The following is a 53,343-nucleotide window of genomic DNA, read 5'->3' as shown; positions in this document are numbered from 1 at the left end:
CGCGGCGGCGCTCGCGTGGATGTTCGCCGAATGGGCAGCCAAGGGCAAGCCGTCGGTGCTCGGTATCGTGTCAGGCGCGGTCGCGGGTCTGGTGGCGATTACGCCGGCGTCGGGCTTCGTCGGCACGGTCGGGGCGCTCGTGATCGGTATCGTCGCGGGTGTGGTCTGCTTCTGGGCGGCCACGTGGCTCAAGCACAAGTTCGGGTACGACGATTCGCTTGACGCGTTCGGCGTGCACTGCATCGGCGGGATCATCGGTGCGCTGCTGACCGGCGTGTTCGCGGTCAAGGACATCAGCGGCTCGGACGGCAGCGTGATCCTGCAGGCGAAGGGCGTGCTGACGACGCTGATCTACAGCGGCGTGGTGAGCTTCGTGCTGCTGAAGATCATCGACCTGGTGATGGGCATCCGCGTGACCGAAGAGCAGGAGCGCGAAGGCCTCGACGTGAGCCTGCACGGCGAGAAAGTCGAATAACGGAGAACCTGTCCCGGTTCGGCCCGGGCTCCCGGGCCCGTCAGTAAGAAAAAATGGTTAAGCAAGCGCAGCAATTTCGCCCGCCTTCATGGCGGGCTTTTTTCTTGCTGATCGGGTTGCGAACGGCGATTTTCCGCGCCTATCATCGAGATAGGGAGAATGCATTCGAGTCTGCTTGCGAATGGAGAAACCGTCCCCAAATGGACAAAGCATTTGCTCTACAATCTTTTTTCTCCAGTCTGCGAGTGATCAATGGTTCCGCACCTAGTTACGGCGTTAAACGGCCCGCTGCTCGACCTCGAGCGGAAGATCCTCGACGCCACGCCCGCTATCGAACGCTGGTTCCGGCTCGAATGGCAGGAGCACACGCCACCGTTCTACTGTTCCGTCGATCTGCGTAACGCGGGCTTCAAGCTCGCGCCGGTCGACACCAATCTGTTTCCCGGCGCGTTCAACAATCTGTCGCAGGAAGTGCTGCCGCTCGCGGTGCAGGCCGCGATGGCCTCGATCGAAAAGATCTGCCCGGACGCGAAGAATCTGCTCGTCATTCCCGAGCGTCACACCCGCAACGCGTTCTACCTCGAAAACGTCGCCCGGCTTGCGTCGATCATGCGCCAGGCGGGTCTGAACGTACGCTTCGGCACGCTCGACGAAACCATCAACGGCCCGGTCACGATCGCGCTGTCGGACGGCCAGAAGCTGGTGCTCGAACCGCTCGAGCGCTCGCAGCGGCGCCTTGGTCTGAAGAACTTCGACCCGTGCTCGATCCTGCTGAACAACGATCTGTCCGGCGGTATTCCGCCCGTGCTCGAAAACCTGCACGAGCAGTACCTGCTGCCGCCGCTGCATGCGGGCTGGGCGGTGCGTCGCAAGTCGACGCATTTCTCGTGCTATGACGACGTCGCGAAGAAGTTCGCGAAGATGGTCGAGATCGATCCGTGGATGATCAATCCGTATTTCGCGCACGTCGAGGGCGTCGACTTCCAGCAGCGCACCGGCGAGGAAGCCCTTGCCGATGCGATCGACGGCGTGCTGAAGAAGATCGCGCGCAAGTATCGCGAGTACGGCATCTCCGAAAAACCGTATGTCGTGATCAAGTCCGATGCGGGCACCTACGGCATGGGCGTGATGACCGTGCACGACGCGTCGGAAGTCGCCGCGCTGACGAAGCGCGAACGCACGCGCATGGCCGCGACCAAAGACGGCCTCGAAGTGCACGACGTGATCGTGCAGGAAGGCGTCTACACGTTCGAGCGCATCGGCGAGGAAGTCGCCGAGCCGGTCGTCTACATGATCGACCGCTATGTGGTGGGCGGCTTCTATCGCGTGCACGGCAGCCGCGAGCGCGACCAGAACCTGAACGCGCCGGGCATGCACTTCGTGCCGCTCGGCTTCGAACACACGGCGCTGCCCGATGCGCACGCGAAGCCCGGCGCGGCGCCGCCGAACCGCTTCTATATGTATGGCGTCGTGGCGCGGCTCGGGTTGCTGGCCGCATCGGTCGAACTCGAAAAGACCGATCCTGAAGCGATCCAGGTCTAAGCCGCCTCGCACGGCAGGATGGCGGCATGCGTGCCGCCATCGCCGTCTTCAAAGACTATATTGACGAACAATGTCACGCCCCTCAGGGCGCACCGGGACTTTCATGGACATTCTTTTCATCGCCGATCCGCTCAGTCATTTCAAGATCTACAAAGACACGACCTACGCGATGATGGCCGAAGCGGCGCGGCGCGGTCACACGGTGTACACCTGCGAGCCGAAGCATCTGGCGTGGACGGGCGGCGATGTCGAGGCGAACGTGCAGCGCATTGCGATCGTCGGCGATACCACGGATCTGCATCGTGATGTCTGGTTTGCCGCCGATGCCGCCACGCCGCGCGCGCTCGCGAGCTTCGGCGCGGTCGTGATGCGCAAGGATCCGCCGTTCGACATGGAATACGTGACGTCGACCTGGCTGCTCGAACTGGCCGAGCGTGGCGGCGCACGCATCTTCAACAAACCGCAGGCGATCCGCGATCATTCGGAGAAGCTCGCAATCGGCGAGTTCGCGCAGTTCGTCGCGCCGACGCTGGTCACTCGCGACCCGGCGCGTCTGCGCGCGTTCCACGAACAGCACGGCGACGTGATCCTGAAGCCGCTCGACGGCATGGGCGGCATGGGCGTATTCCGCGTGAAGGCGGACGGCATGAACCTCGGCTCGATCGTCGAAATGCTGAGCCACGACGGCGCGCGCTCGGTGATGGCGCAGAAATTCATCCCCGAGATCAAGGAAGGTGACAAGCGCATCCTGCTGATCGGCGGCGAAGCGGTGCCGTACTCGCTCGCGCGCATTCCTCAGGGTAATGAGGTGCGCGGCAATCTGGCGGCCGGCGGACTGGGCGTCGCGCGGCCGCTCAGCGAGCAGGATCGCACGATCGCCGATACGCTCGCGCCGGTGCTGGCGGCGCGCGGCCTGCTGCTGGTCGGACTCGATGCGATCGGCGACTGGCTCACCGAAGTCAACGTCACGAGCCCGACGTGTTTCCGCGAGATCATGGACCAGACCGGTTTCGACGTCGCCGCGATGTTCGTCGACGCGCTGGAGCGCGCGGTCGGCTGACGCGTGGCGCGCCGACGCAGCGGCCTTGATTGCCCGGCTGCACCCCCAATCTGTGTAGTAAATCCGCATCAGGCGTGGCGTCGGAATTGGCGCGAAAATGAGGCTGCTACAATGCCCGCTCGCCCGACGATGCATTCCCGCCCTCGCGACCCACGGCCGGTCCGGGGCGATGGCGAACCGGGCTCGAGTCCCGGTCCACGGTTTGGGGCCGTTCTTTTGCAGTAAGGCTGACATGGCAGGCATTCTGATCATTGCGCACGCTCCATTCGCCACCGCGTTGCGCGATTGCATTTCCCACATCTATGGCGGTTTGCCGGCGCGTATCGGCGTGATCGACGTGTCGCCGGATTGCGACCCTGCGCAGGTCGTCGCGTTCGCGAATTCGGAAGTCGTGCGGCTGAAGGAAGAGAACGGCGCGCTCGTGCTGACCGACATGTTCGGCGCGACGCCGGCCAACATCGCGGGCCGGCTCGCCACCGTGCCGGACGTGCGTGTGCTGTGCGGCGTCAATCTGCCGATGCTGGTGCGCGCGGTCTGCTATCGCGCGACGCCGCTCGACACGCTCGTCGACAAGGCGCTCGCCGGCGCGACCAAGGGCGTGCACGCGATCGGACCGGCGATGCCGACACCGGTCACGCCGCCAGTGTGCGCTGCCGAGTGCCTGCCGGCGCTGCCGCCTGACGCGGCGGCCGCCGACTGTGTTCCCGCTTTGCCGGCCGATGCCGATCTGACGCAAAAGACGGACGCGACCGGCCTGTAAGCCGGGCTGGTTCGCAGGCAAGCTTCGACGGATTCAAGCGGTTTCACAACGATGCCGATCGCATTGAAGCCGCTTTGCAGTAACACTTTTCACCATTTCATTCACCCGCGCTTCGGACCATCACATGCTGCAACAGGAAACGACAATTGTGAACAAGCTGGGGCTGCACGCGCGCGCGTCGGCCAAGTTGACGCAACTCGCGGGCAACTACCAGGCGGAAATCTGGATGAGCCGCAATGGCCGTCGTATCAACGCGAAGAGCATCATGGGCGTGATGATGCTGGCCGCGGGCATCGGCAGTACCGTGCTGATCGAAACGGAAGGCACCGACGAACAGGACGCGATGGACGCGCTCTTGAAACTGATCGCCGATAAATTTGGCGAAGGTCAATAAAGCCGCGCGCTTTGCGTTCGACAAACCCGAAAATGCCGCGGCTCAGTCCGCGGTTTTTTTATCGCCGCCGACATCTGAATATCAGAAGAGGCGCGCCGTTAATCGAGATTAAAGGGATCTAGAAGCGGCGCGAAAGCCATCGGGAAGAATGCGTAAGACGACATGCGTTTTCAATGTTTAAACCATATGTTTTGCGCGACGTGTATAAAGCGAAGCTTCGCCGGGTACGAGGGCACCTCATTGCGATAATCCGTGCTGCGCTGCACACACCGCCGACACACTTCAAAAAGGCGCGGAATTTATAATGCCCAGTACAGTCTGAGAGCATTGCAGCGGTTTGCCGCGGCATTACACAACTAGAGGAGGTGCGCGTGTCATTCACGCTGCATGGAATTCCCGTGTCACGCGGTATCGCCATCGGGCGGGCCTATCTGATCGCCCCGGCAGCACTCGACGTAGACCACTATCTGATCGAACCGCCCCAGATCGAAGGGGAGGTCGGGCGTTTTCGCGCGGCTCAGCAACGCGTGCATGAAGAACTCAACGTATTGCGCGCCGATCTTGCCGCGGATGCCCCGAGCGAAATGGGCGCGTTCATCGACGTTCACACGATGATCCTGAACGACGTCATGCTCGTTCAGGAAACCATCGACCTGATCCGCACGCGCCGCTACAACGTGGAATGGGCGCTGACCGAACAGCTCGAAAGACTGTCGCGCCATTTCGACACTATCGAAGACGAATACCTGCGCGAGCGCAAGGCCGATATCGAGCAGGTCGTCGAGCGCGTGCTGAAGGCGCTCGCGGGCGCCCCGGGCATCGTCGGCAACGTGCATGGCGCGTGCGACGAGATGATCGTGGTCGCGCACGACATCGCGCCGGCCGACATGATGCAGTTCAAGACGCAGACGTTCCAGGGCTTCGTCACCGATCTGGGCGGACGCACGTCGCACACCGCGATCGTCGCGCGCAGCCTCGGCATTCCGGCCGCGGTCGGCGTGCAGCATGCGAGCGCGCTGATCCGCCAGGACGATCTGATCATCGTCGATGGCGACCACGGCATCGTGATCGTCGATCCCGCGCCGATCGTGCTCGAGGAATACTCGTACCGGCAAAGCGAGAAGGAGCTCGAGCAGCGCAAGCTGCAACGGCTCAAGTTCTCGCCGACGCAAACGCTGTGCGGCACGCGCATCGAACTGTGCGCGAACATCGAGTTGCCGGACGACGCGCGCGCGGCGGTCGAATCGGGCGCGACCGGCGTGGGTCTGTTCCGCACCGAGTTTCTGTTCATGAATCACAAGCACCGGATGCCCGAAGAGGAGGCGCAGTTCAGCGCGTATCGTCGCGCGGTCGAACTGATGAACGGCTTGCCGGTCACGATCCGCACGATCGACGTCGGCGCCGACAAGCCGCTCGATTCGATGGGCGGCGACGGCTACGAGACCGCCGCGAATCCGGCGCTCGGTTTGCGCGCGATTCGCTGGAGCCTGTCCGAGCCGCAGATGTTCCTCACGCAGTTGCGCGCGATCCTGCGCGCGTCGGCGTTCGGCAGGGTGAAGATCCTGATCCCGATGCTCGCGCACGCGCAGGAAATCGACCAGACGCTCGATCTGATCCGCGAAGCGAAGCGTCAACTCGACGACGCGGGTATCGCTTACGATCCGAACGTGCAGGTGGGCGCGATGATCGAGATCCCGGCCGCCGCGATCGCGTTGCCGCTGTTTCTGAAGCGGCTCGATTTCCTGTCGATCGGCACCAACGATCTGATTCAGTACACGCTCGCGATCGATCGCGCGGACAACGCGGTCGCGCATCTGTACGACCCGCTGCATCCGGCCGTGCTGCATCTGATCGCGTTCACGCTGCGCGAGGCGAAGCGCGCGGGCGTGCCCGTGTCGGTGTGCGGTGAGATGGCGGGCGATCCGGCGTTGACGCGTCTGCTGCTCGGCATGGGTCTGACCGAGTTTTCGATGCATCCGAGCCAACTCCTCGAGGTCAAGCAGGAGGTGTTGCGCTCGCATCTGAAGACGCTCGAAAAGCCCGTTGCCGACGTGCTGGCTTCGTTCGAGCCGGAGGAGGTGCAGGCGGCGCTCAAGCGGGTCGCGCTGGTTTGAATCTGACGCGCATCGTCGTGCCTCGTTGAACGAAAAAACGCCGCACATGTGCGGCGTTCTGCTATTTCGGCGTCACGCGAACGGGCCGTGCAGAACCGCCTCAAGACCCCTGCGCGTGGCCACACACCGGACAATCCGGCTGACGTCCGATGCGCATCGTGTTCCATTCCATCCGCAGCGAATCGAGCATCGTCAGGCGGCCCACGAGCGACGTGCCGATTGCGCCGATCACCTTCAGCGCTTCGGCAGCCTGCATCGAACCGATGATGCCGACCGTCGGCGCGAACACGCCCATCGTCGAGCATGCGACTTCTTCGAACGGCTGGTCTTCGGGAAACACGCACGCGTAGCACGGCGACGCTTCGTCGCGGAAATCGAAAGTGCTGATCTGGCCGTCGAAGCGCAGCGCCGCGCCCGACACGAGCGGCACGCGATGCTTGACACACGCGCGGTTGATCGCGTGACGCGTCGCGAAGTTGTCGGTGCAATCGAGCACGACACTCGCGTGCGGCACCTCGCGGTCGAGCCACGCATCGTCGACGCGCTCGGCCACCGCGTTGACGACGACCTCGGGATTGATCCGCGCGAGCATGTCGCGCCCGGACTCGACCTTCCTACGTCCAACCGACGCGCTCACGTGCAGGATCTGTCGTTGTAGATTAGTCAGGTCGACGGTATCGGCATCGACGAGCGTCAGACGGCCGACGCCCGCCGCCGCGAGATACAGCGCGGCTGGCGAACCGAGCCCGCCCGCGCCGACGATGATCGCGTGGGCGTCGATAAAACGCTGCTGCGCCTCGATGCCGATTTCATCGACGAGGATGTGGCGGGAGTAGCGAAGGAGTTGATCGTCATTCATGGCGGGGCGCGTGGGGTGTGTCGCTATGTCGCTGTGTCGCTGTGTCGCGCAAGGAGAGGCAGGCCGAGGGGCCGCGGCGCGCATTCGTGGCTGTTATTTTAATCGCGCGGGGAGGGTGGCGGTTGCGGCTTGCCGTGATGCGCCACCGGTTAGGCGGCGGCTTTTGCTGAAACTGTTGCGGCGTGTCTTCGCAGACTATCGTGCTGCGAAGACACGCGCGGGGTTCGCTGCCTGTCGGTCAGCTTACTTGCCAGCGGGAGCCGGTGCCGAAGCCGGCGCCGGTCCCGATGCGCCCGGCACCGGTTGCGTCGGCTTCACCGCGACCGGCGCGGAGGCCGACGTGCCCGGCTTGTTCTGCGCGAGACGGCGCTCCATCAACGACTTCGATTCCTGAACCGGCTTGCCTTCGAGCTTGTCGACCGCCTGTTGCAGCATGAAGTCGTCGGCCGAACCGAACTCGACCGGCTTGCGTTCGCGCTCCTTCTGGCGCTGTTCCGGCGTCTTCTTGTCGTTCTGCTCTTCGAGTTGACGCAGTTGTTCCATGCGCTCCTGCTCGCGCTGCTCCGCTTCCTTCTTCTCGTTCGGGTCCTGCGTGTTCGCGAGGTGATTCGAGTAGTCGACTTCGCGGGTCACGAGCGCGTCGTCCGGATCGCCGTCCGCGTACTGATCGACCGGAATGTCGGGGCGGATGCCTTTGTTCTGGATCGAACGGCCGCTCGGCGTGTAGTAATACGCGGTGGTCAGGCGCAGTGCGGTGTCGGCCGTCAGGGGGCGCACGGTTTGCACCGAACCCTTGCCGAACGTGGTCTTGCCGAGAATCAGCGCGCGGTGCTGATCCTGCAGCGCGCCCGCGACGATTTCCGACGCCGACGCCGAGTACGCGTTGGTCAGCACGATCATCGGCACGGTCTTGAAGATGGCCGGGACGTCCTTGAGCGGATCGCTGTCGAACGATTGCAGACGGTAGTTATCGTAGGTGTCGCGATAGATCTGCTTCGAATCCGGAATCTGACCGTTGGTCGACACCACCACCGAATTCGGCGGCAGGAACGCGCCCGCGACGCCAACCGCGCTTTGCAGCAGACCGCCGCCGTTGTTGCGCAGGTCGAGGATGAGGCCCTTCAGGTTCGGCTCCTGGCGCGCGAGATCCTGCAGCTTGGCCGCGAGGTCGGGCGTGGTGCGTTCCTGGAAGCTCGTGATGCGCACGTACGCGAAGCCCGGCGCGACGATCTTGCCCTTCACCGACTGCACCTTGATGATCGCGCGCGTGACGGTGAGCGGGAACGTGCGGTCGTCGGTCTTGCGGAAGATGGTCAGCGTGACCTTGGTGCCCGGGTCGCCGCGCATCTGCTTGACCGCCTGGTCGAGCGTCATGCCGCGCACGGGCTTGTCGTTGATGCGCGTGATCAGGTCGCCAGGACGGATGCCGGCGCGGAACGCGGGCGTGTCTTCGATCGGCGAAATTACCTTGATCAGGCCGTCTTCCGACGAAATTTCGATGCCGAGGCCCGCGAAGCGGCCCTTGGTCTGTTCCTGCAGCTCTTCGTAGTCGGTCTTGTCGAGGTACGACGAGTGCGGGTCGAGGCTGGACACCATGCCCTTGATCGCGGCGGTGAGCAGCTTCTTGTCGTCGACCGGTTCAACGTATTCGTGCTTGATCTGCCCGAACACTTCGGCGAAAAGCCTGAGCTGGTCTAGCGGCAGCGGGGCGACCGCGGCGCTAGCGGGTTGCTGGGCCGAGGCGGAGTATTGCAGGGTGGCAAAGACACCGGTAGCAAGGCCCGCGGCAATCAGGCCGATATTTTTCAGGTTCTTTCGCATAGAGTCTGTTGCGGTCGGAAGCGCGTGGCAGCGTCGATAAAGATTGGACGGACAAGTATAACTGCACACCCGCCTGCTCAGGGCGCGGTGCAGGCAATCGTGCTTCGACAGTACGGGAAGGTCCTGGTTCTTGCGACCCGAGCCGCGGATGGCGAGCCGTACGACATGGCACTCGGCGGGTCGGAACTGAGCGTTGCCGCGCAAGGCCAGCGGATGCGCTCGCCGCTACGGTGAACCCTGCAGCGGGCCTCTGAATCTGCCCGCCGGGCGCAATACAGAATTTCTTGTCGGCCCGGTTGTCTGCGTGCGGCCCCGCGCGTTTTCGTGGCGTGGGCCGCGCCCGGAAATGCCGGATCAGCCCGCCTTGCCCTGGCTCGCGACCGCGGCTTGCGCCTTGGCGATCGCGTCCTGGTCGCCGAGATAGTAGTGCTTGATCGGCTTCAGGTTGTCGTCGAGTTCATAGACGAGCGGCACGCCGTTCGGGATGTTGAGGCCGACGATGTCGTTGTCCGAGATGTTGTCGAGATACTTGACCAGCGCGCGGATCGAGTTGCCGTGCGCGGCGATCAGGATGCTGCGCCCCGACTTGATGGCCGGCGCAATCGACTCGTTCCACAGCGGCAACACGCGCGCGACCGTGTCTTTCAGGCACTCGGTCAGCGGCAGTTGCTCGCGCGGCACCCTGGCGTAGCGCGGATCGGTGTACGGCGCGCGCTCGTCGGTGGGCTCGAGCGCGGGCGGCGGCGTGTCATAGCTGCGGCGCCAGACCAGCACCTGCTCGTCGCCGAACTTCGCGGCGGTTTCGGCCTTGTTCAGACCCGACAGCGCGCCGTAGTGGCGTTCGTTCAGGCGCCACGAATGCACGACGGGCAGGTACATCAGATCCATCTGGTCCTGCACATGCCACAGCGTGCGGATCGCGCGCTTGAGCACCGACGTGTAGGCGATGTCGAACGTATAGCCCGATTCCTTGAGCAGCCCGCCCGCCTGCTGCGCCTCGAGGTTGCCCTGCTCGGTGAGGTCGACGTCGACCCAGCCGGTGAAGCGGTTTTCCTTGTTCCAAGTCGATTCGCCGTGGCGGATGAGAACGAGTTTGTACATGAGAGTTGCCGGTCGGTAGTGAGGAAGCGGTCTCGCTCTGTGCGGCGCCTCGGGCGGCGCATCGCCATCGCGTCGAACGGTTATTTTATAATGCTCGGGTTGACCTTTTCGATTTCTCTCTTTCCGGCGGATCTTCCGTGAAGTTTTTCACCGAATACACAAACCTTGTCCTGATCGCAATCGTCCTTATCTCTGGTGGGTTGCTGCTGTGGCCGACCATCAGTCGGCGTGGACGTGGCGGCCTGTCGGCCGCTGAAGCCACCCAACTGATCAACCGGCGCAACGCGGCGGTCATCGATCTGCGGCCGTCCGCCGATTACGCCAAGGGGCACCTGCCCTTGGCACGGCATTTCGAATTCGCAGAGTTGCAGGCGAAAGTCACGCAACTCGCGAAGAACAAGAGCAACCCGGTGCTGCTGGTGTGCCAGACCGGCCAGCAGTCGAACAAGGCCGCGCGTATCGTGCAGGAAGCGGGATACGCGGAAGTCCATGTTCTCGAGGGCGGCGTCGACGCCTGGCAGAAAGCCGGTATGCCGGTTGTGAAACAAGGAGCAGCCAAGTGAACAAAGTGATCATGTACAGCACCCAGGTGTGCCCGTATTGCCAGATGGCCGAACGTCTTTTAAAGTCGCGCGGCGTCGAGCACGTTGAGAAAGTACTGATCGACAAGGACCCGGGCCGTCGTGAGGAGATGATGACCCGGACCGGTCGTCGCACGGTGCCGCAGGTGTTCATCGGCGAGACGCATGTGGGCGGCTATGATGACCTTTCCGCGCTCGATCGCGCGGGCGGTCTGACGCCGCTGCTCGAAGCAGCCTGAGTTCGCGCGTTTCGCGCCGCGCGAACGGGCGGACCACTCGATAAGCCGGCGCACGCGCTCCTCGTGGAGCCGGCGAGCCGGCGCAATAATCTGGCGGCCCATGCGTGCATCGGCCGCCGCCACGCACACCTATCAGGAATCACCATCATGTCCGACGAGAATAACCAGCCGTTCTTCAACATCCAGCGCATCTATCTGAAGGACATGTCGCTCGAGCAGCCGAATTCGCCGGGTATCTTCCTCGAGCAGGAAATGCCGTCGGTCGAAGTCGAAGTCGACGTGAAGGCCGAGCGCCTCGCCGAATCCGTGTTTGAAATTCTCGTGACGGGCACGGTCACGGCCAAGGTGTCGGACAAGGTCGCGTTCCTGATCGAAGCGAAACAGGCCGGCATTTTTGACATTCGCAACATTCCTGCCGAGCAGATCGATCCGCTCGTCGGCATTGCCTGCCCGACCATCCTGTTCCCGTACCTGCGCTCGAACATCGCCGATGCGATCACCCGCGCCGGCTTCCCGCCGATCCACCTCGCCGAGATCAACTTCCAGGCGCTGTACGAGCAGCGTCTCGCTCAGATGAGCGCGGCCCGGCAGGACGGCGCGGCGCAAAAAGGCGTCACGCATTAAGGCGCCGCGCGCAGTGCCGGCTATGAAAGTCGCCGTTCTCGGCGCTGGCGCCTGGGGCACCGCCCTCGCCGGCCATCTGGCCTTAAGGCACCACACGGTGTTGTGGGCGCGCGAGTCCGCGCTCATCACCGAGCTTTCCACTTCGCATGAAAACGCCCGCTATCTGGCGGGCGTCGCGTTGCCGCCCGCGCTTCGCTTTGAAGCGGATCTCGGAGTGGCGCTCGATCACGCGCTCGACGACGATGCGCTGTGCGTGGTCGCGACGCCCGTGGCTGGCCTGCGCGGCCTGTTGCGCGCGATGCGCGATGCGGGCAAGGTGCCCGCGCATATCGTGTGGCTGTGCAAGGGGTTCGAAGCGGATTCGCAGTTGTTGCCGCATCAGGCGGTCGCGGCGGAATTGCCCGAGCATGCGAGCAACGGCGTGTTGTCCGGACCGAGCTTCGCGCGCGAAGTCGGGCAGGGGCTGCCGGTTGCGTTGACGATCGCGAGCCCGTCGGCGGCGTGCCGCGAACGCACGGTCGCGGCGTTCCATCACGGCGCGATGCGCATCTATACCGGCGACGACGTCGTCGGCGTCGAAGTGGGCGGCGCGGTGAAAAACGTGCTCGCCATCGCCACGGGCATCGCCGATGGCCTCGGCCTCGGCCTCAATGCACGCGCGGCGCTGATCACCCGCGGCCTCGCCGAAATGTCGCGCCTTGGCGTGACGCTCGGTGGGCGCGCGGAAACCTTTACCGGGTTGACCGGCCTCGGTGATCTGATTCTGACTGCCACCGGCGATCTGTCGCGCAACCGCACCGTGGGCCTGCAACTCGCCACGGGCCGCACGCTCGACGACATCCTCGGCGGTCTCGGTCACGTGGCCGAAGGCGTGCGCTGCGCGCGGGCGGTACTCTCGATCGCACGTGCTCATGCAATCGAAATGCCGATCACGCAGGCGGTCTGCGCGGTGCTGTTCGACGGCGTGGCGCCGCGCGATGCGGTTAGCGCGCTCCTGCGGCGCGATTCGAAGGCGGAATAAAGCCTTTTCTATCAGCCGTTTAGCGGAAATTCGCGTTGAACGGCTGCCTCGCCTGGTTGTCCACTTCGGGTTGTCCACTTCGTGAGCGAGACTCGGATCAGCGAGGTTCCCATGCCCGCCTTCAATCTCATTCTTGGCACGTGCACGCTCGAAGCGCGCGTGGTCGATATCACGACGCTCGCCGTCGATGCGATCGTCAACGCCGCGAATACTTCGCTGCTCGGTGGCGGCGGTGTGGATGGCGCGATTCATCGCGCGGCCGGCAGGGAGTTGCTGCGCGAATGCGAAACGCTCGGCGGCTGCGTGACCGGCGACGCCAAAATCACCGCCGGCTATCGTCTGCCCGCGAAGCATGTTATTCACGCGGTCGGTCCAGTGTGGCGTGGCGGCGCGCATGGCGAAGCCGACCTGCTCGCATCGTGCTATCAGCGCTCACTCGAAGTCGCGCGCGAAACTCAGTGCACGAGCATCGCGTTTCCAGCGATCAGCTGCGGTATCTACCGTTTCCCCGCCGACGATGCGGTCAGCATCGCGGTCGCGACCGTACTCGACACATTGCCGCGCACACCACACATGAAGCACGTGACGTTCGCGTGCTTCGACGACGCGATGTTCGCACGCTACGAGGCCGAGCTCGAACGCCGTCAGGCGCCGCCTTCGAAGCCGGCCTGACGCCACGCTTCGAACACCACGATCGCCACCGTATTCGACAGATTCAGACTGCGATTGCCGGGACGCATCGGCAGACGCACGCGCTGTTCGTTCGCAAAGCGCTCGAGCACCGTGCCGGGCAGGCCGCGCGTTTCGGCGCCGAACACGAACCAGTCGCCCGGTTGAAACGCATGGTCGTGAAAGCGCCCCGAGCCGCGCGTCGTGAATGCGAACATGCGCGACGCGTCGGGCGTTTCTTTCGCGATGAACGCGTCCCAATCGGCATGCACGTTCATTTCCGCGTACTCGTGATAGTCGAGGCCGGCGCGCCGCATCTTGGTGTCGTCGAGAGGGAAGCCGAGCGGCTCGATCAGGTGCAGCCGGGCGCCGGTGTTCGCGCACAGGCGAATCACGTTGCCGGTGTTGGGCGGAATTTCGGGTTCTACGAGAACGACGTTGAACATAAGATGACCACGTAAAAGCTAGTTTTTCGGAGTGCGCAGCGCGACGAAGTTCGTAACCCGCCGCGCGCCGGCGGCCTTCAGCGTATGCGCGAGCGCTTCGAGCGTCGCGCCGCTCGTCATGACATCGTCGACGATGCCGACGTGCAGGCCGCGCACTGGGCGCGCGACGCGAAACGCGCGGCCGACGTTCTGCCGGCGCGCATCGAGATCGAGGCGCGATTGCGGCGCGGTGTCGAGCGTTCGTTCGAGCAGCGTGGGGTCGCCGCGCACGCCGAGCGCCCGGGCGAGCGGCCGCGCGATCTGCCAGGCCTGGTTGTAGCCGCGCTCGACCAGACGGCGACCGGCGAGCGGCACTGGCGCGATCACGTCGGGCCGCTCGGCCGCGTCGTGCCAATCGGCTTCAGCCAGCCGCGCGAGGCGTTGCGCGAAGTCTCGCGCGAGCATCAGCCGGGCGCGGAACTTCAGGCCGACCGCGAGCGTATCGAGCGGCGCGCGATAGTCGGCGAGCGCGAAGCTCGCGTCGAACGGCGGCGGCTCGGCCACGCAATCCGCGCAGCGATACCGCGCCTGAGCGACCCAGCGTGACGCCGGCAACGGCACCGCGCAAACGGTGCAGCGCAGCCGGCTCTCGTTCCAGTAGGCCGCGTCGCAACCGTCGCACAACGTCTTATGCGACAAATTGCCGCACAACGCGCACAGGTTCGGCAGCGCGGCGTTCAAGGCCCGCGGCCATGCCGAATGCAGACCGCGCGCAAAACGCGCCACCTGATTTCGACACGACGAAGAAAATGACTGGAATCGCACGAGTGAGCGCCGGTGAAAGCCGTTCTCGCTGAATGGAGGGGAACGACCGAGTATACTTCGAGCTCACGCCAGCACGACACACATGTCCCCAACATCCGCTCAATCTGGCCGTCCGGCCTACGATTCACGGCGCCTCAGGCGTATTTTCGACCGTCGCGCTGCCACCTTCGACGAGGTTGCGTTCCTGCCGCGAGAGATTGCGCAGCGCATGCGCGAGCGTCTCGATTACATCAAGGTGGCGCCCTCGAGCGTGCTCGACGCCGGTTGCGGCGCGGGCGAAGACCTCCCCGCATTGCGCGAACGCTTTCCCGAGGCGCCGGTGTTCGGCGCTGATCTGTCGCACGGCATGCTCCGCCGCGCGCTGCGTCACGATGCCGGCGACACAAGTTGGCGGCGCTTTCTTCCCGCCTCGCTCGGCAAGGCGCTCGGCGCGCGTGGCCCGCGCTTCGCGCAAACCGATTTCTCCGCGCTGCCGTTCACGTCCGGCGCATTCGAATTCATCTGGTCCAACCTCGCGCTGCACTGGCACTCGCGGCCCGATCTGGTCTTTCCCGAATGGCAGCGCGTGCTGAAGGTCAACGGCCTGCTAATGTTCAGCACGCTCGGCCCCGATACGCTGAAGGAGTTGCGAGGTGCCTACGCCGAGATCGAGGCCGCGCACGGCGTCGCGTCTCGCAAGCATGTGATCGACTTCGTCGACATGCACGACCTCGGCGACATGCTCGTCGAGGCCGGCTTCGAGATTCCGGTGATGGACCAGGAGACGCTGACGATCACCTATAAGTCGCCCGAGTCGCTGCTCGCGGACGTGCGTCGCTGGGGCGCGTACCCGTTCGAGCGCGATGCGCATGACGGCGTGCTCACGCGTCGGTTGCACAAAGCCCTGCTCGCCGCGCTCGAAGCGCGCCGGCGCGCCGACGGCACGATCGCGCTGACCTTCGAGGTGATCTACGGCCACGCATGGAAAGCCGTGCCGCGCACCACGGCGGAAGGACATGGCATCGTGCGGCTCGAGGACATCGGACGAGGTCCGGGCAAGCGTGGATAGCAGATTGCGGTGCTGTCATCAACTGCTTGCCGACGGTGCGGTTGACGTGTTGCAAAAGCGGTAAAGAGGACATCCGTTATGCCTGGGATTTGCCCTTCAAAAGAGCCGCAAAATGCTGGGCAAAATGGCGCGAAGGCTTGTCGCGCCTGGCTTGTGGGCCGATTGGGGCTTGCTTGTCGATGCTATGGATCACGCCTATAATGCGTCAGTTTGTCACCCGAAGTTCCCACATTTGGGGTGGCAAGCCGCGAGGCGCGGGGCTGCAAAATGAAGTGATGCGGTAGGGGTTGGCGCGCTCGCGAGTGATGCTGGAAACAGTGACTCGAACGGCGGCCGCGAGATGCATCCGGAAGTAAAAGAAGGCAGGCCGGACTCGACGATTCGCAGGAGGCAGCGATGGGCGCATCAGATCATCTGCTGGCGGATTCAGAACCGGTCCTCAGGGACTGGACCATGAAGCGCAACTGTTCGATATCGCCGCGGCAGTTCGTCTGTCTGTACGTGTCGCTTGCTTTGTTTTCGTTGGCAATTGCATTCATGCTGGTTCTGGTCGGCGCCTGGCTGGTGTTGCCGTTCACCGGAATCGAATTGCTGGCCGTAGGTATCGCGTTTGCAATATATGCGCGTCATGCTGTCGATTACGAGCGCATCCGGTTGTTTCCGAACCGGCTCGTGATCGAGCAGGTCAGCGCCGAGCAGATTACGCAATTCGAATTCAATCCGCGCTGGGTGCGGATAGAGCCGGGCGCAACGCCGCGCGATCAGATCAAGCTGGTCTCGCGCGGGCAGACGATCATGATCGGGCAACACCTCGCGCAGAATCGGCGCGCGCAGTTCGCAGGCGAACTACGTATGTGGCTGGCACGTTGTTAGATGGTGCCGGACGCGCGGCGTTCAAGGGGGCGCGACACGCTGCCAGCGGGGTCGAGGGTTTGAATGGAAAATTTCGGTAAGGAAGCTATGAAAACAATCAAGCGAGCGCTCATGAGCGTGCTGGCGACGAGCGGACTGCTTTTCGCCGGTGCCGCCCTGGCAGTGGGCGATGCTCCGGGCGGCCCTGCCGTCAACGCGATCAATCTCCAGCCGCCTGCAACGAGAATCGCTGAGGAGCTATTCAGCCTCCACATGTTCATGCTGGGACTGTGCACCGTGATCTTCATCGGTGTGTTCGGCGTGATGTTCTATTCGATCTTCGCGCACCGCAAATCGAAAGGCCACAACGCAGCCAATTTCCACGAAAGCACCACCGTCGAAATCATCTGGACAATCGTGCCGTTCGTCATCGTCGTGCTGATGGCGCTGCCCGCCACCAAGGCCGTCGTCGCGATGAAGGACACCTCGAACGCCGACCTCACGATCAAGGTCACCGGCTACCAGTGGAAGTGGGGCTACGACTACGTGAAGGGTCCGGGCGAGGGCATCGGCTTCCTTTCCACGCTCGCCACGCCGCGCGCGCAAACCGAGGGCCGCGAGCCGATCTCCACGCTGTATCTGCAGGAAGTCGACAACCCGCTCGTGGTGCCGGTCGACAAGAAAATCCGCATCATCACCACCGCGAACGACGTGGTCCACTCCTGGTACGTGCCGGCCTTCGGCGTGAAGCAGGACGCGATCCCCGGCTTCGTGCGCGACACGTGGTTCAAGGCCAACCGCACCGGTACGTTCCGCGGCTTCTGTACCGAACTGTGCGGCAAGGAACACGCGTTCATGCCGGTCGTCGTCGAGGTGCTGTCGGCTGACGACTATGCGAAGTGGGTCGACGAGGAGAAGAAGAAAATGGCCGCCGGCCAGGACGATCCGAACAAGACCTACACGATGGCCGAGCTGATGGAACGCGGCGGCAAGGTCTACGCGGCGAACTGCGCGGTCTGCCACCAGCCGACCGGCAAGGGCGCGGGCGCATTCCCGGCGCTCGACGGCAGCAAGATCGCCAACGGTCCGATCGGGCAGCACGTGAGCCTCGTGTTGAAGGGCAAGAACGCGATGCCTTCGTGGGCGCCGACGCTGGACGACGTCGAAATCGCCGCGGTGATCACGTACGAACGTAACTCGTGGGGCAACCACACGGGCGACATCCTGCAGCCGAAGCAGGTCGCCGACGCGCGCAACGGCAAGCTGCCGGAAGGCGGCGATCATCTGGCCAACGCCGGTGCTGCCGCGAGCGGCGCCGTTGCGGCATCGGGCGCGCAAGCAGCGTCGGGCGCAGAAGCGGCGTCCGCACCGGCCGCATCGGGCAACGAGGCTGGCGCGGCTGCTTCGAACAACGCAGAGGCCGCGCTGCCGGCGAGCATCTACTTCGAGACCGGCAAGAGCACGCTGCCGGCCGACGCGAAAGCGGCGGTCGACGCGGCCGCGGCCTACGCGAAGGCGCATCCGGACGCGAAATTCACGCTGTCGGGCTTCACCGACGCAACCGGCTCCGCCGACGTCAACGCGAAGCTCGCGAAGAGTCGTGCCGAAGCCGTTCGCGACGCGCTGAAAGCCGCCGGCATTGCCGACGATCATATTATTTTGAAGAAGCCGGAAACGATCACCGGCGGCACCGACGCGAAGGAAGCCCGGCGCGTTCAGATCAGCCCGGCAGCCTGACGTGTTCATGGTCAGCACCGCAGAATTCGCTTTAGGAGATTGTCATGTCTAGCATCGGACACGATGTAGTCGCGGGCCACGAGCACGTGCACGGCGACCATGCCCACGGAACGCCGCACGGCTGGCGTCGTTGGCTGTTCGCAACCAACCACAAGGACATCGGTACGCTGTATCTGATCTTCTCGTTCACCATGTTCCTGTCCGGGGGCGTGATGGCGCTGATGATCCGTGCCGAGCTGTTCGAGCCGGGTCTGCAGATCATGCGTCCCGAGTTCTTCAACCAGTTGACCACCATGCACGGGCTGATCATGGTGTTCGGCGCGATCATGCCGGCGTTCGTCGGCTTCGCGAACTGGATGGTGCCGCTGCAGATCGGCGCATCGGACATGGCTTTCGCGCGGATGAACAACTTCAGCTTCTGGCTGCTGCCGGTCGCCGCTGTGCTGCTGGTCGGCTCGTTCTTCGCACCGGGCGGCGCGACCGCCGCGGGCTGGACGCTGTACACGCCGCTCTCCACGCAGATGGGTCCAGGCATGGACTTCGCGATTTTCGCGCTCCACCTGATGGGTGCGTCGTCGATCATGGGCGGTATCAACATCGTCGTGACGATCCTGAACTTGCGCGCACCCGGCCTCACGCTGATGAAGATGCCGATGTTCGTCTGGACCTGGCTGATCACCGCGTACCTGCTGATCGCCGTGATGCCAGTTCTGGCGGGCGCGATCACGATGGTGCTGTTCGACCGTCACTTCGGCACGTCGTTCTTCAATGCGGCAGGCGGCGGCGACCCGGTCATGTACCAGCACATCTTCTGGTTCTTCGGGCACCCCGAGGTGTACATCATGATCTTGCCGGCGTTCGGGATCGTCTCGCAGGTGATCCCGGCGTTCTCGCGCAAGCCGCTGTTCGGCTATAGCTCGATGGTGTACGCAACGGCATCGATCGCGATCCTGTCGTTCATGGTGTGGGCGCACCACATGTTCGCGACCGGCATGCCGGTCACGGGCCAGCTGTTCTTCATGTACGCGACGATGCTGATCGCGGTGCCGACCGGCGTGAAGGTGTTCAACTGGGTCGCGACGATGTGGCGCGGTTCGCTGTCGTTCGAAACGCCGATGCTGTTCGCGGTCGGCTTCCTGATCGTGTTCACGTTCGGTGGCCTGTCGGGTCTGATGCTCGCCATGGCGCCGCTCGACATCCAGTATCACGGCACTTATTTCGTGGTCGCGCACTTCCACTACGTGCTGGTGGCGGGGTCGCTGTTCGCGCTGTTCGCCGGCTGGTACTACTGGTCGCCGAAGTGGACCGGCTGGATGTACAACGAAACGCGCGGCAAGATCCACTTCTGGGCGTCGATGTTCTTCTTCAACCTCGCGTTCCTGCCGATGCACTTCGTCGGTCTCGCGGGCATGCCGCGTCGTTACGCCGATTACCCGGCGCAGTTCACCGACTGGAACCAGGTGATCTCGATCGGTGCGTTCGGTTTTGGTCTGTCACAGGTGTACTTCCTGTTCGCGGTGGCCCTGCCGGCCTACCGTGGCGGTGGCGAGCTCGTAGAAGCGGGCGACAAGCCGTGGGACGGCGCAACGGGCCTCGAGTGGACCGTACCGAGCCCGGCTCCGTTCCACACGTTCGAGCATCCGCCGACCGTCGAGTAAGCCTATCCCGGCGAGGTGCCGGGTTCCGGCGGCGCGACATGCCGCCACCGGACTTGGGCGCTTCGCGCGGCGGCCTCGCCAGTCAAGAACCGTACTCAGAAAGTCGAGCATGACGCGCAATCCACAGGAAAGACGTACGCCGGAGCAGATTCGCGCGAGCAACAGGCGGATAGGGTTGGTGATGTTCGCGATCGCCGCGGTGTTTTTCGCGAGCGCGATTCTGAAGCAGTGCTGGTTCAGCTAACGCCGCCTTCGCAGTCCGTATGCAGGTTTGTTGAGGATTCAGATGTCGACGCAACCGCCGGCCGAGGCCGACCGCTCTTTCAACCGTTCGATGCTGATCAAGCTGTTCGTCGTCGCGTTGATGATGTTCGGTTTCGGTTTCGCGCTGGTGCCGATGTATCGCGCGATCTGCCAGATCACCGGCGTGAACAACCTCGTGCAGCGCGACGTTTCAGCGCGCGAGGCGAAGAATACGCAGGTCGACATGAGCCGCACGATTTCGATCGAATTCGATGCGAACGCGCGGGGCCTGTTGGGTTTCAAGCCGGAGCAGCGCAGTCTCGACGTGCATCCGGGCGAAGTAACGACGGTCATGTACGACGTCAGCAACGAGCAGTCGCGCACGATCCGTGCGCAGGCCATTCCGAGCTACGCGCCGAAGCAGGCGACCGAGTACTTCAGGAAGATCGAGTGTTTCTGCTTCACGCAGCAGACGTTGAACGCGAACGAGACGAAGCGGATGCCGGTGGTGTTCGTCGTCGACCCGAAGTTGCCGAAGGACGTGAAGACGATCACGCTGTCGTACACGTTTTTCGAGTTGAACACGCCGGCGGCAGCTAGCGCGGATGATGCGGCGCCGAAGGCGAATGCAGTGAACGATGCAGTGACCAGCGCGGCAGCCACTCCCGCGAAGCCGGCCTGAAGCAGATTTGACGGCGCGAGCCGCGGACGAACGAAGGAAGACGAAGCGACATGAACGATAACGGCGGCAGTCCGCGCAAGAGCAGTTTCGGTCAATCGATGCGCGCGGTGTTCTGGTCGTTTTTCGGCGTGCGCAAGCGCCGCGATCTCGAGGCGGACGCGACGCAACTGAACCCGCTGCATGTGATCGTGGCGGCGCTGATCGGCGCGGCGGTTCTGATCGGGGTGCTGATTCTGGTCGTGCGCCTCGTGGTCGGTTGAGGCAGTAGCAGGGCACAGCACAGCAGAGAAGAGCCCACGAATTAGAGAGAAGCGGTGCGGTATCGACGCGCCGCCGAAGATACAGCCGGAGATTCCGGAACAACTGGACTGAAGTGGAGAATCAAGAATGAGCGGTCAAAACGAGAGCCCGTACTATTTCGTACCGCATCCGTCGCGGCATCCGATCAGCGCCGCTACGGGGTTGCTGGTCATGCTCGGATCGCTTGCGGCCTGGATCAACGACCATACCTGGGCGCCGCTTGGCGTGCTCATCGGCCTGCTGTGGCTGCTCTTTACGCTGTGGCATTGGTTCGGCGACGCGATCGCCGAGTCGGAAGGCGGCATGTACGGCAAGAACGTCGACCGGTCGTACCGCTGGAGCATGAGCTGGTTCATATTCTCCGAAGTGATGTTCTTCGGCGCATTCTTCGGCGCGCTGTTCTATGCCCGTGAAATCGCGCTGCATCAACTCGGCAGCCTCGACTACAAACTGATCTGGCCCGATTTCACGGCGGTGTGGCCGAACAACGGCCCGGCCGAACTCGTGGGTACCTACAAGTCGATGCAGCCGTGGCCGGTGCCGACCATCAACACGGCGCTGCTGCTGTCGTCGGGTGCGACGCTGACGGTGTCGCACCACGCGCTGCGCGACAACCATCGCAAGAAGGCGATTGCGTGGCTCGCGGCGACAATCGTGCTGGGCATGAGCTTCCTGTTCCTGCAGGGCTTCGAATACTTCCACGCGTACAACGAGCTGAACCTGACGCTGGCTTCGGGCATCTACGGTTCGACGTTCTTCCTGCTGACCGGCTTCCACGGCTTTCACGTGTTCCTCGGCGGCACGATGCTCTCCGTTGTGCTGGTGCGCCTGATTCGCGGCCACTTCACGCCGGAACATCACTTCGCGTTCGAAGGCGCGGCCTGGTACTGGCACTTCGTCGACGTTGTGTGGCTCGGGCTGTACGTCGTCGTGTACTGGCTGTAATGCGGCCAGATCCGTGCGCGCAACGCCGTTCAGGCGGCGCGCACGAGCAGTATGCAAGGCTGAATGCAGCGCCGCCCTTGACCTCTCAGGGCGGCGTTTTGTTTGGCGGCGAGGAAAATTTGCCGCTGACGGGGATGCGGCGGCGACCTATCCGCGAGCGTCAGCGCCCGTACGGAATCCCGGTCGACTGAATCCAGCCCATCCAGTGTGCGAACAGGATGAACAGGAACAGCGAGATCGACAGGCCCACCCGCGTGGCGAGTGACCAGACCATCCGCTTGGTCTTGCCTTTGTCGTGCATCATGAAATACAGCGCCGACACCATGCTGGCGATGATGAGAGCAAAGGCGATGGGAACGATAATGTGCATGGAACCAACTGAAACCGGAAAGCGCAGTGGCAAGACATTCATTATCGCACCGCGAGCGGGCGTCTGCCGCAGGTTCCCGGCGGCCCTGAGGGCGATGCCGGAGCGCCCGCAATGAAGTTTCGCCTGATTCCCGCGCTGCTGATCCTGCTGGTCGTCGTCGTGACGATGCGGCTCGGTTTCTGGCAGCGCGATCGCGCGCATCAGAAGGAAGCGCTCGAGGCGCGCATCACGCAGTTCGAGAACGCGCCCGCGTTGCCGGTCAGCGCGGCGCCGCTCGCGCTGAAGGACGTCGAGTTTCATCGCGTGAAAGCGCGCGGCAGTTTCGTCACGGACAAGGTCGTGTACCTCGATAATCGTCCGTATAACGATCAGCCGGGCTTTTACGTCGTGATGCCATTTAAACTCGCCGACGGCGGTTACGTGCTCGTCAATCGCGGCTGGCTGCCGCGCAACCTGAGCAATCGCGAGACCATCGCGCCGTACACGACGCCGCCGGGCGAGGTCGAGATCGAAGGGATTGCGCGTGCCGACGCGTCGCGCGCGTTCGAGCTCGGCGAGGGTGGATCGGCCGCGCATCGCCTGATCCGGCAGAATCTCGATGTCGGCTCGTACGCCGCGGAGACCGGGCTGCCGCTGCAATCGTTCGTGATCCAGCAGACCGGCGATGCCGGCGACGGCCTGGTGCGCGACTGGCCCGCACCGACCACCGGCGTCGAGCGCAACTACGGCTACATGCTGCAGTGGTGGGGCATGGCCGCCGCCGCGCTCGCCTTCGGTCTGTATGCGGCGCGCCGCGCGGGCAAAAAAGAGCACGCGCCGGGCGCGTGAGGAACGCAAGGCACGGCTCGCCGCCGTCCAAACATTGAAAGAGGTTCTGTAGTGTCGACTCAAACTCCCCGTTCGCCGGAAGCTGGCAAATCCAGCGGCAAACCCGCCGCGGCCAAAGCGATGCCCGGCCAACCGAACGGCCCGGGCTCGTGGCGGCGCGGCCGCTGGGTGCTGCTGCTGCTCGCGGTGATCTGCGCGGCGCCGATCGCGATCTCGTACTTCATGTACTTCGTCGTGAAGCCGACCGGCGGCAGCACGAACTACGGCGCGCTGATCGAGCCGCAACGGCCGATCCCGGACTCGCTCATGGTCACCGGCGCGGACGGCAAGCCGCTGAAGCTCGCCTCGCTGCATGGCCGCTGGCTCATGATCTCGGTGGACAACAGCGCGTGCGACCAAGCCTGCGTGACGAAGCTCTACTTCATGCGACAAATCCGCGCAGCTCAGGGGCCGGAACGCGAGCGCGTCATGGAAGTATGGCTGCGCATCGATGCAGACAAGGTCGCGGACGTGATACAAACCGCCTACCCCAACACCGACATGCTGATCGCCGATCCGGCGCAGGTCGCCGCGTGGCTGCCCGCCGACACCGGCACGCGGATCACCGACCACATCTATCTGGTCGATCCGAACGGCAATCTGATGATGCGTTTTCCGAAAGACGCGAACCCGAGCAAGATCAAAGGCGACCTGACCAAGCTGCTCAAATGGTCGACCATCGGCTGACGCCGCAACCTGGGTAAATGAGATGTTCGTATTGCAACTGGGCCTGATCGGCTTGTGTATCGCGTTGCTGCCGTTGTCCTATGTGTGGGTCAAGGCCGACGACAACAAATTCCGCAAGCTGGTCTGGCTCACCACCTTCCTGACGCTCGATCTCGTGATGTTCGGCGGCTTCACGCGCCTCACCGATTCGGGCCTCGGCTGCCCGGATTGGCCCGGCTGCTACGGCACGTCGTCGCCGTTCATCGCGCACGCGGCGATCTCCGCGGCCTATCAGGCGATGCCGAGCGGCCCCGTCAGCATGACGAAGGCGTGGATCGAAATGATCCATCGCTACTTCGCGATGGCGATCGGCGTGCTGATCATCGCGCAGACGATCATTGCCTGGACGGCGCGTATCAAGCGTCGTCCGCTGCATGTGTCGCCGTGGTGGCCGACTTCGCTGCTGCTGCTGATCGTCGTGCAGGGCGTGTTCGGCGCGTGGACCGTGACCATGAGGCTGCAGCCGATCATCGTGACCACGCATCTGCTGCTCGGCCTGGCGCTGCTCGGCACGCTCGGCTGGCTCGCGGCGCGCTTGACGCCGCTGCCGGCCTACGAACCCGAGGCCGCGCGCTGGCGCGTGGCCGCGCTCGCGGGTCTCGCGCTGCTGGTACTGCAAATCGCGCTCGGTGGCTGGGTCAGCACGAACTACGCGGTGCTCGCGTGCACCGACTTCCCGACCTGCAACGGCCAATGGATTCCGCCGATGGACTTCGCGCACGGCTTCCACCTGTGGCGCGCGCTCGGCATGACCGGCGACGGCGACGTGATCACGCAGGATGCGCTGGTCGCGATTCACTGGACGCATCGCACGTTCGCGTTCGCTGTGATCGCCTATCTGGTGTGGTTCGCGTTGAAGATGCGCCGCTTCGAGTCACTGCGGCGACCCGCCAACGGCGTGCTGCTGGTGGTGCTGATCCAGTTCGTCACCGGCTTGTCGAACATCGTGCTGCAATGGCCGTTACCGATTGCGGTCGCCCATAACGGCGGGGCCGCGATCCTGCTGCTGCTGCTCGTTATGTTAAACTTTCGGGTCGCTTATAGCCGTCCCGGCCGCGCCGCGCTCCCTGCGCGCGAAGCCGCGCCAGCGTGACTCACATGGACAGCACAACACTCTCCCAAACGCCCGGCAGCCGGGCCTCCCAATATCTCGCACTGACCAAGCCGCGTGTTACGCAGCTTGCGGTGTTCTGCGCGGTCATCGGCATGTTCCTGTCGACGCCGGGCATGGTGCCATTGACCGTACTGATCGGCGGCACCGTCGGCATCTGGCTGCTGGCCGGCGCCGCGTTCGCGATCAACTGCCTCGTCGAGCAGCAGATCGACGCCAAAATGCGCCGCACGTCGTGGCGTCCGTCCGCGCGCGGCGAAATCACCACCCCGCAGATCCTGCTGTTCTCGGCCGTGCTCGGCGGTCTCGGCATGTGGACGCTGTACACGTTCGCCAATGCGCTGACCATGTGGCTCACGCTCGCCACGTTCGTCGGTTATGCGGTCATCTATACGCTGCTGCTGAAGCCAGCCACGCCGCAGAACATCGTGATCGGCGGCGCGTCGGGCGCGATGCCGCCCGCGCTCGGCTGGGCCGCGGTAACGGGCCACGTGCCCGCCGACGCGTGGATCCTCGTGCTGATCATCTTCGTGTGGACCCCGCCGCATTTCTGGGCGCTCGCGCTGTATCGCCGCAAGGACTACGAAAACGCCGGCCTGCCGATGCTGCCGAACACGCACGGCGAAAAGTACACGCGCCTGCATATCCTTCTCTACACGATCATCCTGTTCGCGGTCACGCTGATGCCGTTCATCTCCGGCATGAGCGGCGTCGTGTATCTCGCGTCGGCGGTGCTGCTCGGCGCCGTGTTTCTCGCTTATGCGTGGAAGATCTACCGGGAGTATTCGGACGAGCTCGCGCGCAAAACCTTCCGTTATTCGATCGTCTATCTGTCGCTGCTGTTCGCCGCGCTGCTGATCGACCACTACGCCCGCGTCGTGATAGGCGCGTAACACCATGCTCAACAATCGCTTTGCGCGCATCGCGCGCGCCGCTGTGATGGCTTGCACGCTCGGCGCGATGCTGGGCGGCACACTGCTGATGACGGGTTGCGGCAAGCAGCCGCCGGCTTTTACGAATCTCGACATCACCGGCAATACGCAATTCGCCGGCGATTTCTCGTTGCCCGACACGTCCGGCAAGATCCGCACGCTTGCCGACTACAAAGGCAAGGTCGTCGTGCTGTTCTTCGGCTATACGCATTGCCCGGACGTCTGCCCGACGACGATGGCCGAGCTGTCACAGGCGTTGCAGCAACTCGGTCCGGAGGACGCGAAGCGCGTGCAGGTGCTGTTCGTCACCGTCGACCTTGAGCGCGATACGCCGCAGTTGCTCGCGCAATACGTGCCGGCGTTCAATCCGAGCTTCGTGGGCTTGCGTCCCGCCAGCGAAGAACAGCTCGCGAAGGTCGCGAAAGACTTCCGCGTGTACTACGCGAAGGTCCCGGGCAAGACGCCCGACAGCTACACGATGGACCACACGGCCGCGAGCTATGTGTTCGACACGGACGGCAAGCTGCGTCTGTTCGCGCGCGATGGCCAAGGCGCGACACCATGGGTGCATGACCTCAAGCTGCTGCTTGATTGACGCGCATCGCAGGCGGCTTTTTAAAGCGGCGCCGCTCACGCCTCCCCGCATCCCTCCCCTCTTCGCAACTCGCGCTTAGACCGGAATCGGCAAATTCAGCCCCGGCGCGAGACGCGTCGTCTTGAACTCCGTCACCTCGTAGCGCGCGAGTTGTTGCAGGGCGAACGGATCGCTCGCGAGAATGCGATCCAGCCTGTCGCGCTCGATACGAACCGCGAGGATGATGCCGCCGTCGCGCGGCACTTTCGGCCCGGCCGCGACGAAGATGCCCGCGTCGAACTGCTCCGCGAGAAACGCGCGATGCGCGTCGAGCGCGTCGTCGATACGATCGAGCGGGGCGGTGTAGATCAGGTTGATCACGTACATGGTCGTTCTCAGGGGCGGGTGAGTGGGCCGTGCGCGGCTACGGCTCTGGATTATCGGTCAGCCGCGGGTTTTGCGTTGCGCTGGCCATTGCGCTTGCGCTCCGCATAACCATATGCGGTAAGGGTATTTCCCAACTTGCCGCCCATATGAAAGAATTTTGGGCTTGGCCGACGGCGCGCCAGCACGAACCGGAGCGCCGCCCATTTCATCCGACTCCGACATCGATCGGAGCCATCGACTCAAACGTCGAACCGCAACAGCGAGAATCACATGCAGCGCAGAAATATCCTCAAAGCCCTCACCGCAGTCGTCGCCGGGGCGGCGATCCTGACCAGCTTCGGCGCGCACGCCGACGACAAGGTCATCAAGGTCGGCACGATCGGCGGCCCGGACGCGCAGATCTGGGAAGTCGTCACCAGGGTCGCGAAGCGCGAAGGCCTGAACGTGAAGGTCGTCGAGTTCAACGACTACATCCAGCCGAACGCCGCGCTCGACGCGGGCGACCTCGACGCCAACAGCTTCCAGCACCAGCCGTACCTCGATAGCCAGATCAAGCAGCGCGGCTACAAGCTCGTCAACGCGGGCCTCACGTACATCTCGCCGCTCGGCGCGTACTCGAAGAAGCTGAAGTCGTTGAAGGACCTGCCGCAGGGCGCGAAGGTCGCGGTGCCGAACGATCCGTCGAACGAAAATCGCGCACTGCTGTTGCTGCAGGCGCAAGGGCTGATCAAGCTGAAGGACGGCGCGGCCACGGGCGGCAACAACGCGACGCCGCTCGATGTCGTCGACAATCCGAAGAAGATCAGGTTCGTCGAGCTCGACGCCGCGCAACTGCCGCGTTCGCTCGCCGACGTCGACGCCGCCGTCATCAATACGAACTTCGCGCTGGCCGCCGGCCTGCAGCCGACCAAGGACGCGATCGCGCTCGAAGACATCCACAGCCCGAACGCGAACCTGATCGCCGTGCGCGCGAAGGACAAGGATCAGCCATGGGTGAAGAAGCTGGTCGCGGCGTATCAGTCGGAAGACGTGCGCCAGTTCATCAAGACGCAGTTCAAGGGTTCGATCGTGCCGTCGTTCTAGGCGACGCGTTCAGCGCGATCGCAAGCGCAGCCGCATGGCATCAGGAAAGGCACGCGCCGTACAGGCGCGTGCTTTTTTTATAGTTCCAGCTCCCATCTTTCGATCGTCAGATCCTGGCCGAAGCGGCGCTGCAGCGCGCTGCCGGCCAACTCGAACCCAGCGCGCTCGCAAAGCCGCCGTGGCTCCGCCAATGCGCTCGCGGTGGTCAGCGTGAGCTTCGGGTAGCCCGCGCGCCGCGCGAAGCGCACGCATTCGCTGAGCAATTGCGTGCCGATGCCGAGCTTCCGCACGTCCGGTTCGACCCACAGCAGGCGCACGCCCGCGACCGTCGTCGAGACCCCGACGAGGCAAACCGAGCCGACCACCAGACCCTCCTGTTCGGCGATCCAGCACTTCTCGCGCAGCGGATCGTTGCGCTGCGCGTACTCGGCGACGACGCGCGCGAGCAAGCCCTCGAACGTGTGATCCCAGCCGTACTGCGCGGCGAACCACTGCGCCTGACGATGCACGAGCCAGCCACATTCGCCGGCGCGCGGCTGACGCAGCACCACGAGCTCGTGCTTCGGCTTGTCGCCGAGCAGGCGCTCGATCAGCTTCATCGCGGCGATCAACTGCTCCTGCGATAGCGCGCTGAGTCTGTCGAGCAGGCCGAGTGCTTCGTGAATGGCGGCGGCGTCGAGCGGCGCGTAGATCGCGTGGCCGTGCTCGGTGAGCGCGATCAGCGACTGGCGTGCGTCGGTGTCGGACGGACGGCGGGTGATCAGCTCGCGTCGCTCGAAACTGGTCAGCAGGCGGCTCAGATAGCCGCTATCGAGCCCGAGCGCGCGCCCGAGCACCGACGCGGTCTGCGCGCGGGCGCGCGATAGCTCGTGCAGCACGCGCACTTCCGTCAGCGAGAACTCGCTTCGAGCCAGATGCTCGTGCAGGGCACCGATGCATTGGGTATAGAAGCGATTGAAATGGCGGACGGCCTGAGCGCGCCGCAGCGCCTCGGAATCTGTCAAGGGCGGCTCCCCGGGACTTTTTATGGTCGGTACAGCGCACTATATCGGCACGACCCTTATTTACAAAGCCACTCCACCGCGGCGAGACACCAACTGGTATTAAATAGGTATTGATTATTTGGGCTGTTGATACCACCAGGAGCCGATAACGACTCGCTGGTATCGTTAAATGCTTGCGATGCGGGAAAGTCCTGGTCTGCGAATCCCTCCGACGGAGCCCTTGAATCCCGCTGTGATCCCCACTCAGCAAGGCTTTCCGGCGATCCGGACCGGCGTGGAACCAGTCCGTTGACTGGTATTATGTTGGTTATATAATGGGCTCTCAATTTTCCGGGCTGTACTGCTCACGGCGTCCCTGGAGCCCCATGGAAACTCGCTGGTCCGCATTGATGCCTGACGTGCGCAACGTCACGCCGCTCTACCTGCAGCTCGCGCGCAACCTGGCGACGGCGATCCATTGCGGCGTCTGGTCGGCCGGCGAGGCGCTGCCTTCCGAGCGTACGCTGTCCGACGCGATCGGCGTGTCGCGCGTCACCGCGCGCAAGGCGATCGAACTGCTGGTCGAGCAGGGGCTGATCCGGCGCTCGCGCGGCGCGGGCAGCTTCATCACGCCGCGCGTCGAAGATCCGCTGTCGCGTCTCACCGGCTTCACGAAGAAGATGCAGCAGCGCGGTTTCCGGCCCGATTCGGTCTGGCTCGAACGCGACGTGCGCCCCGCCAATCGCGACGAGCTGCTGCGCCTCGGCTTGTCACCCGGCGCGGCCGTCACGAGCCTGCGGCGGCTGCGGCGCGCGGACGGCATCGTGATGGCGGTCGAACATTCGGCGCTGCCGGTCGCGATCGTGCCTGATCCGCTCGTGATCGGCGACTCGCTGTACAGCTATCTCGAGCAGCGCGGCGCGGCGGTCGTGCGCGCGTTGCAGCACTTCCGCGCGGTCAACGCGTCGAGCGAAATCGCCGCGCTGATGGACATCGAACCGCGCACCGCGTTGCTGGTCATCACCCGGATCGGCTACTGCGCGGATCAACGCGCGATCGAGCTGACCGACACCTATTGCCGCGACGACTACTACGACTTCGTCGCTGAATTGCGCACCTGAGCTGCGCGGCCCTCGCAGGCCGCAAGTCCGGCGGACGCCATTTGCCGCATACGTATCACGCACCAGAGAGACTCATGCTGACCGGAAACATACTCACCACCGAAGGGTGGATCCACGGCACGCTCGAATACGAAAACGGCCGCATCACGACGCTGTCCGGCGAGCGCGTCGATCCGACGACGAACGACGCACCGTACATCCTGCCCGGCTTCATCGATCTGCACGTGCATGGCGGTGGCGGCGCCGACGTGATGGAAGCTGGCGACGCGATCGAAACGATCACCCGCACGCATGCGCGCTACGGCACCACGAGCCTGCTCGCAACGACCATGACCGCGCCGCGCGACGAGCTGATGAACGTCGTCGCCGGGCTCGGCAACGTCACGCGGGTGCGCACGCCGGGTTGCGCGCGCGTGCTCGGCGTGCATCTGGAAGGACCGTACATCAACCCCGGCAAGCTCGGCGCGCAGCCCGACGCGGCGGTATCGGCGGTGTTGGACGAGGTGCTCAGGTATCTGTCGATCGCGCCGATCCGCGTCGTCACGCTGGCGCCCGAGATCGCCGGCCACATGGAGATCATCTCCGAGATGGCGGCGCGCGGCGTACGCGTGCAGCTCGGCCATTCGCTCGGCACCTACGACGACGCGGTCGCCGCGCTCAAGCACGGCGCGTGCGGCTTCACGCATCTGTTCAACGCGATGTCGCCGCTGCATCACCGCAACCCTGGCCTCGTCGGCGCTGCGCTTGCGCACGCCGAATACGCCGAAATCATTCCCGACCTGCTGCACGTGCATCCGGGGGCGATCCGCACCGCGCTGCGCGCGATTCCGCGCCTGTATGTGGTGACGGACAGCACGTCGGCTACCGGCATGCCCGACGGCGAATATCGCCTCGGCAGCCAGCACGTAACCAAGTGCCTCGGCGGCGTACGTCTGGCCGACGGCACGCTCGCGGGCAGCACGCTGACGATGGATCAGGCGCTGCGCAATCTCGTCTCGATCGGCCTGCCGATCGCCGATGTATCCCACCGTTTGTCACGCTACGCCGCCGACTATCTCGGCATCGAGGACCGCGGCCGCATCGCGCGCGGTGCGTGGGCCGACGTGGTCGTATTCGACCGCGAGCTGGCGCTGAGCGCGACCTACGTCGAAGGAGAAGCCATTGTCGAATATGCTTAAGGAAGCGCTCGCGTCCGCCGCAACAGTAGCCGAGCAGCTCAAGGACACCTCGCGCGTCGCGGCGCTCGCCGCGAAGCTCGCGCAACAGCCGCGCCATGTCGCGCTGACCGTCGCGCGCGGCAGCTCGGACCATGCCGCCAGCTACTTTGCATCCCTGACGATGAGCCGCCTCGGCGTGCCGGTCGCGTCGCTGCCGATGTCGGTCGCGACGCTGCAGCAGGCGCCGCTGCAGGTGCGCGACCAGCTTGCGCTCGCGTTTTCGCAATCGGGCAAGAGCCCCGACCTCGTCGGCACGATGAACGCGTTGCGCGCGGCCGGCGCATTGACGGTCGCCGCCGTGAACGCACCGAGCTCGCCGCTCGCCGACGCGTGCGAATGGCATCTGCCGCTCGTAGCCGGTCCCGAGCTGAGCGTCGCGGCGACCAAGAGCTACATCGCCATGCTGTCGATCTCCGCGCAGCTGGTTGCGCATTGGCAGAACGACGCCGAGTTGCTCGATGGACTGAATACGCTGCCCGACGCGCTGGAACGCGCGGGCCGGCTCGACTGGTCGATGGCCGTGAACGAGTTGCGCGGTATCGAACGGATGATCGTGATTGGCCGTGGTCTTGGCCTCGCGATCGCGCAGGAAGCCGCGCTGAAGCTGAAGGAAACTTCCGGCATCCAGGCCGAAGCGTTTTCGAGCGCGGAAGTGCGTCATGGTCCGATGGAGCTGATCGACCGCGACTATCCGCTGCTCGTGTTCGCGCCGCGTGGCCCGGAGCAGGCGGGTCTGCTGCAGCTCGCGCACGACATGAGCGCGCGCGGCGCGCGCGTGCTGCTCGCGGCGCCCGATGACGTCACGCAAGCCTCGCTGCCGCTCGTCGCCACCGCACACGCAGCGCTCGATCCGATCGCCGCCATCCTGTCCTTTTACGTGATGGCCGCGGATCTTGCCGCCGCGCGCGGGCGCAATCCCGACGCGCCTCGCCATCTCAACAAAGTCACCGAAACTCACTGATGAGAATGACGATGCGACGTGTCGAGAAGTCCAACCTGATGAGCCATTCCGAGAATCACATTGTTTTGCTTGCACCGCTGACCGGCCCGGTCGTGCCGCTCGCGAAGGTGCCGGACCCGGTGTTTTCGGGCGGCATGTTCGGCGACGGCATCGGCGTCGATCCGCTCGAGGGTCGGCTCGTCGCGCCATGCGACGGCGTCGTCACGCATCTCGCGCGCACCGGCCACGCGGTAACGCTCGAGAGCGCCGAGGGCGCGCAGATTCTGCTGCATATCGGTATCGACACGGTCGGACTGAACGGCAAGGGTTTTGCGCCGATGGTCGAGCAGGGCGCGCAGGTGCGCGCCGGTGACGTGCTGATCGAGTTCGATCTGGACCAGATCGCGCTGAATGCGCCGAGCCTCGTCTCGGTGATCGCGATTGCGAATTCGGATGCGTTCGAGGTCATCGAGCGGGCGCCGAACGGGCATGTCAAGGCCGGCGAAACGACGCTGCTGGTACTGCGCGCGCGCGAGGGCGTCAGCCACGACGCGGTGCGCGAGGCGAGCGCCGCGCACGTGATGGACGAAGCGCGCCGGCAGATCACGCTGACGCACGCGGGCGGCCTGCATGCGCGGCCCGCGGCGCGGGCGCGCGAAGCGGCGCGCGGCTTCGACGCACGGGTCGAGGTGCGCTACGACGGGCGCAAGGCGTCGATCGAAAGCGTGGTGGGTCTGCTTGGACTCGGTGCCGGCGAAGGCGCAAGCGTCGAGTTGCTCGGCGTCGGTCCGCACGCGCAGGCGGCGGTCGATGCAATCGCTGACGAACTGACGCGCGAAGCGCACGGCGAGGTCGAACCGAAGCGCGAACAGAAAGCGGCGCGGCCAGCGGCAGTCGTTGCGGCGCCCGCCGCGGGCGAGCCGCTCGCGCCGAACACGCTCGCGGGCGTGTGCGCCGCGCCGGGCATCGCGCTCGGCAAGCTGGTGCGCTGGGACGACGCGGATCTCGAGCCGCCGGAGCAGGCGAGCGGCACGTCGGCGGCGGAAAGCCGTCTGCTCGACAAGGCGATCGCGACCGTCGACGCCGATCTCGACACGATCGTGCGCGATGCGTCGCAACGCGGCTCGGTCGGCGAGGCGGGGATTTTCGCGGTGCATCGCGTGCTGCTCGAAGATCCGACACTGCTCGACGCCGCGCGCGATCTGATCAGCCTCGGCAAGAGCGCCGGTTTTGCGTGGCGCGAAGCGATCCGCGCGCAAGTAGGCATCCTGAGCAATGTGGAGGACGCACTGCTCGCCGAGCGGGCCGCCGATCTGCGCGACATCGAAAAGCGCGTGCAGCGCGCGCTCGGCTACACGAGCAGCGCGGCTCGCACCCTGCCGGACGAGGCGGTGCTAGCGGCCGACGAATTCACACCGTCGGATCTGTCGTCGCTCGATCGCACGCGCGTGACCGCGCTCGTGATGGCACGCGGCGGCGCGACCTCGCACGCGGCGATTCTCGCGCGTCAGGCGGGCATTCCGGCGCTGGTCGCGCTCGGCGACGCGTTGCATGCGATACCCGAGGGCACTCAGGTGGTGGTGAACGCGAGCACCGGCCGGCTCGAATTCGCGCCGACCGAACTCGACGTCGAACGCGCGCGACGCGAACGCAGCCGCCTCGCCGACGTGCGCGAAGCGAATCGCCAAACCTCGCAGCAGGCAGCGGCGACCGCCGACGGCCGCGCGATCGAAGTGGCCGCCAACATCGCCACACTCGACGACGCGAACGCCGCGGTCGACAACGGCGCGGACGCGGTCGGCCTGCTGCGCACCGAGCTGCTGTTCATCCACCGCCCGGCCGCGCCGAGCGCGGACGAGCATCGCCACAGCTATCAGGCGATCGTCGATGCGTTGCGCGGCCGCGCCGCGATCATCCGCACGCTCGACGTCGGCGCGGACAAGGAAGTCGATTATCTGACGCTGCCGCCCGAGCCGAACCCCGCACTCGGCCTGCGCGGCGTGCGCCTCGCGCAGGTGCGCCCCGATCTGCTCGACGACCAGTTGCGTGGCCTGCTCGCGGTGCGTCCGGTCGGCGCCGTGCGCATCCTGCTGCCGATGGTCACCGATGCGGGTGAACTGATCCGCATCCGCAAGCGTATCGACGAGCTTGCACGCGAAGCGGGTAGATCGGAGCCGGTCGAAGTTGGCGTGATGATCGAAGTGCCGTCGGCTGCATTGCTCGCCGATCAGCTCGCGCAGCACGCCGATTTCCTGTCGATCGGCACCAACGACCTGACCCAATACACGCTCGCGATGGACCGCTGCCAGCCCGATCTGGCGGCGCAGGCGGACGGCCTGCATCCGGCGGTGCTGCGCCTGATCGCGGCGACCGTCGAAGGTGCCGCGAAGCACGGCAAATGGGTCGGCGTGTGCGGCGCGCTCGCCGGCGACCCGCTTGCGATGCCGCTGCTGGTGGGCCTCGGTGTGACCGAGCTGTCGGTCGATCCGGTCTCCGTGCCAGGCATCAAGGCCCGCGTGCGCACGCTCGACTATCAGCTGTGTCGCCAGCGCGCCCGCGATGCGCTAGCGCTCGACTCGGCGCAGGCGGTCAGAGCCGCAAGCCGCGCCACGTGGCCCCTCGATTGAAACACTAGCGAATTTGAGAAGCCGCACGCCGTGCGCCCGGCAGCACGTCTGCCTTCACGCGCGGCGCGATTCTCCGTACAGCTGCACCACTCAACCAAGACCTACCCCTACGAGACAAAATTGGAGATACCGATGGATGGAAATCCGTTTCTGAAGATTCAGCGCCTGGGACGCGCGCTGATGCTGCCGATCGCGGTGCTACCGGTGGCCGGCCTGTTGCTGCGGCTCGGCCAGCCCGACGTGTTCAACATCAAGATGATCGCCGATGCGGGCGGCGCGATCTTCGACAACCTGCCGCTCCTGTTCGCGATCGGCGTGGCGGTCGGCTTCGCGAAAGACAACAACGGCGTCGCGGGTCTGGCTGGCGCGATCGGCTATCTGGTGCAGATCGCGGTGATGAAGGACATCAACGACAAGCTCAACATGGGCGTGCTGTCGGGGATCATCGCGGGCATCGTCGCGGGGCTGCTGTACAACCGCTACAAGGACATCAAGCTGCCCGACTACCTGGCGTTCTTCGGCGGCAAACGCTTCGTGCCGATCGTGACAGGGGTGGTCTGCGTGGTGCTAGGCATCGTATTCGGGCATGTGTGGGAGCCGGTGCAGAACGCGATCGACGTGGCCGGCCACTGGCTCACGACGGCCGGCGCGCTCGGCGCCTTCGTGTTCGGCGTGCTGAACCGGCTGCTGCTCGTCACGGGCTTGCATCACATCCTCAACTCGCTGACGTGGTTCGTGTTCGGCACCTTCACGCCGGCGGGCGGTGCGCCCGTCACGGGCGACCTGCACCGCTTCTTCGCTGGCGATCCGACCGCGGGCACCTTCATGACCGGCTTCTTCCCGGTGATGATGTTCGGCCTGCCGGCCGCGTGTCTCGCGATGTATCACGAGGCGCCGAAAGAGCGTCGCGCGATGGTGTTCGGCCTGCTGTTCTCGATGGCGCTCACGTCGTTCCTGACCGGTGTGACCGAGCCGATCGAGTTCAGCTTCATGTTCCTCGCGCCGGTGCTGTATGCGATCCACGCGCTTCTGACGGGTCTGTCGCTCGCGATCTGCTCGGCGCTCGGGATTCACCTCGGCTTCACGTTCTCGGCGGGCTTCATCGACTACGTGCTGAACTTCGGTCTGTCGACGAAGGGCTGGTGGGCGATTCCGCTCGGCATCGTGTACTCGGTCGTGTACTACGGTCTGTTCCGCTTCTTCATCCGTAAGTTCAACATGGCGACGCCGGGCCGTGAGCCCGCCGCTGCCGACGAGCAGATCGAGTCGTTCGCGGCGGGCGGTTTCGTCGCGCCAGCGGCTGGTGCGGCCGTGCCGCGTGCGCAGCGCTATATCGCGGCGCTCGGTGGCGCGGCGAATCTGTCGGTCGTGGATGCGTGCACGACGCGTCTGCGTCTGTCTGTCGTCAATACGGACAAGGTCTCCGAAAGCGAACTGAAGTCGATCGGTGCGCGCGGTGTGCTCAAGCGCGGCGCGAACAACGTGCAGGTGATCATCGGACCGGAGGCGGACATCATCGCCGATGAGATGCGTACGGCGATCGCGCAGGGTCAGGGCGACGCGGTGAAGGTGGCGGGTGCTGCTGTATCGGCGCCGGCTGCTGCCGCGGCGGCTACCGCTGCCGCGCCGGTCGCGCGAAACGCTGGGCACGCCGATGACGCGCAAGGCGGTCCGCTCGATCCCGATCCGCTGCGCTGGCTCGCCGTGCTCGGCGGCGCGGGCAACGTGGTGTCGCTCGATGCGGTCGCGGCGACGCGTCTGCGGGTAGTCGTGCGCGATCCGTCGGCGGTCGATCGTCAGCGCCTCGCGACGCTCGATACCGCGTGGGTGTCGACCGACACGTTCCATATCGTCGTCGGCGAGGCCGCGCAGCGCTATGCGCAGAAGCTGGCCGAGCGCCTGTCGTCGCAAGGCGGCGGCGCGGGCGCGGCGCCGGTGCCGGCGTGATCGGTTGATGGCTGTCGAGCGCTGTTGAGTTGCACGGCGATCGCAGCACGCCAATAAAAAAGCGGCACCTGGTCCCAAGGTGCCGCTTTCGCGTTTACGACCAGAGCGTGGCGCCTAGGGTCTGTTTACATATGGAACGCACGTGCGAATGCCCGCTATCGGCCGCAGGGCAAGGAGTAAGGAGCGCTGCGTGGCCGCGCCACGTGAGCGACGCACGACGCCGCCATGCGGCCGATAGCGGGCATTCCCCTGGAATGAAATTCAGAACTGGGGTTGCCGCGAGAAGGGCCGCTCGCTGCGTCATGCTCCTTGCGAATACGTCGAGTATTCGCGGCGTCGCAGTCCTTGCGAGCGGCCCTTCTCGCGGCAACGCACGTGCGTTCCATATGTAAACAGACCCTAGCGAGTCCCCCGCTTTGCCGAGCGCGCCACCTCGCGCGATTCGAGCCACATCACATTGACGACACCGAACGCCAGCGCGACGCCAACGCCGAGAATCCAGCTGAAATACCACATCGCCAACTCCTGTTTTCTGTTGAAGCGTCGTGCCGGTCAATACATCGAATGGTGGTTTTCCTTGATCGCCGCGGCGGTCACCTTGCCGCGCATCACGCGATACACCCAGCCCGTATAGAGCAGAATGATCGGCAGGAACACGATGACGGCGAACAGCATGATCTCGAGCGTCATGCGGCTCGACGTCGAATCCCACATGGTCAGGCTGCTGCGGCCGTCGAGTGACGATGGCATGATGAACGGGAACATCGAGAAGCCCGCGGTCAAGATCACGCCGACGATCATCAACGACGTCGACAGAAACGCCGTCGCCTCGAAGCGCGAACGCGCGAGCAGCACCGCGAGCACCCCGCCGAGGAGACCCGCGAGCGGCGCAACCGCCATCCACGGGTAGAGCGCGTAGTTGTTCAGCCACAAACCCGGCGCGCCGATCACGGTCTTCATCAACGGATTGGAGACGGCGTCGAGCGGCGGCGCGTCGACGATCTGATAGCCGCCGATCATCGTCGCGACGAGCGCACCCGCGACGAGAAACAACACCACCGTGCACAGCGCCGCGAGCCGCAGCGCCTTCGACGCGCGCTCGTGAACCACCCCATCGGTCTTCCACTTGACGAACGCGGCGCCGTGCGCGGCCAGCATCGACACGCTGACGAGTCCCGTCAGCAGCGCAAACGGATTGAGCAGGCCGAAGAAGCTGCCGTGATAGGTGACGCGCAGATCGGTATCGAACGAAAACGGCACGCCTTGCAGCAGATTGCCGAACGCGACACCGAACACCAGCGCCGGCACGAAGCCGCCGATAAAGAGGCCCCAGTCCCACGCGTTGCGCCAGCGCGGATCCTCGCGCTTGCCGCGATAGTCGAAGCCGACCGGACGGAAGAACAGCGCGAACAGCACGAGCAGCATCGCGAAGTAGAATCCCGAGAAGGATGCCGCGTAGGCGAGCGGCCACGCGGCGAACATCGCGGCGGCCGCGGTCACGAGCCAGACCTGGTTGCCTTCCCACGTCGCGCCGACCGTGTTCACGACGATGCGTCGCTCGGAGTCAGTGTTGGCGATGAACGGCAGCAGGATCGCCGCGCCCATGTCGAAGCCGTCGGTGAGCGCGAAGACGATCAGCAGTACACCTATCAATACCCACCAGATCAGTCTGAGAACTGCGTAGTCCATATGGGTTTCTCCTCCGGGGCGGTGCAGCGGTGCATCATGCGGCCGTGTTCGACAGTGGCTGCGTCACCGGCTGTCCGATCTCGTGGTGATAGCGGCCCGTATGCAGCGACGAAGGGCCGAGCCGCGCGTACTTGAACATCAGCATGATCTCGATGACGAACAGCCCCGTGTAGAACAGCACGAAGCCGCCGATGCTCAGATACAGATCGCGCGGCGTCAGCGTCGACGCGGCCAGGTTGGTCGGCAGAATGCCCGCGATGCTCCACGGCTGGCGGCCCATTTCCGCGACGATCCAGCCGAGCTCGGCGGCGAGCCAAGGCAGCGGAATCGCGATGACCGCCCAGCGCAGAAACCAGCGACGCCTTTCGAGCAGCAACGTGCGCTGCGCGCAGAACCAGAAGGCGAGCACGAAGGTGGCGAGGAACAGCAGGCCAAGGCCGACCATCATGCGGAACGAGAAGAACAGCGGCAGCACCGGCGGAACCGTGCTTCTTGCCGCCGCGGCGATCTGGTCTGGCGTCGCGTCGATGACGTTCGGCGTGAACCGCTTGAGCAGCAGGGCGTAGCCGAGATCGTCCTTGTACTTGTCGAACTCCGCATGCGCCTCGTCGCTGGAGTCGCCGCCTTTTAACCGCTGCAACGCCGAATAGGCGAGCATGCCGTCCTTGATGCGACCTTCGTTTTGGGCGATCAGGTCGCGCAGGCCGACCACGGGTTCGTCGAGCGAGCGGGTCGCGATAATGCCGAGCGCGTACGGCACACGGATCGCATAGTCGGTGCGTTGCTCTTTCTGATTGGGGATGCCAAATATCGTGAACGGTGCGGGCGCGGGCGCGGTCTCCCATTCGGATTCGATCGCGGCGAGCTTGATCTGCTGGACTTCACCGGTGCGATAGCCGGATTCGTCGCCCAGCACGATCACGCACAGCGCCGACGCGAGGCCGAAGCCGGCGGCGATCGCGAACGAGCGCAGCGCGAACTCGGTGTCGCGGCGCTTCAACAGATACCACGACGACACGCCGAGTACGAACATCGCCGCGGTCACGTATCCAGCTGATACCGTGTGCACGAACTTGACCTGTGCAACCGGGTTGAAGATCACCGAGCTGATGCTGTCGAGCTCCATGCGCATCGTCTGATAGTTGAACTTCGCGCCGACCGGATTGTTCATCCAGCCGTTGGCAATCAGAATCCACAGCGCCGACAGGTTCGAACCGAGCGCGACACAGAACGTGACGATCAGATGCTGGATTTTTGACAATCTGTTCCAGCCGAAAAAGAACAGACCGACGAACGTCGATTCGAGGAAGAACGCCATCAACCCTTCGACGGCGAGCGGCACGCCGAAAATGTCGCCGACGTAATGCGAGTAATAAGCCCAGTTGGTGCCGAACTGAAACTCGAGCGTGAGGCCGGTCGCGACGCCCATTGCAAAGTTGATGCCAAACAGCTTGCCCCAGAACTGCGTCATGTCCTTGTAGATCTGCTTGCCGGTCATCACGTAGACCGATTCCATGATGACGAGCAGCCAGGCGAGACCGAGCGTGAGCGGCACGAACAGAAAGTGATAAAGCGCCGTGATGGCGAACTGGAACCGCGACAGTTCTACGACTTCGCTAACGGGCATGTTGATCACCTCGAGACGGATGCGGGGCGGGCACCGACAGCAGCGCCTGCGCGACCTGCTCAGGCGGCAGCATCATGTGCTGCGCCTGTGGATGATTGAAGAATGTGTACTTGAGCGCCATCAGTAGCACGAACTTGATGGCGAGGATGATGGCGATATCGCGCGCCAGCGTTGGACCGCGCACCCACCTGGTGAACCGGCCGCGCAAGCGCGACCGGACAGTGCTGCTGCGATTCAGGGCTATGGTCATGATCGGTCGAAGACGACTTCACGCCGGTGAGTCCGGCTGGATCCAGACCGCGTGGCCGTCTGGCCGTCTGGCAGTCTGGCGAATGCATGCCGATTGTAGGAGGTGAACCTCGCGCGCTCAGGTTTAGCCATGCGGCAACACGTCGCGAAACTTGCCGCGTCTGTGCAGTATTGCTACCGGACTTGCGATACGTCAAGAAACGCTTACCGGCCTCGACAGGCCGGCTTGCGGATAGGCCGACGCGAATGCGCGGCCGCGGGGACGCAAGAAAGGGCGAAAAGAATGAAAAAGCCCCGCCGTCTTGCGAGGGCGGGGCTTGAGCGCGATGGTCGCTAAATGGCGCGACCGATTAACGCGTGTCGTTTTTACGTATGTCATGGGCGGGACACAATTGACGCGCGCATGGCTTCGACGCTTTACGCGTATTCGGTCAGCGCGCCGCGCATCTTCTTCATCGCGCTGGCTTCGATCTGGCGGATACGTTCGGCCGAGACACCGAACTCGTCGGCCAGCTCGTGCAACGTGGAGCCGCCCGAGCCGTCGTCGGCCACCTTCAGCCAGCGCGCTTCGATGATGCGGCGGCTGCGCGGATCGAGCGCGTCGAGCGCGCTTGCGATGCCGTCGCTTTGCAGCCGGTCGCGCTGACGCGAAGCCAGCACGGCAGTCGGCTCACTATGCGAGTCGGCCAGATAGGCGATTGGCGCGTACGACTCCTCGCCGTCTTCGACCTGACCTTCGAGCGCGATATCGCCGCCCGACAGACGCGTCTCCATCTCCGCGACCTCTTCGCGCTTCACGTTCAGCTCCTTCGCGAGACCGTCGATCTCGTCCGGCGTGAACGCGCCAAGCCCCTGCTTGTGGCTGCGCAGGTTGAAGAACAGCTTACGCTGCGCCTTGGTGGTGGCGACCTTCACCATGCGCCAGTTGCGCAGGATGTACTCGTGGATCTCGGCCTTGATCCAGTGCATCGCGTACGACACGAGGCGCACGTTTTGTTCGGGATCGAAGCGCTTGACCGCTTTCATCAGGCCGATGTTGCCTTCCTGGATCAGATCGGCGTGCGGCAACCCGTAACCGAGGTAGTTACGCGCGATGGACACGACGAGTCGCAGGTGCGACAGCACCAGGCGGCGCGCAGCCTCCAGATTGTCGTGTTCGCGCAATTCGGTGGCGAACTGGCGTTCCTCCGCCGGCGTCAGCATCGGAATCCGGTTGACCGCCTGGATGTAGGCGTCGATGTTGCCCAAGTGACCGGACAGCAGCGAGGAATGCGAGAGCGCCAGTGCACCTGCCGGAGCGGCCTTAGCCGACGACGGGCTCAAAGTACTCGGAAGGGTCATTGCATGGCTCACGTTTGAAGCTCCTTTGGAATCAGACAATTGCGTACTCAGTAAACGACTCCAGCGACGGATGTTAGCACTCAGATCTGCCGAGTGCTAATACTTAGAGGTCGCAGGGGTATCCGAGTTCCAGAAAATCCTATTGAGTTTTGACTTCCGATAGCCATCATACGCCCTATTTGCCCTGCGCGTTGGACCTGTACAAAGTACCGCCCGGAGCGGGTGCAGGCTCACGTTTGACTGATATCGTCCGGTTTTGAAGAGAATAATTGCTGATCATGGGCATTATCTGGGAAATACTTGCTCCTGAATTCGTGCCTGGAATAAAGGGGGCGCTCGCTTAATACTCGGCAGTATGGGGGGCGGATGAACAGGCAGAATCTTGTGGTGCGTGGGCTTACTCTAAAAAGCACGTTTGCCGTTCTGCTCGTTCTGCTGTTGAGCGCGGCGGGCGCGTCCCAAGCTGAGCAGTTCGGCGTGCAGGTGGCCGCCGGCGTTGGCGACCATCACGTCAGGACGCTCGATCTCGGCGTGGTCTGGGATCCAAACCTGACCTGGTGGCAGATCGGCGACTGGCATTTCGCGCTGCTCGGCGAGGCGCATGTCGCGTGGTGGCACACCAATGAAGGAAACGTTCACGACAACATCGGCGAGATCGGCGTGACGCCGGTGATCCGCTTCATCAGGTCGTCGGGTTCGGTGCGGCCATTCATCGAGGTGGGTGCCGGCGTCCGGCTGCTGACCAGCCCGCGCATTTCTTCCGACTTCACGTTGGGCACCTCGTTCCAGTTCGCCGAGATGGCGGGCGTCGGGTTGCAGTTCGGCGCTCGTGAGCAGTATGTCGCCGGCTACCGCTTCCAGCATGTCTCCAATGGCGGTATCAAAGAGCCGAATCCTGGTATAAATTTCAGCCAGCTATATTTGCAATATCACTTCTGACCGTGGCCGCCTGCGGCTCGCGGTGTTCGAGGGGCTCTGCAATGGCGGCAAAGATGATCGAAGCGATTCGCGGGCTCGAGCGAGAGCGTTTTCGCGCGATGGTCGATGGCGATGGGCAGTCGCTCGACACGCTGCTCGCGGACAACGTGAGCTACGTCCATACGAATGGCAAGCGCGAGACGAAGCGGCAGTTCATCGACGGGATCACCGCGGGGCGCCGTCGTTATCGGCAAATCGAGGTGCAGTCGCAGGATGTCTTGCCGGCCGGGCGCGAGACCTACGTCGTCACGGGCCGCGCGCTGATCGAGATGGAGGCGAATAACGGCGCGCTCCTGTTTCCGATTGCCTATACCGCGATTCACACGCACGAAGACGGGCAGTGGCGACTGATCGCGTGGCAGGCGACCCGTTGCGCGCTCGAGTGAGATTCTCATCGGGCGGGCGCGCCTCGTGAGCGCGTCTCCAGCGGCAGCGGAATGCGGGTGTGCACTCCGCTGCAGCAGGCTCGAGGCCCAACGCGAATTCACGCGGTCGCGCATTCGCCAGCTTTGTCGCGGCTGTTTGCGCCGTGCTCGTCCATATCGGCATCCGCGTCGCGCGCCTCGCGCGTGCCGCGCATCGCTACCTGTCCCGCATACGGATGCCGCGCCGCAACCGGAAGCCGCGTGCAGCGCTCCGCCACGCGCCTGATCGTCGCGAGATCCGAGAAATCCAGACCGCTGTCGATACCCATCGCGTCGAGATTCATCGCGACTGTGACGAGATCGACGTTGCCGGTGCGCTCGCCATTGCCGAACAGACAGCCTTCGATGCGATCCGCGCCCGCCAGCAGCGCGAGCTGCGCCGCGGCCACGGCGGTGCCGCGATCGTTGTGCGGATGCACCGACAGCACGATGCTGTCGCGGTAACCGAGGTTGCGATGCATCCATTCGATCTGGTCGGCGAACACGTTCGGCGTGGCCGCTTCGACGCTTGCCGGCAGGTTGACGATCATCTTGTGATCGCGCGTAGGCCGCCACGTTTGCGCGAGCGCGTCGCACACCTCGCGCGCGAACGGCAGCTCGGTCGTGTTGAAGGTCTCGGGCGAGTACTGGAAGGTCCAGCGCGTGCCCGGCCGCGCCTGCGCGTGTTCCTTGATGAGGCCCGTGCCTTCGACGGCAAGCGCCTTGATCTCATCCTTCGACTGCTGGAACACGATGCGCCGGAACGACGGGCAGATCGCGTTGTACAGATGCACGATCGCGCGCGGCGCGCCTTCGAGCGCGTCGAACGTGCGTGCGATCAGCTCCGCGCGCGACGGCACGAAGACTTCGATCGTGACGTCGTCGGGAATGCGTCGCTCGTCGATCAGCTTGCGCACGAAGTCGAAATCGGTCTGCGACGCCGACGGAAAGCCCACTTCGATTTCCTTGAAACCGATCGCGACCAGCATCTCGAAGTATTCGAGTTTCTGCGCAGCGTTCATCGGTTCGATCAGCGCCTGATTGCCGTCGCGCAGGTCCGTGCTCATCCAGACGGGTGCGGCGTCGACCGTGCGACTCGGCCATTTGCGGCCGGTCAGCCGGACGACGGGAAAAGGGCGGTACTTTTCAGCGGGATTGCGCAACATGGAGAGGTGCCTCATTCGTGGTGTCGTCGGCGGAGGGTGGGGACGTCGAGCGGTTGGCCGACTGTTCACGCATGCACGCTGCGGATGCTGCCCATGCAACGTATATGTGATCCTCTCGCATCGTCCGCGCGGTAAACGGACGAATGCAAACGACGACAGGTTGTGGAGAACTACGACGGGGGTGAAGCGAAACTGCGGGAACTACGGGGAGGACCGCCGACGGCAACCGGAGCTGCCAGCGCGCGGCGCTACGCGAGACTTACGCCAGGTGTAGCGATAGGGGCCGCGCCAGGCGGCCGGAGATAATTCGGAGGGTGTTCGGAAGGGAACGCATGAGGCCAAATGTATGACGGCGTGCGTTGGCCTGTCAACCCGCGGCCGTCAGGCCGCCGTCTTCGCGATATCGACGATCAGCTCGACCTGCCGCTCGAGCGCGCCAGGCACCGGCGCTTCGCCGCGCAGCACGGCGTCGATCCAGGCGGCCGTGGTCGCCGCGTCGCGCGCTTCGGGCAGCTCGACTTCGGGCGCATCGGGCGACGAGCGCTCGTGCGGCAGCCGCGTCTCGCAGATGCCGTCATGCAGCCAGTCGACCTGCACCTGGCGGCGCGTATCGGCGACCGCCTCGCCTTCGGTGCCGCGCGCGAGCAGCGCACCGCCGACGGCCGCATCGGGATGCGTGACGAACAGCTGAGTGAGACTGTCGCGATACGGCGGATGCGTGTAGTTCACGAGCCGCAATCCCGCGGGCGCGAACGGCTGCAGCAGCTTCACGAGCGTATGCGTCGAATTGCGCACGCCCATGCGCCGGCGCAGCGCGAGCAGGCGCGCGAGCTTGGGCGCCAGGACGTCGATCGAGGCGAACGCGACGCGGCGCTCCGCAAGTCCAGCTTCGATCTGCGCGTGCGACTGCGCATGGGCGATGCGCAGATGTGTGAAGATTTCCGCGCTCGTCACCCGACCCAGATCCTCGGTGACGCCGTGTACCAGCACCGGCACGCCTTCGCGGGCGAGCAGCAGCGCGAGCAGCGGCACGAGGTTCGGCTGCTTGCGCGCGCCGTTGTACGACGGAATCGACACCGGCCGAAACGCGCCGTGCGGCAACCGCACCGGCTCGAACGACGTATGCGCGGCGGCCAGCATCGCGGCGAGTTCGTCGGCGGTTTCGCCTTTCACGCGATACGCGAGCAGCACCGCGCCGAGTTCGAGATCGTCGACGCGGCCGTCGAGCATCGCGGTGTAGAGCGAGCGCGTGTCGTCGGCGGTCAGCGCGCGGGCGCCATTCGGGCCGCGGCCGATTTCCTTGATGAATCGGGCCCAGGGGAAGGGAGAAGTGGTATCGGTGGAGTCGGTCATCGTGCGCAAGAGGCGGGTGGCGTGCCGCGCCTGGCGGTTCGCTACGCCATTCGGGGAACAGTTCGGTGTGAGTATCGCATCTATGGCGAGCGGGCGAACAGCAACGAAGCGGGCCCGCAGTGGCGCGCGACGGGCCGCCTGACACGCCTCCGCGCCGTGCCGCGGGTTACACTCGATGTCTCTCGCCGCCTCGGCGGCGCACATCGGAAAACGGAGAACGGGATGAGTTACGTATTTGCACCCGCACCGCAGGTCGCGGTGCCGGTCGTGGGGTCGGGCGAGCAGTTCGCGGTGCGCCGCATCTACTGCGTGGGGCGCAACTACGAGGCGCACGCGCGTGAAATGGGCCACGACCCGGACCGCGAGCCGCCGTTCTTCTTCACGAAGCCGGCCGATGCGATCGTGTACGTCGCGCCGGGCACGACCGGCGAATTTCCGTATCCGTCGCAGACCAGGAACGTCCATTTCGAAATGGAAATGGTCGCGGCGATCGGCGAGGGCGGCAAAGACATCCCCGTCGACCGCGCGCTCGACCATGTCTACGGCTACGCGCTCGGTCTCGACATGACGCGCCGCGACCTGCAAGGCGAAGCGAAGAAAATGGGTCGTCCGTGGGATACCGCCAAGGGCTTCGATCACTCGGCGCCGCTCGGCCCGATCCATCCGGCTTCGACGGTCGGTCACATCGGCAAAGGCGAGATCTGGCTGTCGGTGAATGGCGAGGACAAGCAGCGCGCGGATGTGTCGCAGCTGATCTGGTCGGTGGCCGAGACGATCGCGTATCTGTCGACGCTGTTCGAACTGCGGCCTGGCGACCTGATTTTCACCGGCACGCCGGAAGGCGTCGGCGCGGTCGTGAAGGGTGACCTGATGAAGGGCGGCGTGGACGGGCTCGGCGAGTTCAGCGTGCGCGTCGTCTGAGACGGCTTGCGTGCAGGTGGAGGAGGCAGACAACATGAAGCTCTACAGCTATTTCCGTAGCTCGGCGTCGTATCGCGTGCGCATCGCGCTGAACGTGAAGAACCTGTCGTACGACTACGTACCCGTGCACCTCGTGCGCGAAGGCGGCGAGCAGCTGAAGCCCGAGTATCGCAAGATCAACCCCGACGGCATCGTGCCGACGCTCGCCGACGGCAGTCATTTGCTGCCGCAGTCGCTCGCGATCATCGAGTATCTCGAGGAGACGCATCCCGAGCCGCCGCTGCTACCGAAGGCACCGCTCGATCGCGCGTATGTGCGCTCGGTGGCGCTGCAGGTCGCGTGCGAGATTCATCCGCTGAACAATCTGCGCGTGCTGCGCTATCTGAAGCACACGCTGCGAGTCGACGACGACGCGAAGGACACGTGGTACCGGCACTGGATCGACGCGGGCTTCGCGACGCTGGAGACGCATCTTGCCGGCGACGCGCGCACCGGCAAACTGTGTTTCGGCGACGCACCGACACTCGCCGACGCGTGCCTGATTCCGCAGGTATTCAACGCGCAGCGCTTCAAGCTCGACACCGCAAAGTTTCCGACGATCCAGCGCATCTACGATCACGCGATGCAACTCGACGCGTTCGCGCGCGCGGCGCCGGGCGTGCAGCCGGACGCGGAGTGAGCCCGGGATCGCTGACACGTCGACGGTAGCTTGAAACGAAAAAAGGGCGCTCCGCTGAGTGCCCTTTTCCTTTGGTTCGCCGCGAGCGCCGAGCGCCGCAACGATCACGCGATCAGCCGCCCAGTAGCGCGTCCGAGAACTCCTCCGCGCTGAACGGCTGCAGATCCTCGACCTTTTCGCCGACGCCGATGAAATACACCGGAATCGGCCGCTGCCGCGCGATCGCCGCGAGGATGCCGCCCTTCGCGGTGCCGTCGAGCTTGGTGACGATCAGGCCGGTGAGCCCGAGCGCGTCGTCGAACGCCTTGACCTGGGTGAGCGCGTTCTGGCCGGTGTTCGCGTCGATCACGAGCAGCACTTCGTGCGGCGCGCCGTCCTGCGCCTTGCCAATCACGCGCTTCACCTTGCGCAGTTCTTCCATCAGATGCAGTTGCGTGGGCAGGCGGCCGGCCGTGTCGGCCATCATCACGTCGATCCTGCGCGCGCGCGCGGCGCCGACCGCGTCGAAGATCACCGCGGCCGGGTCGCCGCTTTCCTGCGCGACCACGGTCACGTTGTTGCGCTGGCCCCACACGGCGAGTTGCTCGCGCGCGGCGGCGCGGAACGTGTCGCCGGCGGCGAGCAGCACCGATTGGTCAAAGCTCTGCAGATGCTTCGCGAGCTTGCCGATGCTCGTGGTTTTGCCCGCGCCGTTGACGCCGGCGATCATCATCACGAGCGGCTGCGCGCGGCCGAGCATCAGCGATTTTTCGAGCGGCTTGAGCAACTCGACGAGCAGTGTGCGCAAGGCGGTTTTGACCTGCAGGGGGGCCGTCAGGCGTTCGCCGCGCACTTTTTCGCGCAGCGCTTCGAGCAGGAATTCGGTCGCCTCTACGCCGGCGTCAGACATCAGCAGCGCGGTTTCGAGTTCCTCGTACAGGTCCTCGTCGATCTTCGTGCCGACGAAAATGCCGGTCAGGTTCGAACTGGTTTTCGCGAGGCCGCTCTTCAGACGCGTAAGCCACGAGCGCTTCGCGCCGGCATCCTGCACGGGCGGCGGGACGATTTCGACGGTGTCGAGCATGGCGTCTGGCGGCTCGGGCTGCGGCTCGATGATCGTCGTGGCCACAGGAGGAACGGGGGGCGCGGTGGGCTCGATGGGTTCGGCGGGCGCAACGGGCGCGGCCTCGGCCTCGGGTGCCGCGCCGTCTTGCGCCGCCAGCGATTCGTCTGCGGCGGTATCGGACTCTTTCGAGCCCTTGAATCGTTTGAAAAAGCTGAACATGATCTGACGTATGGGAGAGCGCGCCGATGCGCGCAGCCGGCACGGGACCGGCGAAGCGGTGGGCAGCGCCGGGATGCGAAAAGGCGGGGCGCTGGCAGCCGCACATTTTATCAGGCGTGCCGCGGCGCGTCGTATCGGCCTCTCGGCCAAGCTGGACGCGCGCCAACCCTGTGGTAACGTGAGCGCTCCGGCCCACGCGCATCGACGCCGCGGGCGTGTTCATCACCTAGCTGAAACTGCACGATACTGCATGCCTCGTTTAGCACCTTCACGCGCCGCTGGCGCTTCGTCCAAAAGTGGCAAACCGCATGCCATTCGCATCATCGGCGGCGACTGGAAACGCACGCCGCTGCCCGTGCTCGATCTGGACGGCTTGCGCCCGACGCCCGACCGCGTCCGCGAAACGCTGTTCAACTGGCTCGGCCAGCGTCTGGACGGCCAGCACTGCCTCGATCTGTTCGCTGGTAGTGGGGCGCTCGGCTTCGAGGCCGCGTCGCGCGGCGCCGCTCGCGTGCTGATGGTGGAGCGCCATGCGCGCGCTGCCGGCCAGTTGCGCGCAAACCAGCAGCGGCTCGATGCACGCATGATCGAAATCGCCGAGGCGGACGGCCTGCGTCTTGCGGCGAGTCTCGCGCCAAGCTCGTTCGACGTCGTGTTCCTCGATCCGCCGTTCGATGCCGACCTGCTCGGCAAGGCGCTCGCGGTGGCCGTGCCGCTCGTGCGCGCCGACGGCTATCTTTATGTCGAGGCCGGCGAAGCGCTCGAACCGGCCGCGCACGAGCCGCTGTCAGGCTGGGAACTCGTTCGGCAGGGCAAAGCGGGCGCTGTGCACTTTCATTTGCTGCAGCGCGAAAATAAGGAATAATGCGCGTTCCAAAAAAGGGCCGGGCGGTTTATCGTCATCCGCGCCGGTGCGAAATGCGTCGCCCGGACGTGCCCTTTTGTCTGAAGAGAGGAGAAGTCTCATGGTAGTCGCCGTGTACCCGGGCACGTTCGACCCGCTGACGCGCGGTCACGAAGACCTCGTTCGGCGCGCGTCGAGCATTTTCGACACGCTGGTGGTGGGTGTGGCCGACAGCCGTGCCAAGAAGCCGTTTTTCACTCTCCAGGAGCGCCTCGCGATTGCGCATGAGGTGCTCGGCCACTATCCGAACGTCCAGGTGATGAGCTTCAAGGGACTGCTGAAGGACTTCGTGCGGACCAACAACGCGCGGGTGATCGTCAGGGGGCTGCGCGCGGTGTCGGACTTCGAGTACGAGTTCCAGATGGCGGGCATGAACCGTTATCTGCTGCCCGACGTCGAGACGATGTTCATGACGCCGTCCGATCAGTATCAGTTCATCTCGGGCACGATCGTGCGCGAGATCGCGCAATTGGGCGGCGACGTCAGCAAGTTCGTGTTCCCGTCCGTCGAAAAATGGCTGAAGGAGAAGGTCGCTTCGCTGGATCCGCAGGACGGCGCTCAGGGGACCTGAGCCTGAGTCGCGCGAATGCCGGTTTTGACGGATCAAGACCGGCCAGGCCTCGGTGATCGGCGCCAGGTGCATCGGTCGGCTGTTCCAAGTAATGTTGGCGAGCCGTATTGGCGGCGAACGTCAATCCTGTCGTTATGCACGGGCATCGGTGTATTCGATGGTTCGCGCAAGCTGCGATGTCAATGATGATGCGAAGAACAAGAATTGTCTCTTCATCGCAAACGGGGCGATCATCAATAGTCACGCCGGCTTGTCAGGTTCCTACGGGACCCTATCCGGAAAACGTCACGGGTGTGGGCAATCGATATACCTTTGTCCAATTCGCCGAGTATGAACTGACGAAGCGCACCAGTACGGTACGATGGATTTCAACAGGGTGACAGGTGCCGCATACGTGGAATTGCCGGAGCGGAGCAACCAGACGGGCATTGCAAGAGGAATGAGGAGTTTTTCCTAACCGGATAGTGTCGGCTTAACCGAAGCAGAACAATGTCAGCTTCCCTTCGCAGCTTTCGTGAACGCCTCGGCAAGTTTGTCGAAGTGCCGGAGGGCCGCGGGCGTCAGCTCGACCTGTTTGCGGCGAGCGTCTTCGGTGTCGTTGAGCAGGAGCCAGCCCTTTTCGCGCATTGACGTGATACGGGCATGCAAGGTAGCCGGCGACCCCAGCGCACTTTGGGCCATCATGTCTCGAACCGACAGGCGTTCGTTTTTTTGCCTCATGCGAGCAACGAACTCCAGGATCTTTTCTTCGAGCGGATCGAGCGCGGGAAGTGAGGGAAGACCTCGCAGTGCTTCGGTCAATTGAAGAAATCGAAGATAGATATCAGCAGGGCGGCTCATGACCATCGCTCCAACGAAAACGCCGCTCACCCGAGCGCGGAAAGCGAACCTTGATGCCCTGCGACAACCGGGCTTCTCTATTTTATCTCCATGTCCAGCTTACGTTTGGGTGTGCTCCCGGTCGCGGGCACGGCCATCGCGTTCGCGCTGTCGCTCTGGATCGACCAGGAAGTCTTCACGCACATCGAGTTCCACGCGAACCATTTCTCTCAGGTTTGGCCGTTACAAAAACTATAACGATAAAGTCGCGCGTTGCCAAGGTTCGTGCGGGTGATCAACTCGAGCCGTCGCTGGAGGACGATTGGCTGCTTTCCGAAGGCGGATTCAACCGGTCGATGCAAAACCAGGATCGTCGATCAAGTGGCGAAGGCTGTAGGGCGCTACGTGCTCGTAGAGGATCGGCCAATCTACCGCGAGTAGCGGAATCGTTGGGTCTTTCCGACACCAGTACGCCACAAACCGCGCCCAGCCCCCGAGAAACATTCCGTTGCCAGAACTCAGCAGACACGGAGGGCGAGCGACAGGCGGAACCAGCATCCGCGGCATTCCCGCCGTCAGGGTTTCAAGGGCGTCCGACGATTCGTGTGACGCCAGCAGACTGTCCTCGGTATCAGACAGGTATCGACGTACTTCTTCTGCGACGCATGTGCTGCGAAGTTCCAGGTAAGAGGCGCGGACTTCATCAAGTACTGAAGTGGGCACACACGAATAATTGGAGCCACCCAGCCTTTCCAAAGCAGCGCGCCTGACGAAGTCAGGAAGCGCCCCCAACCTTGTTTCGCAGCCGAGCAACGCATCTTGAAAGACGGGATAGCATGCGAGCCATGCAGCAGGCGGGCGGCCTACTGGTCGGCGTGCCGATAGCCACCGGTTCGTCCGGATAGCGCGTTCCGTTCCAGCCTGTTCTCTCAGGTTCATCGCTATAAAAAGCATATCAATATGGACGCGGCTCTGCATGCTTGTCGAGCCGGGCATAAAGCTATACATGGGTTTTCGGTCGCGTCGCGCAGAACTTGAGGGCCTCGTGAAATTTTTTCCGTGAGCGTCACGATATCTGTGACCGAAAGCCTGCTGCTTGTGCTCGCGGAACGCCATACGGGCACGCTATGATGCATTCGGCAAAAGCAACCGAGGATGGCTTACCGCAATGTCTAGCTTACGTTTGCATTTTTGGTCGATCGCTGGGACCCTGATCGCGTTCCTGGCGTCGCTGTGGATCAATCAGGAGGTGTTTACGCACACGTCTTTCGTGCGAGGCGTCAACTGGATTTTCCTGCCGTCTGGTGTTCGGCTTCTCAGCACGTTGCTGGTTGGGTTCGATGGTGCAATCGGCCTGCTGCTTGCCGGACTGATTACAGACTTTCTGTACTGGTTTCCGCATGACCCGGTGCGTGCAATAGCAGGCGCTTTGCTTGGGTCATTGGCACCGTATCTGGTCTACAGGTTTGCGCTCGAGTATTTCGATCTGCGCGCATCGCTGACGAACCTGACGCCGAAGCGGCTGCTTGTTCTGGCTGTCGCCTATTCGGGAGCAAATACGCTGTTTCACCACCTGTGGTTCGCGCTGGCCGGTACGACGAAGAACTGGTTCGAAAGCTTCTTCACGATGTTTGTGGGTGATCTGGCCGGCGCGCTAATCATTCTGTATGTGATGAAGGCACTGCTGGCCCTCTTGCCGAAACAGCCCGGCAATTCCCGCGTGTCGAATGGCATGTTCAGCATCCAGTTGGCGTTGAACAGCGCATACGCCAACCAGTTTGCGACGAAGGCTACCTGGCCGAGAAGCGCAGCCGTCCATGATCCTGGCGTGGGATTGCACGGCCGTGCGGGGGCGAAAAAGCTATAATGTATTGTTTTCTCTAGCAAAGTTGGTGGCGGCATGGCCCTGATGATTACCGACGAGTGCATCAATTGCGACGTCTGCGAGCCCGAGTGCCCGAACGACGCGATTTCGATGGGCCCGGAAATCTATGTGATCGACCCGAAGAAGTGCACCGAGTGCGTCGGTCATTTCGACGAGCCGCAATGCGTTCAGGTGTGTCCGGTCGAGTGCATTCCGCGTGACCCGAACCACCTGGAAACGCCCGAAGGTTTGATGGCGAAATATCACGCGTTGCAGGCCGCCAAGGGCACCTGACGTTCGCGGGAGACGCGCAAAAGAAAACGGCGAAGGCGTGCGGGCCTTCGCCGTTTTCTTTTGGGGGCGGCGTTTCCGTTATCCGACGTAAGCGCTGAAAATGCCGCGCAAAGCGTCGAGCAGTATGTCGCATTCGGCGTCGGTGCCGACCGAGATCCGCAAATGCTGGTCGATGCGCGGCGCGTTGAAATGCCGCACGAAAATTTCCTTATGCCGCAGCCGCGACGCGAGCGTCGCCGCGTCGTACCCCTCATGCCGCGCGAACAGCAGATTCGTCGCCGATGGCACCACCTCGAAGCCGAGCGCGGTCAATTCCGCCGCAAGCCGTTCGCGGCTCGCGATCACCTTCGCGCAGCATTC

Annotated in this window: 55 protein-coding genes and 3 pseudogenes (1 of these 58 only partly in view); 39 read left to right on the top strand and 19 right to left on the bottom strand. The window is 64.2% G+C overall.

Annotation, left to right across the window (positions count from 1 at the left end; genetic code table 11):
* The 6 genes and pseudogenes from F6X37_RS21095 to ptsP (F6X37_RS21070) all read left to right on the top strand — a co-directional run.
* Positions 1–475 (top strand): annotated as a pseudogene (locus tag F6X37_RS21095) (ammonium transporter); the annotation flags it as partial.
* 252 nt (positions 476–727) lie between these two features.
* A complete protein-coding gene (gene gshA, locus F6X37_RS21090) occupies positions 728–2,017 on the top strand; it encodes a glutamate--cysteine ligase (protein ID WP_090802854.1) in 1,290 nt (429 codons plus the stop codon).
* Between the two features lie 103 nt (positions 2,018–2,120).
* On the top strand, positions 2,121–3,077 hold the full coding sequence (gene gshB, locus F6X37_RS21085) for a glutathione synthase (protein WP_187612637.1): 957 nt from the start codon (positions 2,121–2,123) through the stop codon (positions 3,075–3,077).
* A 232-nt stretch (positions 3,078–3,309) separates the two neighbouring features.
* The gene (locus F6X37_RS21080; RefSeq protein ID WP_184062563.1) at positions 3,310–3,837 is read left to right on the top strand and encodes a PTS sugar transporter subunit IIA; all 528 of its coding nucleotides are present in this window, start codon (positions 3,310–3,312) and stop codon (positions 3,835–3,837) included.
* A gap of 124 nt (positions 3,838–3,961) precedes the next feature.
* The gene (locus F6X37_RS21075) at positions 3,962–4,231 is read left to right on the top strand and encodes an HPr family phosphocarrier protein (protein ID WP_018419292.1); all 270 of its coding nucleotides are present in this window, start codon (positions 3,962–3,964) and stop codon (positions 4,229–4,231) included.
* Positions 4,232–4,602: 371 nt separating this feature from the next.
* Entirely contained in the window at positions 4,603–6,345 is a 1,743-nt protein-coding gene (gene ptsP / locus F6X37_RS21070) for a phosphoenolpyruvate--protein phosphotransferase (protein WP_090805570.1), read from the top strand.
* Positions 6,346–6,445: 100 nt separating this feature from the next.
* Here ptsP (F6X37_RS21070) and F6X37_RS21065 read toward each other — a convergent pair whose 3' ends face one another.
* The 3 genes from F6X37_RS21065 to gpmA form a co-directional block, all read right to left on the bottom strand.
* Positions 6,446–7,204, bottom strand: a complete 759-nt coding sequence (locus F6X37_RS21065) for a HesA/MoeB/ThiF family protein (protein WP_187612636.1) — start codon at positions 7,202–7,204, stop codon at positions 6,446–6,448.
* A 243-nt stretch (positions 7,205–7,447) separates the two neighbouring features.
* Complete coding sequence (locus F6X37_RS21060; RefSeq protein ID WP_187612635.1) at positions 7,448–9,025, bottom strand: S41 family peptidase; 1,578 nt, start codon at positions 9,023–9,025, stop codon at positions 7,448–7,450.
* Between the two features lie 354 nt (positions 9,026–9,379).
* The gene (gpmA, locus tag F6X37_RS21055) at positions 9,380–10,126 is read right to left on the bottom strand and encodes a 2,3-diphosphoglycerate-dependent phosphoglycerate mutase (RefSeq protein WP_187612634.1); all 747 of its coding nucleotides are present in this window, start codon (positions 10,124–10,126) and stop codon (positions 9,380–9,382) included.
* Between the two features lie 137 nt (positions 10,127–10,263).
* Between gpmA and F6X37_RS21050 the strand changes: the two genes are divergently transcribed.
* The 5 genes from F6X37_RS21050 to F6X37_RS21030 all read left to right on the top strand — a co-directional run bounded on the left by F6X37_RS21050 (position 10,264) and on the right by F6X37_RS21030 (position 13,263).
* The gene (locus F6X37_RS21050) at positions 10,264–10,689 is read left to right on the top strand and encodes a rhodanese-like domain-containing protein (protein WP_090802869.1); all 426 of its coding nucleotides are present in this window, start codon (positions 10,264–10,266) and stop codon (positions 10,687–10,689) included.
* Positions 10,686–10,946 (top strand): glutaredoxin 3, encoded by a 261-nt coding sequence (grxC, locus tag F6X37_RS21045; RefSeq protein WP_090802871.1) that lies wholly within the window; start codon positions 10,686–10,688, stop codon positions 10,944–10,946. The genes F6X37_RS21050 and grxC overlap by 4 nt, the downstream gene beginning before the upstream one ends.
* Positions 10,947–11,093: 147 nt before the next feature.
* Positions 11,094–11,570 (top strand): protein-export chaperone SecB, encoded by a 477-nt coding sequence (secB, locus tag F6X37_RS21040; RefSeq protein WP_187612633.1) that lies wholly within the window; start codon positions 11,094–11,096, stop codon positions 11,568–11,570.
* A gap of 22 nt (positions 11,571–11,592) precedes the next feature.
* The gene (locus F6X37_RS21035) at positions 11,593–12,591 is read left to right on the top strand and encodes an NAD(P)H-dependent glycerol-3-phosphate dehydrogenase (protein ID WP_187612632.1); all 999 of its coding nucleotides are present in this window, start codon (positions 11,593–11,595) and stop codon (positions 12,589–12,591) included.
* A 111-nt stretch (positions 12,592–12,702) separates the two neighbouring features.
* Positions 12,703–13,263: an O-acetyl-ADP-ribose deacetylase gene (locus F6X37_RS21030; RefSeq protein WP_187612631.1), complete on the top strand. Its 561-nt coding sequence runs from the start codon at positions 12,703–12,705 to the stop codon at positions 13,261–13,263.
* Here the strand turns inward: F6X37_RS21030 and trmL are convergent.
* Positions 13,236–13,706, bottom strand: a complete 471-nt coding sequence (gene trmL / locus F6X37_RS21025) for a tRNA (uridine(34)/cytosine(34)/5-carboxymethylaminomethyluridine(34)-2'-O)-methyltransferase TrmL (protein ID WP_090802877.1) — start codon at positions 13,704–13,706, stop codon at positions 13,236–13,238. The two genes, F6X37_RS21030 and trmL, sit on opposite strands and share 28 nt — an antisense overlap.
* A gap of 18 nt (positions 13,707–13,724) precedes the next feature.
* Positions 13,725–14,471 carry a phosphoribosyltransferase family protein gene (locus F6X37_RS21020; RefSeq protein WP_410451385.1) on the bottom strand — a complete coding sequence of 249 codons (747 nt, stop codon included), beginning with the start codon at positions 14,469–14,471 and terminating at the stop codon, positions 13,725–13,727.
* 121 nt (positions 14,472–14,592) lie between these two features.
* Here F6X37_RS21020 and F6X37_RS21015 point away from each other — a divergent pair, with 121 nt between their 5' ends.
* The 8 genes from F6X37_RS21015 (at position 14,593) to F6X37_RS20985 (ending at position 21,975) form a co-directional block, all read left to right on the top strand.
* Positions 14,593–15,558 carry a methyltransferase domain-containing protein gene (locus F6X37_RS21015; protein WP_090802880.1) on the top strand — a complete coding sequence of 322 codons (966 nt, stop codon included), beginning with the start codon at positions 14,593–14,595 and terminating at the stop codon, positions 15,556–15,558.
* 396 nt (positions 15,559–15,954) lie between these two features.
* Positions 15,955–16,431: a DUF2244 domain-containing protein gene (locus tag F6X37_RS21010; RefSeq protein ID WP_184026596.1), complete on the top strand. Its 477-nt coding sequence runs from the start codon at positions 15,955–15,957 to the stop codon at positions 16,429–16,431.
* A 63-nt stretch (positions 16,432–16,494) separates the two neighbouring features.
* The gene (gene coxB, locus F6X37_RS21005; RefSeq protein WP_187612629.1) at positions 16,495–18,147 is read left to right on the top strand and encodes a cytochrome c oxidase subunit II; all 1,653 of its coding nucleotides are present in this window, start codon (positions 16,495–16,497) and stop codon (positions 18,145–18,147) included.
* A 44-nt stretch (positions 18,148–18,191) separates the two neighbouring features.
* Positions 18,192–19,805, top strand: a complete 1,614-nt coding sequence (gene ctaD / locus F6X37_RS21000; RefSeq protein WP_187612628.1) for a cytochrome c oxidase subunit I — start codon at positions 18,192–18,194, stop codon at positions 19,803–19,805.
* 109 nt (positions 19,806–19,914) lie between these two features.
* Positions 19,915–20,049 (top strand): cytochrome oxidase small assembly protein, encoded by a 135-nt coding sequence (locus tag F6X37_RS36415; protein WP_090802886.1) that lies wholly within the window; start codon positions 19,915–19,917, stop codon positions 20,047–20,049.
* A 42-nt stretch (positions 20,050–20,091) separates the two neighbouring features.
* Entirely contained in the window at positions 20,092–20,730 is a 639-nt protein-coding gene (locus F6X37_RS20995; protein ID WP_187612627.1) for a cytochrome c oxidase assembly protein, read from the top strand.
* Positions 20,731–20,780: 50 nt separating this feature from the next.
* On the top strand, positions 20,781–20,990 hold the full coding sequence (locus F6X37_RS20990; protein WP_018419310.1) for a DUF2970 domain-containing protein: 210 nt from the start codon (positions 20,781–20,783) through the stop codon (positions 20,988–20,990).
* Between the two features lie 127 nt (positions 20,991–21,117).
* Positions 21,118–21,975 carry a cytochrome c oxidase subunit 3 gene (locus tag F6X37_RS20985; protein ID WP_090802891.1) on the top strand — a complete coding sequence of 286 codons (858 nt, stop codon included), beginning with the start codon at positions 21,118–21,120 and terminating at the stop codon, positions 21,973–21,975.
* A 160-nt stretch (positions 21,976–22,135) separates the two neighbouring features.
* Here the strand turns inward: F6X37_RS20985 and F6X37_RS20980 are convergent, their stop codons facing one another.
* The gene (locus F6X37_RS20980) at positions 22,136–22,345 is read right to left on the bottom strand and encodes a twin transmembrane helix small protein (RefSeq protein WP_008921867.1); all 210 of its coding nucleotides are present in this window, start codon (positions 22,343–22,345) and stop codon (positions 22,136–22,138) included.
* 111 nt (positions 22,346–22,456) lie between these two features.
* Between F6X37_RS20980 and F6X37_RS20975 the strand changes: the two genes are divergently transcribed.
* From F6X37_RS20975 to F6X37_RS20955, 5 genes are read left to right on the top strand one after another with little or no spacing between them, the layout of a single operon-like run.
* Positions 22,457–23,173 (top strand): SURF1 family protein, encoded by a 717-nt coding sequence (locus tag F6X37_RS20975; protein WP_187612626.1) that lies wholly within the window; start codon positions 22,457–22,459, stop codon positions 23,171–23,173.
* A gap of 51 nt (positions 23,174–23,224) precedes the next feature.
* The gene (locus tag F6X37_RS20970) at positions 23,225–23,899 is read left to right on the top strand and encodes an SCO family protein (RefSeq protein ID WP_187612625.1); all 675 of its coding nucleotides are present in this window, start codon (positions 23,225–23,227) and stop codon (positions 23,897–23,899) included.
* 22 nt (positions 23,900–23,921) lie between these two features.
* On the top strand, positions 23,922–25,031 hold the full coding sequence (locus F6X37_RS20965) for a COX15/CtaA family protein (protein ID WP_184066993.1): 1,110 nt from the start codon (positions 23,922–23,924) through the stop codon (positions 25,029–25,031).
* A gap of 5 nt (positions 25,032–25,036) precedes the next feature.
* The gene (gene cyoE, locus F6X37_RS20960; protein WP_187612624.1) at positions 25,037–25,942 is read left to right on the top strand and encodes a heme o synthase; all 906 of its coding nucleotides are present in this window, start codon (positions 25,037–25,039) and stop codon (positions 25,940–25,942) included.
* 4 nt (positions 25,943–25,946) lie between these two features.
* A complete protein-coding gene (locus tag F6X37_RS20955) occupies positions 25,947–26,576 on the top strand; it encodes an SCO family protein (RefSeq protein WP_187612623.1) in 630 nt (209 codons plus the stop codon).
* A gap of 75 nt (positions 26,577–26,651) precedes the next feature.
* Here F6X37_RS20955 and F6X37_RS20950 read toward each other — a convergent pair whose 3' ends face one another.
* On the bottom strand, positions 26,652–26,942 hold the full coding sequence (locus F6X37_RS20950) for a YciI family protein (RefSeq protein WP_018419317.1): 291 nt from the start codon (positions 26,940–26,942) through the stop codon (positions 26,652–26,654).
* Positions 26,943–27,212: 270 nt separating this feature from the next.
* On the opposite strand from F6X37_RS20950, the gene F6X37_RS20945 reads away from it, so the two are divergent.
* Positions 27,213–28,025, top strand: a complete 813-nt coding sequence (locus F6X37_RS20945) for a MetQ/NlpA family ABC transporter substrate-binding protein (protein WP_187612622.1) — start codon at positions 27,213–27,215, stop codon at positions 28,023–28,025.
* Between the two features lie 77 nt (positions 28,026–28,102).
* Here the strand turns inward: F6X37_RS20945 and F6X37_RS20940 are convergent, their stop codons facing one another.
* Positions 28,103–29,029: a bifunctional helix-turn-helix transcriptional regulator/GNAT family N-acetyltransferase gene (locus tag F6X37_RS20940; RefSeq protein ID WP_187612621.1), complete on the bottom strand. Its 927-nt coding sequence runs from the start codon at positions 29,027–29,029 to the stop codon at positions 28,103–28,105.
* Positions 29,030–29,394: 365 nt separating this feature from the next.
* On the opposite strand from F6X37_RS20940, the gene F6X37_RS20935 reads away from it, so the two are divergent.
* The 5 genes from F6X37_RS20935 (at position 29,395) to nagE (ending at position 36,860) form a co-directional block, all read left to right on the top strand.
* Complete coding sequence (locus F6X37_RS20935) at positions 29,395–30,129, top strand: GntR family transcriptional regulator (protein WP_187612620.1); 735 nt, start codon at positions 29,395–29,397, stop codon at positions 30,127–30,129.
* 74 nt (positions 30,130–30,203) lie between these two features.
* Positions 30,204–31,307, top strand: a complete 1,104-nt coding sequence (gene nagA / locus F6X37_RS20930; protein ID WP_090802908.1) for an N-acetylglucosamine-6-phosphate deacetylase — start codon at positions 30,204–30,206, stop codon at positions 31,305–31,307.
* On the top strand, positions 31,291–32,307 hold the full coding sequence (locus F6X37_RS20925) for an SIS domain-containing protein (RefSeq protein ID WP_187612619.1): 1,017 nt from the start codon (positions 31,291–31,293) through the stop codon (positions 32,305–32,307). Before nagA ends, F6X37_RS20925 begins: the two co-directional genes overlap by 17 nt.
* 11 nt (positions 32,308–32,318) lie before the next feature.
* Positions 32,319–34,913, top strand: coding sequence for a phosphoenolpyruvate--protein phosphotransferase (gene ptsP / locus F6X37_RS20920; protein ID WP_187612642.1), 2,595 nt, complete (start codon positions 32,319–32,321; stop codon positions 34,911–34,913).
* A 132-nt stretch (positions 34,914–35,045) separates the two neighbouring features.
* Entirely contained in the window at positions 35,046–36,860 is a 1,815-nt protein-coding gene (gene nagE, locus F6X37_RS20915) for an N-acetylglucosamine-specific PTS transporter subunit IIBC (protein ID WP_187612618.1), read from the top strand.
* Positions 36,861–37,259: 399 nt separating this feature from the next.
* Here the strand turns inward: nagE and cydX are convergent, their stop codons facing one another.
* The 5 genes from cydX to rpoH all read right to left on the bottom strand — a co-directional run bounded on the left by cydX (position 37,260) and on the right by rpoH (position 41,778).
* Positions 37,260–37,376, bottom strand: coding sequence for a cytochrome bd-I oxidase subunit CydX (cydX, locus tag F6X37_RS20910; protein ID WP_184062516.1), 117 nt, complete (start codon positions 37,374–37,376; stop codon positions 37,260–37,262).
* Between the two features lie 36 nt (positions 37,377–37,412).
* Complete coding sequence (cydB, locus tag F6X37_RS20905; RefSeq protein ID WP_187612617.1) at positions 37,413–38,549, bottom strand: cytochrome d ubiquinol oxidase subunit II; 1,137 nt, start codon at positions 38,547–38,549, stop codon at positions 37,413–37,415.
* 34 nt (positions 38,550–38,583) lie between these two features.
* The gene (locus F6X37_RS20900; protein ID WP_187612616.1) at positions 38,584–40,176 is read right to left on the bottom strand and encodes a cytochrome ubiquinol oxidase subunit I; all 1,593 of its coding nucleotides are present in this window, start codon (positions 40,174–40,176) and stop codon (positions 38,584–38,586) included.
* The gene (cydP, locus tag F6X37_RS20895) at positions 40,166–40,426 is read right to left on the bottom strand and encodes a cytochrome oxidase putative small subunit CydP (protein ID WP_018419327.1); all 261 of its coding nucleotides are present in this window, start codon (positions 40,424–40,426) and stop codon (positions 40,166–40,168) included. Before cydP ends, F6X37_RS20900 begins: the two co-directional genes overlap by 11 nt.
* Positions 40,427–40,842: 416 nt before the next feature.
* Positions 40,843–41,778, bottom strand: coding sequence for an RNA polymerase sigma factor RpoH (gene rpoH, locus F6X37_RS20890; protein WP_090802918.1), 936 nt, complete (start codon positions 41,776–41,778; stop codon positions 40,843–40,845).
* A gap of 354 nt (positions 41,779–42,132) precedes the next feature.
* On the opposite strand from rpoH, the gene F6X37_RS20885 reads away from it, so the two are divergent.
* Together F6X37_RS20885 and F6X37_RS20880 are read left to right on the top strand one after the other, a co-directional pair.
* A complete protein-coding gene (locus F6X37_RS20885; RefSeq protein WP_187612615.1) occupies positions 42,133–42,705 on the top strand; it encodes an acyloxyacyl hydrolase in 573 nt (190 codons plus the stop codon).
* A gap of 41 nt (positions 42,706–42,746) precedes the next feature.
* Entirely contained in the window at positions 42,747–43,130 is a 384-nt protein-coding gene (locus F6X37_RS20880; protein ID WP_008921685.1) for a nuclear transport factor 2 family protein, read from the top strand.
* A 197-nt stretch (positions 43,131–43,327) separates the two neighbouring features.
* Here the strand turns inward: F6X37_RS20880 and F6X37_RS20875 are convergent.
* Positions 43,328–44,314: pseudogene (locus F6X37_RS20875) on the bottom strand (2-isopropylmalate synthase); the annotation flags it as partial.
* 381 nt (positions 44,315–44,695) lie between these two features.
* On the bottom strand, positions 44,696–45,667 hold the full coding sequence (gene ybiB, locus F6X37_RS20870) for a DNA-binding protein YbiB (RefSeq protein WP_187612613.1): 972 nt from the start codon (positions 45,665–45,667) through the stop codon (positions 44,696–44,698).
* A 222-nt stretch (positions 45,668–45,889) separates the two neighbouring features.
* On the opposite strand from ybiB, the gene F6X37_RS20865 reads away from it, so the two are divergent.
* Positions 45,890–46,588: a fumarylacetoacetate hydrolase family protein gene (locus F6X37_RS20865; protein WP_090802924.1), complete on the top strand. Its 699-nt coding sequence runs from the start codon at positions 45,890–45,892 to the stop codon at positions 46,586–46,588.
* Positions 46,589–46,622: 34 nt separating this feature from the next.
* On the top strand, positions 46,623–47,267 hold the full coding sequence (gene maiA / locus F6X37_RS20860; protein ID WP_187612612.1) for a maleylacetoacetate isomerase: 645 nt from the start codon (positions 46,623–46,625) through the stop codon (positions 47,265–47,267).
* A gap of 112 nt (positions 47,268–47,379) precedes the next feature.
* Here the strand turns inward: maiA and ftsY are convergent, their stop codons facing one another.
* Positions 47,380–48,531 (bottom strand): signal recognition particle-docking protein FtsY, encoded by a 1,152-nt coding sequence (gene ftsY / locus F6X37_RS20855; RefSeq protein WP_187612611.1) that lies wholly within the window; start codon positions 48,529–48,531, stop codon positions 47,380–47,382.
* A 250-nt stretch (positions 48,532–48,781) separates the two neighbouring features.
* On the opposite strand from ftsY, the gene rsmD reads away from it, so the two are divergent.
* From rsmD to F6X37_RS37005, 3 genes and pseudogenes are all read left to right on the top strand, one after another.
* The gene (rsmD, locus tag F6X37_RS20850) at positions 48,782–49,396 is read left to right on the top strand and encodes a 16S rRNA (guanine(966)-N(2))-methyltransferase RsmD (protein WP_187612641.1); all 615 of its coding nucleotides are present in this window, start codon (positions 48,782–48,784) and stop codon (positions 49,394–49,396) included.
* 100 nt (positions 49,397–49,496) lie between these two features.
* Positions 49,497–50,006, top strand: a complete 510-nt coding sequence (gene coaD / locus F6X37_RS20845) for a pantetheine-phosphate adenylyltransferase (RefSeq protein WP_062125937.1) — start codon at positions 49,497–49,499, stop codon at positions 50,004–50,006.
* 296 nt (positions 50,007–50,302) lie between these two features.
* Positions 50,303–50,463, top strand: a pseudogene (locus F6X37_RS37005) (porin); the annotation flags it as partial.
* A 35-nt stretch (positions 50,464–50,498) separates the two neighbouring features.
* Here F6X37_RS37005 and F6X37_RS20840 read toward each other — a convergent pair.
* Both F6X37_RS20840 and F6X37_RS20835 read right to left on the bottom strand, forming a co-directional pair.
* Positions 50,499–50,846, bottom strand: coding sequence for a winged helix-turn-helix domain-containing protein (locus F6X37_RS20840; protein ID WP_184053954.1), 348 nt, complete (start codon positions 50,844–50,846; stop codon positions 50,499–50,501).
* 324 nt (positions 50,847–51,170) lie between these two features.
* Complete coding sequence (locus tag F6X37_RS20835; protein ID WP_187612610.1) at positions 51,171–51,833, bottom strand: hypothetical protein; 663 nt, start codon at positions 51,831–51,833, stop codon at positions 51,171–51,173.
* Positions 51,834–51,993: 160 nt separating this feature from the next.
* On the opposite strand from F6X37_RS20835, the gene F6X37_RS20830 reads away from it, so the two are divergent.
* Together F6X37_RS20830 and F6X37_RS20825 are read left to right on the top strand one after the other, a co-directional pair.
* Positions 51,994–52,692 (top strand): hypothetical protein, encoded by a 699-nt coding sequence (locus F6X37_RS20830; protein ID WP_262419977.1) that lies wholly within the window; start codon positions 51,994–51,996, stop codon positions 52,690–52,692.
* Positions 52,693–52,725: 33 nt separating this feature from the next.
* Positions 52,726–52,983, top strand: coding sequence for a YfhL family 4Fe-4S dicluster ferredoxin (locus F6X37_RS20825; RefSeq protein ID WP_184062491.1), 258 nt, complete (start codon positions 52,726–52,728; stop codon positions 52,981–52,983).
* Between the two features lie 78 nt (positions 52,984–53,061).
* On the opposite strand, the gene hisC is transcribed toward F6X37_RS20825, so the two are convergent.
* Positions 53,062–53,343, bottom strand: the 3' end of a protein-coding gene (hisC, locus tag F6X37_RS20820; protein WP_187612609.1) for a histidinol-phosphate transaminase. 798 nt of this gene lie beyond the right edge of the window; the window shows 282 of its 1,080 coding nt (coding positions 799–1,080); the start codon falls outside the window, past its right edge; its stop codon occupies positions 53,062–53,064.

Source organism: Paraburkholderia sp. 31.1 (assembly GCF_014397645.1).
Classification (GTDB): Bacteria; Pseudomonadota; Gammaproteobacteria; order Burkholderiales; family Burkholderiaceae; genus Paraburkholderia; species Paraburkholderia tuberum.
Note: the sequence above shows the minus strand (reverse complement) of the source record. Positions and strands in the feature narration are given on the sequence as shown.

What these genes read in the sequence shown, in the direction of transcription:
- gshA (WP_090802854.1), top strand. Translation starts at nt 728, where the DNA reads ATGGTTCCGCACCTAGTTACGGCGTTAAACGGCCCGCTGCTCGACCTC.
- gshB (WP_187612637.1), top strand. Translation starts at nt 2,121, where the DNA reads ATGGACATTCTTTTCATCGCCGATCCGCTCAGTCATTTCAAGATCTAC.
- F6X37_RS21080 (WP_184062563.1), top strand. Translation starts at nt 3,310, where the DNA reads ATGGCAGGCATTCTGATCATTGCGCACGCTCCATTCGCCACCGCGTTG.
- F6X37_RS21075 (WP_018419292.1), top strand. Translation starts at nt 3,962, where the DNA reads ATGCTGCAACAGGAAACGACAATTGTGAACAAGCTGGGGCTGCACGCG.
- F6X37_RS21065 (WP_187612636.1), bottom strand. Translation starts at nt 7,204, where the DNA reads ATGAATGACGATCAACTCCTTCGCTACTCCCGCCACATCCTCGTCGAT.
- F6X37_RS21060 (WP_187612635.1), bottom strand. Translation starts at nt 9,025, where the DNA reads ATGCGAAAGAACCTGAAAAATATCGGCCTGATTGCCGCGGGCCTTGCT.
- gpmA (WP_187612634.1), bottom strand. Translation starts at nt 10,126, where the DNA reads ATGTACAAACTCGTTCTCATCCGCCACGGCGAATCGACTTGGAACAAG.
- secB (WP_187612633.1), top strand. Translation starts at nt 11,094, where the DNA reads ATGTCCGACGAGAATAACCAGCCGTTCTTCAACATCCAGCGCATCTAT.
- F6X37_RS21035 (WP_187612632.1), top strand. Translation starts at nt 11,593, where the DNA reads ATGAAAGTCGCCGTTCTCGGCGCTGGCGCCTGGGGCACCGCCCTCGCC.
- F6X37_RS21030 (WP_187612631.1), top strand. Translation starts at nt 12,703, where the DNA reads ATGCCCGCCTTCAATCTCATTCTTGGCACGTGCACGCTCGAAGCGCGC.
- trmL (WP_090802877.1), bottom strand. Translation starts at nt 13,706, where the DNA reads ATGTTCAACGTCGTTCTCGTAGAACCCGAAATTCCGCCCAACACCGGC.
- F6X37_RS21015 (WP_090802880.1), top strand. Translation starts at nt 14,593, where the DNA reads ATGTCCCCAACATCCGCTCAATCTGGCCGTCCGGCCTACGATTCACGG.
- F6X37_RS21010 (WP_184026596.1), top strand. Translation starts at nt 15,955, where the DNA reads ATGGGCGCATCAGATCATCTGCTGGCGGATTCAGAACCGGTCCTCAGG.
- coxB (WP_187612629.1), top strand. Translation starts at nt 16,495, where the DNA reads ATGGAAAATTTCGGTAAGGAAGCTATGAAAACAATCAAGCGAGCGCTC.
- ctaD (WP_187612628.1), top strand. Translation starts at nt 18,192, where the DNA reads ATGTCTAGCATCGGACACGATGTAGTCGCGGGCCACGAGCACGTGCAC.
- F6X37_RS36415 (WP_090802886.1), top strand. Translation starts at nt 19,915, where the DNA reads ATGACGCGCAATCCACAGGAAAGACGTACGCCGGAGCAGATTCGCGCG.
- F6X37_RS20995 (WP_187612627.1), top strand. Translation starts at nt 20,092, where the DNA reads ATGTCGACGCAACCGCCGGCCGAGGCCGACCGCTCTTTCAACCGTTCG.
- F6X37_RS20990 (WP_018419310.1), top strand. Translation starts at nt 20,781, where the DNA reads ATGAACGATAACGGCGGCAGTCCGCGCAAGAGCAGTTTCGGTCAATCG.
- F6X37_RS20985 (WP_090802891.1), top strand. Translation starts at nt 21,118, where the DNA reads ATGAGCGGTCAAAACGAGAGCCCGTACTATTTCGTACCGCATCCGTCG.
- F6X37_RS20980 (WP_008921867.1), bottom strand. Translation starts at nt 22,345, where the DNA reads ATGCACATTATCGTTCCCATCGCCTTTGCTCTCATCATCGCCAGCATG.
- F6X37_RS20975 (WP_187612626.1), top strand. Translation starts at nt 22,457, where the DNA reads ATGAAGTTTCGCCTGATTCCCGCGCTGCTGATCCTGCTGGTCGTCGTC.
- F6X37_RS20965 (WP_184066993.1), top strand. Translation starts at nt 23,922, where the DNA reads ATGTTCGTATTGCAACTGGGCCTGATCGGCTTGTGTATCGCGTTGCTG.
- cyoE (WP_187612624.1), top strand. Translation starts at nt 25,037, where the DNA reads ATGGACAGCACAACACTCTCCCAAACGCCCGGCAGCCGGGCCTCCCAA.
- F6X37_RS20955 (WP_187612623.1), top strand. Translation starts at nt 25,947, where the DNA reads ATGCTCAACAATCGCTTTGCGCGCATCGCGCGCGCCGCTGTGATGGCT.
- F6X37_RS20950 (WP_018419317.1), bottom strand. Translation starts at nt 26,942, where the DNA reads ATGTACGTGATCAACCTGATCTACACCGCCCCGCTCGATCGTATCGAC.
- F6X37_RS20945 (WP_187612622.1), top strand. Translation starts at nt 27,213, where the DNA reads ATGCAGCGCAGAAATATCCTCAAAGCCCTCACCGCAGTCGTCGCCGGG.
- F6X37_RS20935 (WP_187612620.1), top strand. Translation starts at nt 29,395, where the DNA reads ATGGAAACTCGCTGGTCCGCATTGATGCCTGACGTGCGCAACGTCACG.
- nagA (WP_090802908.1), top strand. Translation starts at nt 30,204, where the DNA reads ATGCTGACCGGAAACATACTCACCACCGAAGGGTGGATCCACGGCACG.
- ptsP (WP_187612642.1), top strand. Translation starts at nt 32,319, where the DNA reads ATGCGACGTGTCGAGAAGTCCAACCTGATGAGCCATTCCGAGAATCAC.
- nagE (WP_187612618.1), top strand. Translation starts at nt 35,046, where the DNA reads ATGGATGGAAATCCGTTTCTGAAGATTCAGCGCCTGGGACGCGCGCTG.
- cydX (WP_184062516.1), bottom strand. Translation starts at nt 37,376, where the DNA reads ATGTGGTATTTCAGCTGGATTCTCGGCGTTGGCGTCGCGCTGGCGTTC.
- cydB (WP_187612617.1), bottom strand. Translation starts at nt 38,549, where the DNA reads ATGGACTACGCAGTTCTCAGACTGATCTGGTGGGTATTGATAGGTGTA.
- F6X37_RS20900 (WP_187612616.1), bottom strand. Translation starts at nt 40,176, where the DNA reads ATGCCCGTTAGCGAAGTCGTAGAACTGTCGCGGTTCCAGTTCGCCATC.
- cydP (WP_018419327.1), bottom strand. Translation starts at nt 40,426, where the DNA reads ATGACCATAGCCCTGAATCGCAGCAGCACTGTCCGGTCGCGCTTGCGC.
- F6X37_RS20885 (WP_187612615.1), top strand. Translation starts at nt 42,133, where the DNA reads ATGAACAGGCAGAATCTTGTGGTGCGTGGGCTTACTCTAAAAAGCACG.
- F6X37_RS20880 (WP_008921685.1), top strand. Translation starts at nt 42,747, where the DNA reads ATGGCGGCAAAGATGATCGAAGCGATTCGCGGGCTCGAGCGAGAGCGT.
- ybiB (WP_187612613.1), bottom strand. Translation starts at nt 45,667, where the DNA reads ATGACCGACTCCACCGATACCACTTCTCCCTTCCCCTGGGCCCGATTC.
- F6X37_RS20865 (WP_090802924.1), top strand. Translation starts at nt 45,890, where the DNA reads ATGAGTTACGTATTTGCACCCGCACCGCAGGTCGCGGTGCCGGTCGTG.
- maiA (WP_187612612.1), top strand. Translation starts at nt 46,623, where the DNA reads ATGAAGCTCTACAGCTATTTCCGTAGCTCGGCGTCGTATCGCGTGCGC.
- ftsY (WP_187612611.1), bottom strand. Translation starts at nt 48,531, where the DNA reads ATGTTCAGCTTTTTCAAACGATTCAAGGGCTCGAAAGAGTCCGATACC.
- rsmD (WP_187612641.1), top strand. Translation starts at nt 48,782, where the DNA reads ATGCCTCGTTTAGCACCTTCACGCGCCGCTGGCGCTTCGTCCAAAAGT.
- coaD (WP_062125937.1), top strand. Translation starts at nt 49,497, where the DNA reads ATGGTAGTCGCCGTGTACCCGGGCACGTTCGACCCGCTGACGCGCGGT.
- F6X37_RS20840 (WP_184053954.1), bottom strand. Translation starts at nt 50,846, where the DNA reads ATGAGCCGCCCTGCTGATATCTATCTTCGATTTCTTCAATTGACCGAA.
- F6X37_RS20835 (WP_187612610.1), bottom strand. Translation starts at nt 51,833, where the DNA reads ATGTATAGCTTTATGCCCGGCTCGACAAGCATGCAGAGCCGCGTCCAT.
- F6X37_RS20830 (WP_262419977.1), top strand. Translation starts at nt 51,994, where the DNA reads ATGTCTAGCTTACGTTTGCATTTTTGGTCGATCGCTGGGACCCTGATC.
- F6X37_RS20825 (WP_184062491.1), top strand. Translation starts at nt 52,726, where the DNA reads ATGGCCCTGATGATTACCGACGAGTGCATCAATTGCGACGTCTGCGAG.